The organism is Dyadobacter sp. 3J3 (assembly GCF_009801115.1).
Taxonomy (GTDB): Bacteria; Bacteroidota; Bacteroidia; order Cytophagales; family Spirosomataceae; genus Dyadobacter.
In genome coordinates this window covers 230,686-285,059 of sequence record NZ_VTOL01000010.1, presented here as the reverse complement: position 1 = coordinate 285,059, position 54,374 = coordinate 230,686, and the positions used below count along the sequence as shown (strand labels likewise).

The following is a 54,374-nucleotide window of genomic DNA, read 5'->3' as shown; positions in this document are numbered from 1 at the left end:
GAAGTTAAGGGGCACGCCTAGTGCGCCCAGGTCAGCGTGACTCCGACCAGAACCGCCGATGATACCGCGCTGCGCAGGCTTGAACTAGCCGCTCCCGATCAAACCTGGTAAAGTAGGTCGGGCCGCGCGTAGGTAGCCGCCACAATACTATTACAAAATAAGAAAAAGACCATCTCGAAAGGATGGTCTTTTTCTTGTTAAGTGTCTATATTATCTATTAATTTTCTTATAAAGAAGCGTGTAGTTATTGGGGAAGTTTCTATCCATACAGTCCAGTCAGAAGAAAATCTGGAAAATATACGGCGGAGGTTAACGAGTTAAGAAGGTTGCTTTGCTATTTTCTTCTTTTATATTTTAGGTCTTGGAAAACAGTGTAAGCTAATTGATATTTGAAGACTTTTGTAAAATCATTTTGGCGATAATATTAAAATAGATCATGAACAATACTAAGATAGGGTGGATCGGTCTTGGCAAAATGGGCATTCCCATGTCCGTTCAACTCATTAAAGCAGGTTTTGCGGTTACCGTTTTTAATCGTAGCAAAGAGAAGGAGCGGGAGCTTAAAGAAATGGGATCGGAGATAGCTTCCACGCCCGCAGAACTAATTCAGCAAGTGGAGGTAATCATCATTATGGTCTCGGATGACATAGCAATCGATGCTATTTTTAAGGGTGAAAATGGTTTGTTAAGTACTAGCTCTAGTGATAAAATCATCATCAACATGAGCACGGTGTCGCCTGGAATCAGTCGAAGAATGGCTGATCTATGCGCCAAACAAGGAAATAGTTATCTGGATGCCCCGGTATCAGGAAGTGTAAAACAGGCGGAGGGAGGGCAGCTTGTTATCATGGCGGGCGGCAACAATCAAATATTTGAAAAAGTAAAACCCATTTTGGATAAAATGGGGAAACTCGCTTTGCGTGTAGGAGAGAGCAGTGCCGGAAATACCGCTAAACTGGCCGTCAATACATTACTGGCAATTCATGCACAAGGACTTGCCGAGGCTATCGTTTTTGCTAATAAAAATGGAATAGCAACCGAAGATTTAATGACGATTATCAACAACAGCGCGTTGGGGAATGTATTCGGGAAAATTAAAGGGGAGGCAATTATCAAAGAGAATTATCAGGCAGCTTTTGCATTAAAACATATCGCCAAAGATCTGCGCCTGGCAAAAGCAGAAGGACTGGATACGCCCTTGGGAGATTCCGTTTACCAAACTTTTCAGAAGGCTGAATTAGCTTTTGGGGAGGAGGACATTATTTCTGTGATTAAACAAATAAAAGGATAGTAAGGATAATTAAAAGTTAGCTCAAAAACAGCCTTTCCTGATTCTTTGGGAAAGGCTGTTTTATTTATTGACAAAATATGAGGGTGTAGTAACAAATAAATCAATAGTTACATGTTGAACGATTCTAACATTTACTAATTTCGTGGCAGCAAATGTCGTAAACTTATCTTTTATAATAATTATTTCTTTACTCACCTATAATGGAAAATTCTTTACCTTCTTTTAAAAGAACACTTGCTGTTTTTATTGTTCTGTTATGCAGTATTCAGTCCGTTTATGCACAAAACTGGAACCAGATTTTGAAATCTGTCGCTGGTGATCGTCAGGATAAAACGAACGCCGGAAGATCGTATGCTGACAATTTTGGCTATTCCGTCGCTATCTCAGGTACTTACGCTATTGTAGGAACGCCAAATGAAGATGAGGACGAAGTTGGTGCAAATTTCATGGAGAATTCGGGTGCTGCCTATTTGTTTTACAACAATGCGGGAACCTGGAAAAAGGTCAAAAAACTTGTCGCGAGTAATCGTTTTGACTTGGGTAAATTTGGATCTTCTGTTGCCATCAATGGAGATTATATTGTCATTGGAGCACCTGATGACTCGTATGGGCCATTTATGCATATGGGATCTGCTTATATTTTTAAGAAGGACCAGGGAGGAACGGATAATTGGGGGGAGGTGAAAAAGATCACGGCTGCGAATCGCAGTGAAAATGATTTGTTTGGATCCTCTGTCTCAATTAGCAATGACTATGTGATTGTTGGTGCATATAAGGAAGATCAGGATTCACAGGAATCAGTTACAGTGGACGATTCCGGATCTGCTTATATTTTCAAAAAAGATTTTGGAGGAACGGAAAACTGGGGCTTAACTCAAAAAATAACAGCAGCCTTACGTGCGCCATATGATTATTTTGGTTTTTCGGTTGCCATTGACGGGGATATGGCAGTAGTTGGCAGTTATCAGGATGACGACGATCTGATTGAAAATAATCCATTAGATAATTCAGGTTCGGGCTATATTTTTATAAAAGACGTAGGTAGTGAACATTGGACTTTGACGAAAAAAATAACCGCATCAATACGTTCAGCTCTGGATCAGTTTGGATATTCTGTTGCAATCAGTGGAGACAACGTAATCGTTGGAGCAATCGGCGATGATGACCGGTCATCAACCAATGCTACATATACCTCAGGAGCAGCTTATATTTTTAGTAAAAATTATGGAGGCATAGGAAATTGGGGACAAGTGAAAAAGATGATTTCTTTTGACCGGGAAGAAGGAGATCTTTTTGGCTATTCTGTTTCAATTAGCGGTAATTGTGCCGTAGCGGGTGCTAGGAGCGAGGGTAAAGATAATAATAACAACCGCACATATGCAGGTTCTGCCTATATTTTCGTAAAAGATAAGGATGGTGCGGACCAATGGGGTTTTACAAAAAAGATCAATCCTTACTTTCGTACGGAGAATACGTCTTTTGGTAATGCGGTTTCAGTTCATGGAAACTATATACTTGCGGGAGCAATGAACGAGGTTTGGGACGGTGTAGGTGGTTTTGTGACAGCTAGTGGCTCAGCTCATGTATTTTACAATGCTCAAATATCTACTTCAAATTGGTCCGAACAACAACAATTAGCGGCTACCACGGGTACGTATGGTAGTAGTTATGGGGGACCTTTTTCAGTGGATGGTCAATACGCGCTGGTGGGTGCACATTTTGACGGTGAAAAAAGTGTGGGTGCGGCATATGTATTACAGAATATTTCTGGAAAATGGACACAGATAAAGAAATTAGTACCGGATGTTCAGCAAGAAAACGGTTATTTCGGTACCAGCCTGGCAATTTCAGGAGATTACGCTGTTGTAGGTGCCTATGGTACTAATAGTTTTGTCGGTGTTGTGTATATCTTTAAGAAAGACCAGGGGGGAAGTAATAATTGGGGGTTACTAAGGAAAATTACAGCTCCGGAAGGAATACGCTTTTTTGGTCAGAGAGTGTCAATATCAGGGGAAAATATTCTGATAGGTACTGACATAGATCTTACTACGAGCGCTGGATCTGCTCATATTTACACCAAAAATTTTGGCGGAAATGATAATTGGGGATATTTTCAGAAAATTTTGCCACCTCTTCCGAACCCACAAGCCTATTTTGGAAGTTCGGTCGGTATTTCAAGGGATACGCTCATTATTGGAGCACCAAATGAAGAAATTCTCTCGTCTGGTGATAACAGAAGATCAGGAGCTGCCTATATTTTTGCCAGGAATACTGAAGGAACCTGGCAACAAGTAAAAAGAATTGTTGCGTCTGACCGTATAGCAGGAGATTCTTTTGGTACAAGCGTTTATTTAAATGCTGGTTACGTTTTTGTTGGAGCTCCTTATGATAACAGAGATGCAAATGGAGGTGGCACTGTCGTGGAAAACTCCGGTTCAGTTTATATTTTTAAAAGAACTACCAATGTGGCAGGAGACTGGTTGCAGGTCAAAAAAATTACAGCACCGGTTCGTTCTAACAATGCCAACTTTGGTATCTCAGTAGGAATCAGCGGCAATTATGCTGTCATTGGTTCTTATGGTGAATCAGATTTACCAAGTACCAGCCCTCAAAGTCAGTCTGGGGCGGCTTATATTTTGAAAAATGATGGAGGAATTAATAACTGGATTCCGATACAAAGAATTCAATCGAGCCTCCATTCTGCTGGCGATCTTTTCGGAATGTATGTTGCAATTAATGGAAAATACATTTTTGTAAGTGCTACTCATAATGCTGCGGATGCCTCTGAGCAGAACTTAATATTCAAGGCCGGTGCTGCTTATATCTTCATGGATAACACACCACTTCCGGTAACAATATCTTCTTTTGAAGCAAAGAAAGTAGAAAGTCAGGCCATTTTGAATTGGACAACGATATCGGAAACGAACTCTGATTATTTTGAAATACAAAAAAGCTCAGACGGGATTTCGTGGGAAGGAATTGGTACTATTGCCGCCGCTGAGGAAAGTGAAAAATTTAAAACATATACTTTTATTGATAACAAGCCATACGGAGGAGAAAATCTCTATCGTCTTAAAATGGTTGATCGGGATGCAGCATTTGCTTATAGCACAATCCGCAATTTGTCTTTTGATGGCTTAGGGATTTCGGTTTTTCCCAACCCGGTGTCAGATAAAATCTTCTTTACAAAATCTGAATTACCAAAAATTAAGTCAGTTGAAATTCTCAATGTTGAGGGTAAGATCCTTCTTCAAAATGCAAAGATTTCCGAAGAGGGAATTTCAATCAGCCATCTTATTTCCGGAATGTATCTTGTTAAGATCAAAAAAGTGGATGGGACTATACAAACCAACAAAATATTTATAGTCAGATAATTCTGTTTGTAACCATTTTTGAGCGTATCTGAATTTCAGATACGCTTTTTTATTGAAAAAAATAATCCTATATGCCATTTGAGCTATGATCATTAATCGGAAAAAGCACAGATTAACAAATTGCAGCATAAAGCTTGCACAATATTGTAAATACCATCAAAATGGTGGCGCCGAGCAAAAGTATGGTAAGTGTTCTTGAAGATTTTGCCATGACCCTACGACATTAAGTTTCTCTTAAAATTTGAAAATATCGCTCCGGAGCCCGAAGCGATATTCGTTAGCACCACTTTCTATATTCCAAAACCTAATTCTCAATATTTTCAGTAAGGATTACCGCAGTGATATTTTACTTTTTATATTTCGTTCCCGCAACAAAATTGCATGATAATGGTTTGAAATGGAATGGTTAAACCGTGCATTCTGATGTATTAATTATGGTTTTAATGAAAATGTAAAGCATTGACTTTTAAGAGTATTATGATGAAAAAAGCGCAGACAGAATTAAATCTGCCTGCGCTTATAAAAATTCAAATTCAGTGCATTAATTGTTCACCAGCTTCATAGATCCTTCATTGTAACGTTCGCCGGTATGAGGATACCTCGCTATTAATTCATCAACCTTTTTTAGATCCTCAGCAGATAAATTGACGTCAATAGCTCCCGCATTTTCTTCCAGATATTTCCGTTTTTTTGTACCCGGAATTGGAATAATATCCTCTCCCTGCGCCAGTACCCAGGCCAGCGCCAGTTGAGCCGGTGTACAATTTTTATCAGCTGCAATTTCAGCAAAGCCACTTACGAGTTTTGCGTTATTATCAGCATTTTCCTGCTGATAGCGGGGTAATGATTTACGAAAGTCATCGTCTGCCAAAGTGCCCAGATCCAGTTTGTTTGTCACAAGTCCCCTTGCAAGTGGGGAATAAGGAACGAGCGAGATACCAAGCTCTCGTACCGTCGATAAAATTTTACCTTCCACATCTCTGGTCAGTAACGAATATTCACTTTGCAGTGCTGCGATCGGATGAATTGCATGAGCCTTACGAATAGATTCCGCCGAAGCTTCGCTCAATCCCAGATAACGAACTTTCCCTTCTTTTACCAATTCAGCCATAGCACCGACCGTCTCCTCAATGGGTACATTTTTATCAACCCGATGGGCATAATAAAGATCAATAGTATCGATTTTTAATCTCTTTAAACTTTTTTCGACTGCCACTTTTATCCATTCCGGAGATCCGTCAAAGTAGGTTCCGGCTGCATTGCTCGGGCCTGCAACATCGTCCTTAAAACGAAATCCGAATTTAGTAGCTATAAAAATTTTCTCCCTGTTTGAAACCAGCACTTTTGATACAAGTTCTTCATTCAGGCCGTTTGCATACATATCGGCTGTATCCCAAAAATTAATACCCAAATCCAGTGCTTTGTGCAGCGTGGCAATACTTTCTTCATCGTCAGTGGGGCCGTAAGCAAAGCTCATTCCCATGCATCCCAAGCCCAGAGCTGAAAGTTTTTCTGGTGTTGTTCCAAGATTTCTATATTTCATAATTCCTGATTTTTGTTGGAACAAAACTAGCAGAAGATACCGGAACCTGGCTTAATATATTCAAACAAATATTTACAAAATTCAAACAACCGGATTTCTTATTTCCCCTGGGGGAACACCAATGTGTTTTTTGAAAAAATTAGTAAAATAGGCAGGATACTCAAAACCCAGACTGTAAGCAATGTCTGAAATGTCCCAGTCGGTATGCAGCAGTAGTGCATGTGCTTCGCGGGTTATTCTGGCGGCGATATGTTCTGTAGTAGTTTTTCCGGTAGTTTCCTTAACCGACCTGTTCAAATGATTCACATGCACCGAAAGATTAAGGGCATAATCGTTGGCCGTTTTCATTTTCAAGGCATCTTCCGGTGTATCAATAGGGAATTGCCTTTCAAGAAGTTCGATAAAAAGAGAAGTGATCCTGGAAGACGCATTTACATGTTTTTCGAAATTTTCGGCAGGATGTATTTTCATTGCTTCATGAATAATTAAATGAAGGTAATTTCGTAGCAGACCATACTTATGCGTATATTCTGACGCTAGTTCCCGCATCATTTTTTTGAAAATTCCTGAGACTTCTTCCAGTTGCAACTCATCAATAAAAAAGATTGGATTTCCTCCAATTTTAAACAACGGTGATTCTTGTAAGCTTTGATTGCGCTCATCCGGTTGTAGAAATGTCTCCGTAAAGAGGCAGAACCAACCTTGTTGTATAGGAGATTCTGCTTCCCAGGAATAGGGGACTACCGGATTTGAAAAAAGAAGGGCAGGGCTGTCAATAGCTATCCATTTATCTGCATAATGCAGTTTTCCTGTGCCAATAATCAGAGAAACTTTGTAAAAATCGCGACGGCTATATGGAGTGATAACAGCACAGGATTCTCTTGAAAAAACATTGAAATGTCCGGCGCCGGCGTTGTTCAAAGGCAAGCCAAATCTGTTAGCTGCTGGCACACGGTCATAAAATTCCTTAACGGTTTCTGAATTAGTCATTATTTAAAGTTATAAAAATCAAACGTTGGAGGGTAGTGTTTTTTAGTATTTTCTTACTGGCAAATTTATTACTAAAAGTCAGTTTTAAAGTTACAAGCTCGTAAAATGTTACAGATACTTATTTTACGGAAAGTTTTCCTCTAGCGGATTTGCTATGGTAATAAGGCTGAATAAAGCTCAACAATGTCATAACTGTTGTATGTGCGTGTAAATTAATCCTTTCTATGTTGATACAGTCCCCACAAGTTCCCGAAAGGATCACTGAATTGTGCAGTAATTTCAGGGTCGTATTTTCCAACAGGCTCTGTTATTTTTCCTCCATTCTGAGTTATCAATTCCATGATGGCATGAATATCATTAATCATAATTGATATCATCATTCCTATTCCCGTACCTGCTTTTTTGCCGGTAATCCACGTGCCGCTTACTTCACCAGCTCCGTCATCAAAAGATACGCTCCCGTCATCACGGCGACGGATTATCCATCCAAAAACAGTTTCATAAAATGCGGATGAGACATGAATGTCATCCGACGGAATTTCTATATAACATATTTTTCCGTTTGCGAAGGTTGGGTGTTTCTCTTCCATTTTTATTTTTTTAATGTGCAGAATCATAGAAGAAATGTAACAATTTTATTTGTCAAACTGGCATAAGGAACGCCGGGAATTGATGCAGCTTTTTGTAATCGTGCGGATATTTCCCTGGCTTATTGTTTTTAGTAAAAGTTATTATTATTCCTTTATCCGAATTGCAGGAGCAGCATTTTCCGCGCTTGTGGTATCGTGGTGGATATTGGAAAGAATAACACCAAATTCGAATTTTGTTACCGTATTGACGCAACGGGTAACAAATTATGCGGTATGGCTTATTTTGCTTCTGGCGTTAGGCGTAATGATAAGTAGGTTTTCCGTTTTGGTTTCAAAATTGAACTAAAAAAACGAATACATAGCAGCTGTTGCAGCCTTTTTTGTCGATGGATTCGGATCATTAAGGATTGACAATGGAAACAAATGTACAATCAGCGGCTTGGCGGGTTTTATTGCCGGTCCAAATCCGTTATTAGGGTAAAGCAAAAGCTATATACTGATCTCCTGATTTTGTATTTAGTTTTCCGCCGCCGCAGGCAATAGCAATATATTGCTTGCCATTTACTGAATATGTGCTTGGTGAGGCGTAACCGGCAAATGGCAGTTTGGCACTCCACAGAATTTTACCGGTTTCCTTGTCGAAAGCCCGTATATATTCATCTTTGGATGCGGCAATAAACAGCAATCCACTTTCCGTTACCAGCGGGCCGCCGTAGTTATCAGTTCCGGTCGGTTTTATTCCTTTGTCTGTCAGTTCTTTATATTCACCAAGAGGAACCTGCCATTTCCGTTGTCCCGAATTTAAATCTATCGCAGTAAGCGTTCCCCACGGCGGCATGCTGATCGGATATCCATTTCTATCATACCAGCGATTATAGCCGGTATGCTGGTAAGGGACATCACTTTTTTGTGTTGATGCAATTTCTTTTTCCGGTTTTTTGTCAAAAATAAAATCAACGATTGCTGCTCTTTCATTTTCTGGAATGTGCGAAAAGGAGGGCATCATTCCACGGCCTTTCAGCAAAAGCTGATGAACCTGTTTTGGATTTAATCTTTTATGAATGTTGACTAGGGAAGGGTAGGAGCCATCATGATTCCCATTGCGGTCCACGCCGTGGCAGGCTGCACAATTGAGCTGATAAAGTCGGGAAGTACCCGCTTTATTTTCTTCTGTTGATGGTTTTTTAATGAGAGAAGTATAAACAGGAATTTCTTTGGCTGGCACATATAAAATTCCTGCTTTGTCTGCTGCCGCGCCTCCCCATTGTGCACCGCCGTCGGTACCGGGATAGAAAATCGTCATGTCAAATCCAATCGGGATATAAGCACTTCCTGTGCGTGCTTTTCTGATAAGTCCGGCAAGCGAATCTCCATCCGCCGCAAAAGTATTGAGGTCTTTTTCTGTAAAACTTTGCCGGGTGAAAGGTACAGGAAGTGTTGGTATCGGCTGCGTAGGATTTGGTTTTTCACCCGGAACAACGTCCAAAGGAAATGCCGTTTCTCTGATCGGAAATAATGGTTTTCAATTTTCTCTGTCAAAAACAAACACATAACCCTGTTTGGTGATTTGTACCACGGCGTCCACTTTTTTCCCATGATGAACAACCGTTACCAGATTTGGCGGACAAGGTGGATCACGGTCCCAAATATCGTGATGTACCAATTGATAGTGCCAGATCATTTTTCCTGTTTCGGCATTCAGGGCTAGAAGACAATTTGCATAAAGATTTTTCCCCGGTCTGTTGCCACCATAAAAATCGTAGGCCGCCGAACCCGTTGGTATATAAACAATTCCACGTTTTCTGTCTATAGCCATACCAGCCCAGGAATTTGCCCCGCCAATATTTTTTCTTGCAGGTTGTTTAAGCCAGGTTTCATAGCCGGGTTCTCCCTGTTCCGGAATGGTATGAAATGTCCAGATCTTCGTTCCGGTTTTTACATCAAATGCACGGATATCGCCGAGCAACGCAGTTTCTGATTCACTGACCCTGGTTCCGGTAATGATCAGATTTTTGAAAATCGTATTCGGCGTATTGGAAAGTACATAATCATCCGCACCTGGCCGTTCAATTCCTTCTTTCAGATTTATCCTTCCATGCTGTCCAAAATTTTCAATAGGTTTTCCGGTATGGGCATTCAAAGCATAAAGCCATTTTCCAGCTCCAAAGAAAATCCTCTTATCCTCTTTGGCGGACCAGAAAGTTACACCGCGGCTGGTCGTGCCGCCATTATCGGATAGGTTTGTTTTCCAAAGCTCTTTTCCCGTAGCCGCATCCACCGCAAATGCCTGTGTTTCGGCAGAAACGCCGTATAGAATTCCACTGATAATGATGGGGTTACATTGCATTTGTGTCCTGTTTCCGGCTGTATCAGCACCTCCGGAGTGATAGGTCCAGGCTACTTTAAGTTGCGTTACATTTTCTTTATTTATCTGTTTTAAGGCAGAGTAGTGATTTCTGTCGCCATTTCCATTGTATTCCTTCCAGTCTTCGTTTGGAATATCTATTATTGAAATAAAAGCATATGCTAATATTGACAGTAGAAATAATACAAAAGTAATAGGTGTTTTCATTAATTGTGAATTTTTTTATTTGAAATAGTCAGCATAACTTAATGATAATCAGGTTGTTGTGATTACTAACAGTTTTCAATTTCAATACTAAATTTAAAAGATCATTAATGAGATATTATAACATTAAAAAATAAAATACCAGTCATTATAATTATGCATACATTTATGTAATTGATTACGTAATTGATTTTATATGAAATTTTTCAATCAAATTGGAAAGATGGCATTGGGCAGCAGACTCAGAATGCTCACTGAAAAAATAACCGAAGATGCTGCGCAGGTTTACCAGTTATACGACATTGATATGCAGCCAAAATGGTTTCCGGTATTTTATGTTTTATCAAAAGGGGAAGAAAAAACGATCACGGCCATTGCAAAGGAAATCGGACATTCTCATCCTTCTGTAAGTAAGATTATTAGTGAAATGTCAAAAAAAGGTTTTGTAATTGAAAAAAAAGATGAAACCGACGGCCGTAGAAATGTGGTTTGCTTATCAGAAAAAGGTATTCAAGTTACGCACCAGATTGAAGATCAATATATTGATGTAGCAAGCGCTATTGATGAAATTTCAGCACAAACGCGAAATGATCTCTGGAAAGCGATAGAAGAATGGGAATTTGTACTTGAACAAAAAACGCTTCTGAGAAGAGTACAGGAGCAGAAAAAATTGCGGGAGAGTGGTAACGTTCAAATTGTTGAGTATAGTCCTGAATACCAAAAAGCTTTCCGGAATTTAAATCAGGAATGGATTTCTGCTTATTTCAAAATGGAGGACTCGGATTTCAAAGCGCTGGATAACCCGGAAGGGTATATTTTGAAAAAGGGCGGCAAAATTCTGGTCGCTCTTTACAATGACGAACCTCTTGGGGTATGCGCTTTAATCAAAATGGAGGATCCTGATTATGATTTTGAACTTGCTAAAATGGCTGTTTCTCCCAGAGTACAAGGAAAAAGTATGGGCTGGCTTTTAGGAAAAGCTATTATTTTAAAAGCAAAAGAACTTGGTGCAGAAAAGATTTATCTCGAAAGCAACACAATTCTTAAACCCGCAATTAATCTCTATCACAAACTTGGATTCCAGAAAGTTGCGGGCAGAATAACGCCTTATGAACGATGTAATATTCAAATGGAATTAATCATAAAATAAGAAATTCCGGGGCCGTTGTTAATCCAAAGCATTTAAAAGAACATTTGCCGTTGGTACAAAATTTGATTTAGACTGAAAAATTAGTACCGGATTTAATCATATGAGCGGAAACAGCAAAGGAGCATTTTATTCTGGAACAACTGGCTTGGTTCTTCCAGTGCCTAATAAAGAATATTATCCTGCCGAATTCAGGGAAAAAAGTCAACTGGAATATTATGCATCCTTGTTCAGTAGTATTGAAATTAACAGTTCATTTTATAAAATCCCGATGGCATCCACAGTTAGAAAGTGGGCTGAGAATGTCCCCGAAAATTTTATATTTACATTCAAGTTGTGGCGGGAAATAACACATAATAAGGGACTTACTTTTGAGCAGGAACATGTTTTTCGTTTTATCGAAACCATTAATCATGTGAAAAATAAAAAAGCATGTTTGTTGGTGCAGTTTCCTCCAAGTCTGAAAGTCAATATGTTTTCAGGTTTGGAAAAACTTTTAGCACATATTCAAACCGCTGATCCTGAGAAGGAATGGAAGACAGCGCTTGAATTCAGGGACTCTTCATGGTATAATGAAGATGTTTATGAACTCGCGCATGCATATGGCGCATCCGTTGTAATACATGACAAACCAAAGTCTGCAACACCTCTAAGTCCAATTTCTGAGAATTTCAAGTACCTGCGTTTCCACGGCCCAGATGGCGATTATAGAGGTCATTACGAAGACGATCTGCTTCATGACTATGCTGAAATTATTAATAAGTGGAAAAATGAGGGGAAAAATGTGTATTGTTATTTCAATAATACAGCCGGTGACGCAATCAGGAATCTGGATAGTTTGGATACTTTTGTTACTAACTATATTATTTAAAAGTATAATACATATAAAAATTTAGCAGTTCTGAAACTTAGGATTATGCATGCGTGTCGGTTTTAGTGAAGTAATTTCAATAAAAATAAAATTGCATTTAAAGAATAAAAAGAGAAAGTAATCTGGTTAAAGTTCTAACTAAGAGGGTAGTGAAACCTAGATTTTTTTAACTGCATTCTTTTTACAAAAAATTGCCTCAAATTGTTTGTGATTAACCAGATTTAGGTATTAATTAGTCCCTGATTATTGAATTTCAGTAAAAAAAATCGATGGAACTCAACGTTAACGAAAAATTATCAAATGCGAATCCTCCAATTCCTGGAAATGAAATGGAGAGGATAATGAGTCTATCCGAACTGGATTTAGATTTTTCCGATCAGCATTCTCAATTTAAGGATCTTGCAAAACTTGCAGCCAAAGTTGCCGGAACTAGTATTTCTTTGGTGAATATGATTGATTCGCTAACGCAATGGACCATTTCTAATTATGGACTTGATTTGGATCAGATGCTGAGGCAGGATTCGGTTTGTCAATATACGATTATGACGGATGATCATTTTGAAGTAATTGATCTGAAAGGGGATAATCGTTTTAAGGATAAATTTTATGTAACGGGTGAGCCAAATGTCAGTTATTATTACGGCATTCCTTTAAAAGTTTCTGACGGACTGAATATCGGGGTTTTGTGTGTGCTTGATCAACAAAAAAGAGTATTAGATCCTGAAAAAATAGAACTGTTGAAAATCATTGCTGATGAGATCGTTAGCAGGTTAAAAACACAGAAGGTTCTGGAAGGTTTGAAATCCAAACTTATTGAAGCGCACCATACCCAGCAAAAAGTGGCGCATGATATCCGAGGGCCGCTGGGTGGGATTATTGGACTTGCCTCGATCATTCGTGATCAGGGGGAAGATAACCAGATGGAAGAGGTGTTGGAATTTATAAATCTTATCCACAAAAGCGGAAACTCGATTTTGGATCTTGCAGAGGAAATTTTAAATGCACACAAGCCGCAAAAAAAACTGGCCGGTACTTCACCTTCCCCGAATGATTTCAATTTATTAATATTCAAGGATAAGCTGGAAAAACTTTATAAACCGCAGGCCATCAATAAGGATATTCGTTTCCAGGTCATTACTACTTTGGAAACAGAATCAGTTCCATTTTCAAAAAATAAGTTGCTGCAAATCGCCGGAAATCTTATCTCCAATTCAATGAAGTTCACACCGATTGGCGGAGATGTAACGGTGAACCTGGATCTGGTAATCAATGATTTATCTAAAATTCTGATTATCAAAGTAAAAGATAGCGGCATAGGACTTAACCAAAATGGAATTAATTCGATTTTGCAAGGTACATCGGGCACAACGGACGGTACTGATGGAGAGCACGGATATGGCTTTGGACTGGCTTTGGTAAAACACCTTATCGAGAGTCTTAAAGGAAATCTGAGTATCACATCGGATCCGGGAGAGGGAGCTGTTTTTCGGGTAGAACTGCCGCAAAACTAAAAAAAAAGGTGCCGAATTTCGAAAACCCTTTCTTGTATTTATTTTAAGTTATTGTTTTAGTCTACTGTAAACCAGGTCGATTCTTGTTGAGCTAATAAGGGAAGTTTTTCCTTATAATTGTTTCTTGGTATGAAAATTTCGTTTGTCAGAATTAATGATGAAAGTGTAGCACCTCTGATGACCTTAAACTCGTGATAAGACGAAAGCGAACCTGTTTTCCAGCCTTCTTTATTATCTCCTGCTTTAAAAAAGGTTTCCATTAAGCAAAAGAAGACATATCCTTCCGATGTTTCTCTAATGGCATAGGTGTAGTAATCGTCTCTGCTGCTGCTATTTTCGTAGCGTATTACTTTTTTCTTTTTCATTGCTTCTGATAATAGACTAAAATATTCCTCGTTTGTCATTCCCAATCGTTTTCGTTAATAATGTACCTTTTAGAATAACTTACGCTGTGATAGACTGGATAGATTTTTAGTAGTTAGATTATTTATTTTTTCTTATTAAAGGGTTTGGATTCCTATGGCTCAGAAAGTTTTACTGAGCTGCTTTGTCTTTAAATAGCCTCATTAGCGTTTTAGAAATTTCATTTTCAATGATATCCAGTTCTTCCAAAAATTAATCGCACACGCAATTGTTTTCGCTTTAATCTTGGTGAGGGTGTCTTGGACGCAGAAGTTTTTTATTTTAAAGAAATATAGTTATCCATTTCCCTGTCACAAAATAATAATCCTGCGGTTTTCTAGTCGCAGGATTATTGTTTTTGTACTACTTTAATGAATGTCAGGTACACAAAAAGTTACTGCTTATATTATCAAACTTTAATGTTATAGAAAGAATAATTCCTTGTTAATTTGAGAAATTTAAAATCACGGGCGAAAAACAGAAAGTAAAAGTATATCTTTCAACTTCTGACTAATTAAGAGTAGAATAAGCAATAAAAATCTTTTATTCGAGTTTGGTTAGTATAACAACTTTGAATTGTACAACTTGTAGGTGTGAAGCAGTAACGGATACTCAGGAATAAAGTTTTGTCGAAGAATTTGATGAAGCTAGGGATCCGCAAATAATTATGTTGAAATAATCCGTTTCGAAAATATGATTTACACCAAGTGACCAATTTTCTGTAATATTTCTAGACTTTCAGCAAACAAGAGACTCATAATAATTTTAAATATAATACTCAATGGCATTTTTGGATTACGTATTACAAACCCCCTCTTATGGCTGGAAGGATGATGAAGGCAATTTAATTAAACCCGATGCAAGTCAGATTTTTAAAGAATTTTTTGCAAGACTCAATGTTTTCGGAGATGTAAAAAACTGGCTGCCGTTTTTTAGCTGGCTTAAAGTTTTATGTCTGATTCCTTTCTTTTTTCTGTTTGTCTTTAAGTTTTTCAGCTTTGCAATGTTGGCCGCTGCTTTTTTGTACAGCATGATCATCATGGGAACGCATGGTACAATCTGGCATCACAGATATTGTACGCATGGCGCCTACAAGTTTAAGAATAACTTTTGGCGGTTTTTTACACAGAACTTGACAATCAACGTAATACCAGAAGAAATTTACGTAGTTTCTCATCATGTTCACCACGCGAAATCAGATCAGCCTGGCGATCCTTACAATGCACAAGCAGGTTTTTTATACTGTTTTTTAGCCGATGTAAATCACCAGCCCATTGCGAAAGATTTAAGTGAAGCAGATTATAACCGCGTAAAATCATTGATGAAACATACAGGTGTAACTGCCAATACCTACGCCCAATATTTGAAATGGGGTTCTTATGTAAATCCGGCCCGGGCTACTCTTTCATGGGTGCTCAACTGGGCATTTTGGTATACTGCTTTTTATCTTTTAGGCGGACATGCGCTGGCTTGTACGCTTTTTGGTGCAGCCGGTTTTTGGGCGGTTGGCGTTCGTACTTTCAATTATGAAGGTCACGCCAAGGGTGAAGATAAGCAGCAGGAAGGTGTAGATTATAATAATAATGATAAGTCAATCAATCAGTTATGGCCAGGTTTTGTTGCAGGTGAATGGCACAACAATCACCATCTTTACCCAAAAAGCGCCAGAAGCGGTTTTAAATCGCACCAGATTGACATGGCATTTTATTATATCAAATTCATGAATATGGTAGGAGCGGTAAGTTCTTATACAGACTCGAAAAAGCAATTTGAACAGCAGTATCACTTACCTTATCTCGCTAAGAAAAATTCGGTTGTAATGGTTGAGGAGAAAGTTGAAGTAGAATAGAAATTGTTTTAAAATAACAAAATATATAAATGAAGAATGCGGTTATGCATTCTTCATTTTTTGTTCTATAAAGTCTTTGTGACGTTTTAATTCTTCGTTGACGATTAAGTTGATTTCTTCTTCGGTTAGTTGGGTGTTGTAACTTTTTTCAATTCGAATAGCCAGTCTTTCGTTTCGAACGATATAAGTTTTGTCATTTAGTAATACTTGTATATTGGATTGAAAATCAAAATTTCCAACCACAGAGTGTTTGAATACTCCGTAATTATTCGCTACTCTAAAAGATGTCGTATTTATATTTATTCTTTGCTGAATTTCCGCTATGCCTTTTATTTTGTCAGTGTAGCCAACAGTATCTGTCCCAACGAAAACTGAATTTTGAATATAAAACTTATTGAATTTCTCTGTTCCCTCCAAAAATTGATGAATCAATGGTATTACTGATTTATCAAATAACTCATGAATTAACTGAACCGTCTTCTCTACTTCCTGATCTCCTCTATTCAACCGCATTTCCAAAATCGCCAATTCTTTATCCAAATCATCTGACTCCTCAATACTTTCACCTTTCGCTCCCCGGATCATTATTTCAAGAGAGTTGACAAGATTGTCTGCTATGTAATTGACAAAGGCTTCAATCAAACCACTATCTGCTTGTCTTAGAGCAAAAAAGTATTTATTCTTTTCTTCTGTTTTAATGATGACGGGCGGGAACTGAAATTGCATCAGTATAAAATTCATTAGAATTCTGGCTGTTCTTCCATTTCCATCGTCAAAAGGGTGAATGCGGATAAAGCGATAATGGAATTCTGCTGCAATAAGAATGGGATTTTTGTCGGCACTGACAATTTTTCCGCGGTACCAGTCTATCAATTCGCCCATCATGGCAGGCGTTTCTTCCGGTGTGGCGAAACGAAAAATTTCGCCTGTACTTGTTAAAACATGATTGGGCTGACTTTTATATTTCCCAATTTCGACACGTTTGGTTGTAGGCAAACCTTCTGCTGTAATCGCATTAACCGTGTAGGATTCCTTTAATAGTAGAGAATGTATTTCCCGGATGAACGATTCGGTGATTGGATATTCTCCTTTTATAATATCGAGAATCCATTCGATCGCTTCATTATGTCCTTCTATTTCAATGTGATCTTTCAAAGGTTTTCCCTGCGCAGTCAGACCAAAAAGAATCAATGCTTTGGTTTCTCCATAGGTTAGCGAATTACCTTCCAGGTTATTTGAATGGTAATTCCAGTCCAACCGAAATTTTTGCATTATTTTTAACTCCTGTGCTAAGCTGATTGGTCTTAAAGAATCCAGTTGCTCTTTAAGCTGCATCGCCTTTTCTATCGATCCCATTGGCAAGACTATGTTTTTATGTAAAGCTATTTAATCAAATTTGATAAGCAGTAAACTTGACATAATTTTTAAGTGGATTTGTCATTATGAAATAATAAAAAGCCACGGATACACGAATGTTCACAAATATTTATTGGTGAACATTCGTGTATCCGTGGCTAAAAAAAGTACAGGACTTATTCCGATTTCAGCGACTTAACCGGATTCATCAAAGCCGCTTTTACACTTTGAAAACTCACTGTGAACATGGCTACACAAACTGCAATGCAACCCGCAAGCATAAATATGCCCCAGGATAAATCGATATGATAGGCAAAATCCTGCAACCATTTGTCCATTGCATACCAGGCAAGCGGCGAAGCAATTAAAATAGAAACCAGTATCAGTTTCATGAAATCTTTTGAAAGTAAAGCAATTACGCTTGCAACATTGGCGCCCATTACTTTTCTTATTCCAATTTCCTTAGTACGCTGTTCAGCCGTAAATGCAGCGAGTCCCAACAATCCCAGACAGGAAATAACAATGGCCAATATTCCGAAATATTTGATCAGCGTGTTGACGATCATTTCTGAACGATACATTTTTTCATAGTCCTCGTCGAGGAAATGATAAGAAAAAGGGTAATCAGGATTAAATGATCGGGTTGTTTTTTCAATATAAGCTATCGCCTCTTTTGTTTTTCCAGGTTTAGTTTTAATCATCATAAATTCCGTATTCAGCCCCTTATAATTGACTAAAATTAAAGGCTGTATAGCCTGATGAAAGGTACTTAAATGGAAATCTTTCATTACGCCAACAATGGTTCCTCTTCCCATCCAGAATTTAACTTGTTTCCCAACAGGATCCTTCATTTTCATCATTTTAACAGCCGCTTCGTTGACAATATAATTGGCGGTATCCGCAGCAAAATCTTTGGAGAAATCCCGGCCATCAAGCATTTCAATATTCATGGTTTTGGCAAAATCGTATCCGACAAAAGTCGCGCTCACGGTATTGACCAAGTCCTTATCACGACCGTCCCAATCCAGATCTCCGGAACTTCCCTGAATATTGGTTGGCATAGAACCCGTTGTGGTTGCTGACGCAATGAATGGAGAATTAAGAATTTCCTGACGAAAAACTTCGAGCTTGTTGTACAAATTGCCTTCAAGAGAAATGTAAAGTACATTTTCCTTATTGAGTCCCAGGCGCTTTGTTTGAATATAGTTCATCTGGCGGCCAATGACCAACATGCCAATGATCAGGAATATGGACAGTCCAAACTGGAAAACTACCAATCCTTTTCTGAGAAATGCACCTTTGTTGGTAAAGGTCAGTCTTCCTTTCAGAATTCGAATTGGCTGTAATGAAGAAAGATATAAGGCTGGATAACTACCGGCAACCATTCCGGTAATCAACACAAGAGAAATAATTGAAAGCCATAAAACCGGATCCAGTGCTTTAAGACTAATCTGTTTTTGAACCACTTCATTAAATGCAGGTAATAAGCCGATTACGAAAACCATAGCCAAAAGTGCTGCCAGTGCACTTACGATCAGCGATTCTCCCAAAAATTGCATCACTAAAAATTTTCTTTCTGCGCCCACAACTTTCCTGACGCCCACTTCTTTTGCCCTTTTGACAGAACGCGCAGTAGACAAATTCATAAAATTGACACAGGCGATCAGCAAAATAAAAATGGCGACGATAGAAAACACCCGAACATATTCTATGCGGCCACCGGCAGGTTTCTTTTTTTCATATTCGCCATAAAGGTATAGGTCCATTAAAGCTTGAAGCATCGGGAAACTTACAAATTGTGGAGGCGAATTTTTCTTAATGACCTTTTTGATGATTGCATCTGCGTGTGCAGGGTTGGCCTGCGGGTTGAGGCGAACAAAGGTTTTAAAACTATAATTCCCCCAGGTTTTCATCCAGTCCTGTTCCTGAACCTTAAAATTGATGATCCAGTCGAGCTGAACTGAGGCATTTTTTGGTATATTTTCAAAAACTGCACTTACCGTGAAATCCTTTGCATTATCCAGTTTTAACGTTTTTCCGACAGCGTTAGAGCCACCAAAATATTTTTCTGCGAGTTTCCTCGAAATAGCAATAGAATTAGGCTGCTCAATCGCAGATTTTGCGTTACCTTCTAAAAAGGGAGTTTGAAATACTTTGAAGAAATCTGTGGTCGCATAAAGGCCATTTTCCTTGGTGGAATTTTCTCCAACTTTTATCAGCAGTTCCCTGTTCCAGGTTATTTTGGTAAGTGCTGCAACTTCCGGTACTTCTTTTTCAATAGCTTCTGACCAGGGACCTGGTGTTGCTTCGCCAACAATTTTGTCGCCTTTCCAGTCAGAGCCAGACCTGACTAGATAGATTTGTTCGAGATCAGGATAGAAATTATTGTAGGAAATTTCGTCCCTAACCCAAAGCCATATCAGCATACTGCAAGACATACCCAGTGCCAGGCCAAAAATATTGATAAACGAGAAAAGCTTATTTTTCAATAAACTGCGGATCGCGATTTTGAAGTAATTTTTGAACATGGCTGCAAAGTTTAGGACTTTATGTAAAAGTTGATTTTCATGCAAGGACTGCTAGTGTTACACAAATTATATACCAAAAAAAAATTATTATTTAATATATTGATAATCAGATTATTGATAATAGAATCTATTTTTTTGAATGTTCAGTTTTGAACACTAATTTTATGTAACTGAACACATAAATTATTAGGTTTCGATGAAATCAGGAACATTCGCCGAGCTGAAAATGTAATATAAATAAGTAACCTATCCACCAGTTTTCTCTAAAAACAATCCGCATTTCATGTTATCAGTTTTTAAAAAATATATTACAGAAAAAGCAGCCATTTCCGAAAATGAGTGGGAGATTATTGCATCTGTGTGTATTGTCAAAAAATTAAGGAAACAGCAATTTTTGTTGCAACAGGGTGAATTTTGGCGATATAATATATTTGTAATTGAAGGATGTTTGAGAAGGTATAGTATTGATGATAAGGGAATCGAACATGTAATTCAGTTCAGTACCGAGAACTGGTGGGCAGGCGACCGACAAAGTTTATTGAACGAAACACCTTCAAAATATAACATTGATGCCATTGAGAATTCGGTAGTGGTGATGATAAGAAAAGAAGATTTTGATATGCTCACCACAACTTTACCGGTCTTCAATGAGCTTATTAACAGAATACTACAAGGAGGATTCAACGCCTCACAAGAAAGAATTAACACCATAATCAGCATGACGGCAGAGCAGAAATATCTCAATTTTCTAACTTCACGGCCCGGGTTAGCAAACAGGGTTCCCCGTCATATGATTGCTTCTTATCTGGGTATTACACCCGAAACGCTTAGCAGAATTAAAAAACAAATCATGAGAAAATGATTTGTTTGCGTTTAATGATCGGGATTTAAGATAGAAATTATTCTAGTTAACAACCTGAATGACGGCTTCGGAATGAATCGTATTTCCTCTATTGGTAATTCCCTCAATAATCACCCGGAAATTCCCGGTTTGCCCTGACGTAAAAAACGAAAGGGTAACAGGAATTCGAGGCGAAATTATTTCAAAACGAGGATTCCAGTACAATGTAGAACGATTATCCTTACCACTGGCAGTTGGTTTGAAAACGTCATAATCTGGGTTTGGGAAAGGTAATGTCCTGTCAAATCCGTGCGCAGTAAAATACGATAATGCCTTGGTATCAACTTCGTTTGTCTTTTTGGTAAAAACACTCACCAAACCATTGGCGCCATTTGCTCCCTGGTTTGCTGTGATCATACCGTTGACTTCAATGTGATCAATCATGGCAGGATTTAGTTGAAATAACCTGTTTCCGGCGGTTTCACCAGTTACCATCACATTGTCGATATATAAATTGGGCTCTTGCGGATGTCCGTCTCTTCCATTAATGGTGAACCGATTCCAGATTAGATACCAGTTATTATCCTCCGAAATCAATTTAAAGCCAGGAACTTTGGCTGCAATTGCTTCGGCAGCACTTCCAAAATTTCCCATACTTGGGCCTTTAATATAGAAATCCGGTTTGGCATATATATTCTCCTCTTTAACTATTTTGGCGCCTGTGACCTTAAATTCTTTAAGCAAAGTTGCCCGAAGTGTATCATTTGAATTGTACAAACGAGGAGTCGATAGTGATTTATGCTTCAAATTTGATACCGGTAGTTTTTCAGGAAGATAGGGCGAGTCCTGATTTACGACAATAACTTTTCCTTCGGCAGGCTGAAAAACGAATTTTGTGCTATCATAAAACATCAGATTTTTGATAGCAAATTCGCCGGTATTTGATGTGGATGTCTGGTAAATTCCACCCATATTTTCGGGAATCAAGGTAAGTTTTGCTTTCTTTGGTTTTCCCTTTTTGTCCTGATAAATACCATCCATTGAAATGCCGGATTGTATCGGATATCTAAAATTTGATGGTATTTCTTTGGGTATTGCCGACAGCTCAAAATCATCTTTAATACTGGTTAATTCTGTTGTCGGAACAGTCAATTTTTCATCCAGAACGGTAACGGAAAAAGTGCCCTTTATCAAATTATTTAAAAGTACACTGTCGAGCGAAACAGTCATTTTGACTTTGCTCATTGTTTTGTAGTCCGTTTTATCAAACTTTATTTTCAGCAAACTATCGGTCAAGGAACCAGCCGCGATACCGTCAATTCCCTCGGTCGGACTTAAAATTGCAACAGGTTTATAGAAAAACTGATCGATTCCGTAATTTCTCATCCACTGCGTATATGCCCTTAAAACATAGTTTCCAGGTGCTATCTTCGAAGGAATTTGAATTGCTCCTGCGGCTCTTCCGCTATCAATTGGAATGACTAGTGTTTTGCGGATTTTTTTGTCGGCAGCTATCAGATCAACATATAAAACCTTGCTCAACGTATCCATAAGCCCGGGCGTACTATAATTCATAAAACCGCTGAACCAGATATTTTCTCCGGGATAGTAATAAGGCCGGTCCGTTTGCAGATACACTTTTTCCTGTAGACTTTTTGCCAGCAAACTTTCAGGAGATTGGACGGTAATGATACTTCCGGGTTTATAATCGAACGGTAACATTCCTGAAACACGCCCATCGGCCATAGCGCCGGAAATGGCGACGTCGGTAGGATTCAATATCGTACCTTCTTTGTTGATCAGGATATAGCCATTTCTTGTTTCCAGCCAGCTGACGGGATTACTTACGTCCACATAAAAGCGGTTTTTAGTATTATCCAGTTTGTTGTGAACCTCCATTTTTTCCTTCGCACTTATACGGAATTCATTGATTCCCGACAGGCGGGCGACCATTCCTGTGGTATCATAAGGCAAAAGATTATGCTTTATTTCAAGACTGAAATTATCGCTGCGAGGGCTTCCTTTTAATTTATCTTTATACAAAACAAATCCGTGTTTGCTCATATTTCCATCCAGTATGGATTTCATCAAAAATTTCGCCGAAGCACGGTATGCACTTTCCCTGTTTTTCATCCAGTTTGCAGCCACGGACTTGTCGGTTGTTTCCATTTCTGTGAAGCGGATATTACCTACGATTGAAAATTCTGTTGCTGAAAACCCGAATTTTTTTAATTGAAAGAAAAGCTTGTAACCGAGTACATCGTTTTCAATTTCCAAAGGAATCGGAGCTTTGGCCGTCATGGTATTGTTTTCCTCTGTGAAATCAAGGGCCCAGGCATTTAGAATTTTGCAATTGGCGGTATTCCCAAAGAAAACTTTCTCGAATTTTTTTAACTGCTTTTCCCAGTTTTTATCCCTTCCGGATTTTATAGCAACCTCTGATAATTGCTGGGAATCGGCGACAAGCGAGATCGCTAACGGGGTATTTCCAGTTTCTTTCACCACTATTTTTAATTGCTGAGGAAGATATCCGATAAACGAGAAAACGATTTCAGTAGAGCCGAGCGGCAGATTTGGCAGAATAAATTTACCAGAAGTATCAGTTGTGACACCAATGGTTGTGTTGTTGATATACACATTGGTAAAAGGCAGCGGTTCCAATGTTTTAGCATCAATTACGCGGCCAGAAATTTTTCCGGTTTGTGCCAAAATACTACCAGAAATAAAAATAAAGAAGATGAAGAGTGAAACGTGCTTCATATATCATGATTTATGATATCAATATACGTCTAAATTTTCTGTTTTCATTAATCAAGTAACTATAATTTATTTAACAATATGGCAGGTCATTTTCTTGATATTTGTCAAGACCGAATGTATCATTTGTCAATGGAGCGCGCCTGTTTGTCTGTTAATTTTGTATCAATAAATTTAAACAGCGATACAAAATGTCAAGTATTATCTTAATAACAGGAACAAGTACAGGTTTTGGGAAATTAATGACGATCACGTTATCCGGAGCGGGCCATACCGTGATTGCAGGTATGCGTGGCATAACTGGGAAAAATGCAGAGGTTGCAAAAGAATTGTCTGCTTTGCCTCACGTTGAAGTGGTAGAACTTGAAATAACGAGCGAAGAATCGATTCAAAAGGCAGTGGACCAGACCTTGGAAAAATATGGCAAAATCGATGTGTTGATCAACAATGCTGCGGTTACAGGTTACGGCTTGCTTGAAGCTTATTCCATCGAGCAGGTTAAAAATATGTTTGATGTCAATTTCCTTAGTGTACTGAGAACTTACCAGGCGGTTTTGCCTTCGATGCGTCAAAATAAGAATGGTTTGATCATCAACATTACATCTGGAGCCAGTGGGCACACATTGCCTTTTATGATTCCTTACCTATCTTCAAAATTTGGCGTTGAAAGTATCACCGAGGGTATGCAGGAAGAATTGCGCGATTACGGAATTGAAAATGTGAGCATTCAGCCAGGTGTGTATCCAACTGAAATGAATAACGGAAGTAAATCCGGCATTAACGCAGACAAGCAGGAAATTATTGAGGAATACGGCGATGCAGCAGCACAAAAATTCAATGCTTTAGGAGCGGGTTTATTTGGGAAAATGTCAGCTTTTGATATGAATCCGCAAGTAATTGCTGATGGCGTGTTGAAACTTGTAAACATGGAAAAGGGAACCCGGCCCTTACGTATGCCACTGGATGCGATAGCGGAAGGAACGGATATTGAATTTATTAATGCAAGAGCAGAAATAAAAAGCAGATGGTTGGAGAAGTATAGTTAAAATTAATATTTATAACAAAAAATGTCCTTGCTGAATCTGCAAGGACATTTTTTTTGTATTTGGCTCAATTAATTTTTAGCCAGCCGGTGATGCTCATCCTGGGTTTGTTTGTCAGCAAAACTTCATGTTCCAGCTCACTGCTTTTGAAAAAAACACTTTTACCATTAACGGGAGAAATATTTTGTAAATGATCTGCGTGATGAATGCATAGCTCCCCGCCATCACTTTCTTTCCAGTCGGCGTTCAGGTACATGATCATCGAGTATTGACGGCTGCTGTTGTTTTTAAACTGATCCACATGTTTTGTGTAAAAGCTACCGGTTTCGTACATCGTATAATGGAATTCGTAGCCGGTGATTCCCGTGTAGCAGGTGCTGTTCAGGTGACTGATAAAACCATCCATGAGTTCAAAAAAATTATTTTCAAAAGGATCATTATGTTTGCGGTCGAGCCAGTAAATTTTATCACTTCTTACCAGTTTGTTGTGGGAAGTAGTTTTATCATTCCCGGTACCTGCCGACAAGAGTTGTTTTCCAGAATATAATTCGTTCAGATTATCCTTCAAATGTGCCGCCAGCGACGGACTTAAAAAATTTTCTGCAATGCCCACCTTGTTGTCTATGAAACTGTCGATGAGGGTATTAAAGATATCTTCCAAGCAGATGTGGAGAAGAATGAATTTGGCAAAATGCCCTTTATGTAAGGTACGTCTTATTAATGGTTTACTAACCTTAAATAATTCGCTTTGAATTACTGTACGCTCTTGAACTGAATTGTTCATAAATGAACAATGACTGATTTTTAGGATTTGTTTAAAATATTGGTTTTGAGCAGTTTATGTAAATTTAAATTTCTGGCAGGTTATTTGTACGACAAAATAGAAACTAATCATTCAGGCGGATGAAACGAACTTATTTGGGTGAATTTGAAGAAATTGTATTGCTCATAGCGGTCATTTTGGATGAACAGGCTTACGGAGCAACAATCAATCAGGAAATCGAAGAAAGAACGGGCCGAAAAGTTACTTTTGGAACGGTTCATAATACGTTGATCCGATTGGAAGAAAAGGGATTTTTGACTTCCCGACTTGGCGGCGCTACCACAGAAAGGGGAGGGCGTCGAAAAAGGATTTTTACCGTGACTGCATTGGGAAGTCATGCACTTCTGGATATCCAGCAATTGCGCAAGGAGTTATGGGAATTGGTACCTCCGAATGTAATTCAATTGAGCAGTTTATGAAATCATCGGACCGGAACTATCCACCACGGTGGATTGAGCGATTGTTGACCTGGTTTCATCCTGAGGAAACCAGGGAAGAAGTACTGGGAGATCTGGAAGAATTGTATGCTTATTGGTTTGCAGAAAGAGGAAGATTTTACGCTCTCTTCCGCTATATTTTTAATGTATTTTCTGTTATGCCGCCGTTTGTTCGTCGTCGAAAACCTAAACACGATTATTCAAAACCTATAATTTTTCATCCGGATATGATACAAAATTATTTTAAGATCGCTTTCCGAAATCTGCAAAAGAACAAGTTGTATTCCTTCATTAATCTGACAGGGCTGACTTTGGGTCTGGCCGTTGCAATCACTTTGTTCTGGATCGTCAGGTTTGAATATAGTTTTGATAACTATCATGCAAAAGCTGACCGGATTTACAGGGTTTCGTCTACGGATAAATTTGGGATGGAGCAATCTCATGTCCCGCAGGGTGTCATTAAGGCACTTAACACGCAGGTGCCCGGTATCGAAATGGCGGCAAACCTGCAAGCGGCTGGTTCTGCTAGTATTAAGGTGGGGACGGAAATATTTGAACAGAAAAATGTTTTCTATTCGCCTCCTCAGATCTTGGAAATGCTTGATGTTAAATGGATTGAGGGCTCACCTAAAAATTCTTTAAGTGCTGTCGGAAACGTTGTTCTGGACGAGGAAACGGCTCAAAAATTGTTTCATGGTGACGCAATAAATAAAACATTTCGATTTGATAATCAGATAGATCTGACCGTTTCCGGTGTTATTAAAAAGGTACCGTCCAATTCCGAATTTCCTTTTCAAATGGTTATTTCGAGAGAAACGTGGAAACACATGCAGCCAGAATTTCAAAATGAGGAATACTGGGGCGGTGGCGATTCTATGAACCAGGGATTTGTTTTGGTGAAGAAAAACAGTTCTCCTGATCTGGTCAATAGACTACTTACATCTTTGGCCGAAAAACATAAAGATGTAAGTATTATCAGCACCTATCGATTGCAACCACTTTCCGAAATGCATTTCGATACGGATAAAGACAGCTATAATTATTCTATGCCGCAATGGCTGATTTACACGCTCATTAGTATAGGCCTGTTTTTAATTTTTATTGCCTGTATCAATTTTGTAAACCTTGCAACGGTTCAGGCTATTCAGCGGAGCCGTGAAATTGCGATGCGGAAAATACTTGGTAGCGGAAAGGGACAATTAATCGCACAATTTTTCGGAGAAACTTTTGTGCTTGTTTTCATAGCTTTACTTCTTGGAAGTTTACTGGCGACAAATCTGATACAATATTCATCTGAGCTGATCAATACAAAAGTGGCCGACTCGGCCGTCTGGGAGTTCAGTACCTTGGTTTTTCTTCTTATTCTGGGTTTGGTTGTAACATTGCTCGCCGGTATATATCCTGCCATGGTTCTCACAGGATTTCAGCCGATCAAAGCTTTGCAAAATAAAGTTTTTGTATCGACCGGAAAAGGAATTTCATTGCGTTCAACGCTCGTAGTTTTTCAATTTGTTATTGCCCAGGTACTTATTATCTGCACGATTCTTGGTATAAAACAGATCCGGTATTTTTACGAAAAGGACTTGGGTTTTGAAAAGAGCGAGATTATAACGGTACCTATGCCGGAACGTGGAAATAATAATTTGAGAGAACGTTTCAGGCAGGATCTGTCACGTCATTCAGAAATAAAGGACGTCGCTTTTGGACTTACTACACCGGCCAGTAAACGAAATCATTGGTGGGGCTCTGTATCAAATCCGAATTTTCAGGGAAGTGAAAAATCGTTTCGTATCCAGCATGTTGATACAAATTATTTCAGTTTTTTTCATATTTCCTTACTTGCCGGCCGCGGACTTACTTCCTCCGATACCACAACGAACACTGGTTTAGGAAATACGGATGTAGTTATTAATGAAAAGGCTGCATTTGATATGGGATTTAAAGATTCGGAAAAGGTGTTAGGACAGAGACTGGAAATTTGGGGAGACAGAGCGACGGTTGTTGGTGTGGTGAAAAATTATTACTCAGAAACTCTGAAAGGTAATCTCATGCCGCATGTTTTTTTATACCGTCCCTGGAATTTTCAACTTGCAAGTATCCGAATTGATCCGGCCCACAAAGCAGAAGCACTTGAACATATTGGTAAAGATTGGAAAACTCTTTTCCCAAATAATTATTACGATCCCAAATTTCTGGAAGACGACATCAAGAGTTTTTATGATAACGAAAAAAAGCTTTCAAATTTTCTTACACTTTTCGCTGGCGTAGGTATTGTGATAGGAAGTCTGGGGCTTTTCGGGTTGGTATCTTTTGTGGTAACACAGCGAACGAAGGAAATCGGCGTTCGTAAAGTACTTGGAGCTACGGTCGGTAGTATTGTTACACTTTTATCAAAAGATTTCCTGACTATGGTGTCAGTTGCATTTGTTATCGCCTCTCCGCTGGCCTGGTATGTAATGAAAGCATTTCTCTTAGATTATACATACAAAATCGACATTGAAATCTGGGTTTTTGCAGTAGCTGGAATCCTGACAACTGGTGTGGCTTTTTTGACGGTCAGCTTTCAAAGTATTAAAGCCGCATTAATGAACCCGGTTAAGAGTTTGAAGTCGGAATAATTTGTTGATCAATATTATCCTGAATACAAATCAATATTGTGTTCAGGATAAAAACATTGTCTAAGTTTGCACGGTTTTTGTACCTATCCATAAAACAAAAATTATGACCTCAGAAGAAATAGACAGAATTATAGAAATGGCCTGGGAAGACAGAACGCCATTTGAAGCCATAGAGGCCCAATTTGGAATATCAGAAAGCAAAGTGATCCAACTGATGCGTGGCCAACTGAAACGAAGCAGTTTTAATTTATGGAGAAAAAGAGTGAACAGCGGCGTCAGTCAGAAACATCTGCTCAAAAGAGTTGCCGGTATAGACCGATTCAAATCAAAAATGCAGCGTTCCGTTTCTATGAACGCTATTAGCAAACGTTAGGGTTTGTCAAACTTATTGGGCTGCCAGGATAGGTAACAAATAATCAATCTCGTTTTCCAACTCAGTTAATAGTTTTTCAATAATGGTTTTGTCAAAAACAATCATATGTTCCAGCAGACCTGCGAGTTCAGCAATATGATTTAGGTAAACGGCTGATGAGGAGCCTTTTAGTTTATGTCCGGAAGCGTTGATAGCAGTCAGATCTTCTTTTTGGTAATACACCTTTAAATCTGACAGACTATTGTTAAGTCCGTCTTTGGTCAATTCCAATAGGTCACGAATAAATTCACTGTCGTGCATGTACATATTGTTCAGTTTCTCAATGTCGAAACGACCGCTGTCATATATAGAAGAATTTACCATTTTTTTCTGTTTGTTCTCAGGACTATCCAGACCAACAAATTTGTTAAGTACCTGCCAGATTACATCTTCAACAAACGGCTTGGTAACAAAGTCATCCATACCCGCTTCGAGGCATTTTTCCTTTTCACCTTTTACATTTCCGGCCGTTAGTGCAATGATGGGCACATGGTTTTCTCCTTCAAGATCTCTGATAGCAATCGTCGCTTCGTAGCCATTCATTTCAGGCATTTGTACATCCATAAAAATGATCGCCGGCAATTGTTTTTTACATGACTGCACTGCTTTCAATCCGTTTTCAGCTTCGATAATCTCAGCATTTGGTACGATTTTCCGTATCACCGTTTTAGCCAGAAACATATTAACAGGATTATCTTCTGCTATCAGAATCACAAGTCTGCCGGTGTTGATCTCATTATTTCCAGGCAAAAGATTGTACTCTTCGAACCTTTCTTTTTGAGATAATCGGGAAAGTGAAAGGAAAATATCATTCAGTTTGATCGGTTTCATCAAACGGTAATTCACATTTAGATCTTCACAGCCTTTTAAAACAACGGCATCGTCCGCAGAGCTGTTCAGCAGCACAATAGGAAGGCGGTCGGCATTTATTCCATATGTTATTCGCAATTCCCTTATCGTTTCCAATCCATCCATTTCCGGCATGTGATAATCCATCAAAACAGCGTCAAAAATGGTTTTCCCGTTCAGGATCATGTCCAAAGCCTCCGTGCCGGTTTTTGCCTGAGACGATTCAATTTTCAACATTTCAAGCATTTTTTCAAGAATGATGCGATTATTGTCGTTGTCATCTACGATCAAAACATGCTTAATGGAATCGACCTGTTCCCACACAATAGGCTCTCCAGGTTCTGATGCCAGGGTAAGGTCAAAAAAGAACGTGCTGCCGATTCCAGGAATACTTTTTAGTTGCAGATGACTTCCCATCATACCTAAAAGTTTGTTGGAAATTGTCAATCCAAGTCCCGTACCACCATATTTTTTTGTTGTAGAACCATCTTCCTGTAAAAAAGCCTCGAATATTTTTGCCTGTTTTTCCTCCCTGATCCCGATACCGGTGTCCCGCACTGAATACCGGCAGGTTACTTGATTGTTTTCTTCCGGTTTGTATTCGAGAATTTCAATTTTCAATTCAATTTCCCCGCTTTCTGTAAATTTGGCCGCGTTACTCAGCAGGTTGATCAAAACCTGTTTCAGCCTGATTTCATCTGCCCATACAAATCGCGGCAAATCGGCTGGAATATTGAGTAGCATTTCCAATCCTTTATTTTGAATTTGAAAGGAAATAATATCGGCTGACTGGGAGGCGATTTCAAAAATATCACACTGATCAATATCAAGTTCCAGTTTTCCGGCTTCAATTTTTGAGAAGTCCAGGATGTCGTTGATAATATTAAGCAATGCCGTACCTGATTGGTTTACAATTCCTAAATATTGTTTTTGAGTATCATTTAGCTGTGTTTTTAAAACCAGGTCAGTAAATCCGATTATACCGTTAAGCGGAGTTCTGATTTCATGGCTCATATTGGCCAGAAATTCAGATTTTGCAATATTAGCCTGTTCTGCGAGAATTTTGGCGTGCTTTAATTCTTCTTTGCTCAAAGCAATTTCAGTAATATCCTGTGTGAACATCATGATGCCACCGATCGAACCATCAAACTGATACCATGGCCTAACTTCCCATTTTAGGTATTGCTCGTGGTCCCAGCCCGGGGGAGTCCATTTTTCTTCCTCTTTTGTGATAATTGCTCCTTGCAACGCTCTTTGATGAATCTCTTTCCAATCATTACTAATATTGGTGAAGACCTCATAATGGGTTAATCCAATAATGTTTTGGTTGGTCAATTGATATTCTTCAAGCCATTTTCTGCTGATTGCCAGATATCTGATGTCTTTGTCAAACATAGCGACCGCAGCCGGTGCGTGTTCAACAAAGGCAAGTAACCGGGCTCTTTCAGAGATTACTTCCTGCTCGGCTTTTTTACTGGCCGACAAATCTGTTGCCACACCCAGGTATCCGATAATAACATTGTCAAGATCCCTAATCGTGGTTACTGCCAGAGAAACCGGAAAAAGTGTACCTGTTTTTGTTTTGTAAGTCCATTCCCGTATTTCAAAACCGTTCTTTTCAGCCTTGTGAACAATTGTTTGAAGTTCATTAATTGGTATGCCGTATTCTTTACTTAGTTCTTCCGAGCGGCTTTTTATCTCTTCACTAATGTGAATCATTTCGGGCGTGAAATGTCCAATTACCTCTTCGCAGGCGTAGCCCAGAAGATTTTCAGCACCCTTGTTAAATACAGTGATAAGACCATTAACATCAGTAGCAATAATGCTCACGGCCGAGGCTGCATTCAATACATCATCTAGCAATTTTCTGGATTTGGCTGTTTCCAGTTCGGCTCTTTTTTTCTCGTCAATATCCTGAAATGTTCCGTAAATTCTTTTGCAAATTCCGTTTTGCATTTCCGAATTACCGATACTTCTAACCCAGACAGAATTGCCTTTTGCCGTCATTAGTTCGAGTTCAAGATTATAACTTTTCCCCTCCAAAGCGGCCTGCTCAAATGCTTTTATTAGCCTTTGTCTGCTGTCTTCGTTATGGTAAAACTGAAATGCATTTTTTACATCAGGTTCATAATCAGCATCTACTTCATGGATTTCTTTGGTAACTTCCGACCAGCTTATTTTACCAGAGCCTATATTTACTTCCCAGCCGCCAACACGTGCCGTCTGGTTGGTTTGCATAAGCATTTCCTGTGTTCTTTGAAGGCGTTTGGCAATTTGCTGACTTTCCGTTACATCAATAGAGTTGCCTACAATATAATCTTCTCCATATGGATTGCGGACAAGAATGTTATGATAGCTCCATATCAGGTAATCTCCGTTTTTGTGCTGGGTGGTCATCAAGCCGTTCGACTTTCCTGTTTCCCTGATTTCTTGTAAATAAAATTTCAGGGCGTAATGATGTTTGACAGGAATAAGATCTGCCAGTCCCATTGTCAAAATCTCAGTTGTAGAATAACCAAGTAATTCAGCACCAGCCGCATTAACGGTTATAAAATTTCCATTGAGATCATGTGTACACATTAATCCTTGCGAATTTTCAAAAAACGACCGGAAATTATCTTCGCTGATCTGTAATTTTTGCTCCTGAATCTTTTCTTCCGTAATATTCCTGGCAATCGCAAACAAATTTCCAGTTGATGGTTCTGGTGTGGCTACCCATTGAAGGTATAAATAGTCGCCATTTTTTCGCCGGAATCGTTGTGTGAAATTGATGCTGGGAACGCCGGAAGAAAGCTTTGAGATCTGTTCATAGGTTTTTTCAAGATCGTCCGGATGAGTAAGTTCAAAAAACGATGTTTTGAGAAGAAATTGTTCATCCCAGCCAAGCAGTTGTTCAAAAGCCGGGTTGATCTGACGGAAATAGCCATCAGTGCCTGCAATGCAGATGAGGTCGTTGGATAATTGAAAAAGGCGCTCAAAATATTTTAATTCCTGCCGTTTTCGCTGATCCACGATCAGCGACATGACCTGTTCGGCAATCAGTTTCAAGGCACTTTTCTGCTGATCATTCAGTTTTCTGGCCTTGTTATCAATAACACAGATTGTTCCCAAAGCAAATCCTTTCGGGTCAATCAGGGGATAGCCTGCATAAAAGCGAATATGAGGGTTGCCCGTTACGAGCTCATTATCCTTAAACCGTTCATCACGGGTAGTATCTTCAACTTCAAAAATTACATTTTCCATAATTGCATACTGGCAAAATGCAAGATCTCTTGACGTTTCAGGAATATCAAGTCCAATGTTTGATTTGAACCACTGCCGTTTTTCATCAATAAGAGATACAAGAGAAATCGGAGTAGCACAAATGACAGAAGCGAGTTCTGTAAGCCGGTCAAATTCCTTTTCACTATATGTATCCAGAATCTGATAACCCTGGAGTGCTTTTAACCTTTCATTTTCGTTATGAGGAATGGGAAGGTTTTTCATTGTGCGTTGAGTAATTCAAGTTCAAAATCGTCTAAATATTCATTTTTTTAATTTAATAAAGAAATTTGACTGATGCGTGCTTTATTAAACCAATATTATAAGAATAACGGGAACAAATTAATAATTTTTTTTTCTATTTAATATAAATTGAGGACAAAGGCATAATTTCTGAACCGGAAAATGCGCGCATGTATTTTGTCTTATAATATGCCAGTTGATCGTTTTTCTTTTGTGCTTTCAGACTTTTTGACAATCCAATTAATGACCAGCCATTACCGGGATTTAATATCAGATCTTGCCGGTATACTTTTTCTGCCATTGTATATTTTCCTGTTTTCAAAAGAAAAGCGCCTAAAAACTGTCGGGCCGGGATCGGCCAGTCGTTTGGCTCGGTATAAATAAGATTATCTTCAACTTTAATTGCTTTATTTAAACTGCTGAAAGCGTCATCATATTTCTTTTCAGAAAATAAAATGGAAGCATTCAAAATTTCTCCAGCAATAGTAGCCATGGAAATTGGTGCATTAAATGGGATCCGGACTTTGGTGAGCACTGGATCTTTGCTATTTTGATAAAGCAATTCAAGCTGTTTTTTAGCTGAAATTGCATCCCCCGTATTAACATATGCAAGCCCTTTTGCAAAATTTGAAAGGAGTGAGGCGTAACTCCATGTTGGATCCGGCGTAATACTGTCTTTCAAAATTTCCTCCCATTTTCCAAGCCTGACCAAAGTAAGGACGGGCATCATAAACATATATTGGTCATACGTTTGCTGAGGCGTGGGGGCAACACTTTTCCTGCATCGCAGCGCATCATGCATTCCTATTTTGTACATTCCGCCGCTCATGGCGCAATAAGTTTGCACGGCATAATAATGCGTGCTGTGTTTGTTCAATTGCAAGTGCGGCGCCAGAGAATCATAACGCAGCAGGTTTTTATCTGCCAGGTCATTCACTTTTACGCCCTTGAAATATAATCCGTTTCGCTGATATTCATGGCTTGACATGTGCACCATATGAGCTACTCCCGGTAAAATATTTTTTAGTTTATCAGCATTTGGAAGGGCTGTTTCAGGATGTCTGGAAGCTTCGGTAAGATGAATGTGATAGTGCAGCGCCGCAGGATGATTTGGGTTTTTCTTTAAAATATTCTCGCACAAAGATATCAGTTCCGGTGTCCATGGCTTGGCTGAACCGTCCGCATTCCAAAAATCCCAGGCATGGATGAGCATCACAGCATCGACATATAAAGCTTTCGTATCAACGTTGCTCGTCTTGGAAGTCGCGAGTTTTTTCATCGCTTCCGCATAAGCAATATTTAAATTTTTCCTGTTTGCATCAGAAATATCGTCGGAGTAACGAATATCCATAGCTTTGACCAGCATGTTTTCACTTTCATTTCCTCGTGCCGCTGCCTTTATCATTTTAACTAAAACCGCTGGAACAGCCGCAGGCATCTGATAAGAATAAGCGGAATTGTAGTATGGCCCCATAGCAAGTGCCTGTCCCCAATACGGCATCGGATGACCCGGATCAAACCTGGAAGATTCCATGAAAGATGCCAACGCTTCTTTCATATGAAAACTATAATACATCGTCAATCCTTGATTGAAATAGAATTGGGCACTATCGTTCGTGCTTGTAATTTTGTAGGAATGGTGTCCTGAACCGGGTAAGGGCATAACAAATTTACCGGCTTCATTTAAAATTGGATTCCCGGATGGTGTTTGTCCGCAAAAAGGAATTGTTTCCTGTTTGTAGGATTCGGTTTGAACAGATTTTTCCTGTTGATATTTAATGACAAAAACACCTGAAATACAAGCAAAAATAACGAATGGTAGGAGTAAAGTTTTCATTGAGAGCAATTAGTTAAACGGATTTTGATTTTCTACTATTCAGGAATCGCATGTCAAAGAATCGTTTTTAAATGTAAAAATAGTACGCAACAATTTAGAATAAAACAGAAGGATGAGGGAAAGAATTAGTCAAAACAGATAACTGGATTGTTCAATTTGAAATGTTTGAATAATTTTGAGTATAAGTTGTTGACGACTAGTTTATTAACTTATAAAATTATTATCAACTTATCAATCATGGGTTCAAAAGCAATTCAGGGAGAACTTTGGGGGCAGCAACCAAAAAACTGGGCAGGAATTCAGGAACAAACCGGCAGGGCAGGGTATGACTATGTACTGGACTTTCTAAATATAGAAACTGGCAACAAGTTGCTTGATGTTGGTTGCGGATCGGGATTATTTAGTAGCCTTGCCAGTGCTGCGGGAGCAGAAGTTACAGCCATCGACGCCAGTGAAAGATTAATTGACGAGGCAAAAAGGCGAACAAATACAGTCGATTTTTTAATCGGAGAAATGGAAGAACTCCCTTTTGATCACGGAACTTTTGATTTTGTCTGCGGTTTTAATTCATTTCAATATGCCGCAAATGTGAAAAATGCATTGGAAGAGGCCGGAAGAGTTTTGAAAAAACAAGGAAAAATCGTGGTCATGATTTGGGGAAATAAAGAAGATTGTGAAGCGGCTTCCTATCTCAAAGCAGTGGGAAGTTTGTTGCCGCCACCGCCTCCAGGTGCTCCTGGTCCTTTTGCACTTTCGGAGAATCATTTGCTGGAAAATACACTGGAAGAATCAGGATTCAAGATTTTACATAGTACGGATATCAATTCTGTTTGGGATTATCCCGATAAAGATACGGCACTTAAAGGATTAATTTCTGCCGGACCCATTGCAAAAGCAATTCAGAACAGTGGATTTGAAAAAGTATATGATGCGGTTTCAAAAGCCGTCGATCCTTATGAAAAAGAAAACGGACATGTTGTTTATCATAATAAATTCAGGATTGTAATTGCTGAAAAGTAAGATTGGTGATGAATTTAAAGCTCATGGTGGTGGCATTTGAGGTAATTTATACAACATTATCCATCAAATAAACATTTGAAGGAATGCCAGGAAAATGTTAATTTGTAGTGCTCACAATAAAATTTTTTCGCTCACAGACAAATCAACGTATACTTTGACAAAAACTTTACCTCCCAGCATTTTTAAGTATACCGTTTCTCGGTTGTTGTTGACCTTGACAATCTTTCTGACCGCCGGTTTTCAAATAAAAGCGGCCGATTTGAAAGTCGTGCTAACTGGAAACACGGCTGATCTGAAAAGTCCTGACCAATTATTTGACATTATTGACCAATACAATACAAATGTTTCGACGGATGTTTTGTGGGTTTTGAACGGGGATATTTTTCCTGAAAACTATACTGAGGAACAAATAGGTAGCTGGAAAAACAAAGCCAATGAAGTTTTAAACCGTTTCCCAAAACTACAAATTCTGATGAACCAGGGAGATCGTGATTGGGATAACTCGGGAAAAAAAGGATGGAAAAAGGTACAGCAGCTTGAAAAAGGATTACAAAAATCAAAACATCCTAGATTTCATGTTTTTCTCGAACGCGGCTGTCCGGGCCCTTGGACCTTTTCTTTGCCTTCGCTGGAAGTGGTTATTATCAACTCCCAATGGTGGAATCATCCGCATGAAAAACCGGTACCATCGTCGGACGTTTGTACCATAGCGGACACGGATAATTTTATTGAAGAATTTGAAGGGATTCTGGATGAAATCACGAATAAAAATGTGATGATCCTGTCGCATTTTCCTTTACAATCGCTGGGGAATTATGGCGGGAGATTTCCCGTTTCTTCTTATTTATTTCCTCCCGTTATTGGTAGTGCAAAAGTGGCGTTCCGGCAAAATATTGGAACCAGTGAAGATATCGTTAATTCAAAATTTGATCTTTTTCGCTACAAACTGGGCCATATTCTTCGGGATTATTCTTCGCTGATTTTTGCTTCCGGCCATGAAAAAAATGAATCGATACAGAAAATTAAGAACAACTTTTATGTTAACAGCGGAGCAATTGGAACGGCGGATTATATCGCCAGCGATAAAAAAGCAACATTGACTTCTTCCAAAATAGGTTTTGTTGAAATAACCTACGCCGCAAATGGTGCTGTTAAATATCAAAATTATATATTATCAGACAATAAGCTGACCAAAGAAAAGACAGGAGCTCTTATGCATTCGGCTTGTGATGAACCCGATGCAGAAGTGAAAAATACATTGTATCAGCCTTGTAAAGATCCAGTTAAACCAACCGATAAAATGGAGGTAAGCGACAGAGGTTTTGTGAAAATAGCCGCTGGTGGAGAGTATGCAAGCGGGAAATTCAAGGAAAAATGGTTCGGAAAACATTACCGTGATTCCTGGACTGTGCCCGTTGAGGTTCCTTATCTTAATATGGATACCACAAAGAACGGATTGATCATCAATGGAAAAGGTGGCGGCAGACAGACTACCTCGCTTAAACTTGTGGGAGGTGACGGTCGTGAGTATGTGTTCAGGTCGGTTGATAAAGATCCGTTCAGAGCACTGGATTTTGAATTGAGAGGAACTGTCGTTTCGCAGGTTCTTAAAGATCAGACTACCACGCAGCAGCCGTATGGCGCCATGGCAGTTTCCGGACTTCTGGATAAAATCGGGATACTTCATGCCACGCCAAAACTGTATGTTTTGCCAAAAGATAACAAACTGGGTTCTTTCAAAAACGATTACGGAAATCTGTTTGGTATGCTGGAAGAACGCCCAACCGATAAGATTGAAAAAGGAAAAATATTTGCCGGTGCCGATGATATTGAAAAGAGTTTCAAGATGTTTGATAAACTCTATCATGACCATGATAACCGGATTGACAAAAAGGAATTTGGGCGTGCGAGGATGTTTGATCTCTGGATTGGTGATTGGAGCAAACATGAAGACAATTGGAAATGGGCCGGTTTTAAAGACAAAAATGGTGAAATTTTTCGCCCGGTCCCTCGTGATCGAGATCATGCATTTTCAAGGTGGGATGGTATTATTCCCTGGATCGCTGACAGGGAATGGGGAATTCCGAACGGTGAAAATTTTGGTGAACATATTGTGGGGTTGAGAAGTCTGATGTGGCAGGCAAGGCATCTGGATAGATTTGTGGCTAGTGAATTAAGTCGGGAAGACTGGATCAAGGCTGCGAAAGAAATCCAGAACGCTATTACGGATGCTGATATTGAAGCGGCTGTGAGAAATATGCCTTCGGAAATTTATGCAAAAGATGGTCAAGAAATTGAGCGGAAACTTAAAATTCGAATTAAGGACCTTACCCGTTATGCGCAGGAATATTATCTGCTGCTGGCAAAGGAAGTGGATGTTGTTGGTTCCAATAAAGCAGAATATTTTGAAGTCATCAGAAACACAAATGGATCGGTTGAAATCACCGTTTTTGATCTTGATAAAAATACAAAACAGCCAATTCGCTCAAAAGTTTATTACCGCAGAATTTTCAATTATAATGAAACAAAAGAAATAAGACTGTTTGGCTTGCTGGAAAATGATGTTTTTGATATCAAAGGAGAAGCGGCACATTCGATTTTGGTCCGGGTAATTAGTGGAGGAGGGAATGATACAGTTTCTGATCATTCGGTTGTTACAGGTGGAAGTAAAAAAACGCTGATTTACGAAAAGGATACGAATGGAAAACTGGATTTAGGATCTGAGGGCAAAGATGTGAAACCGGCCAGTGAAAAGCTGTATGAGTATGACCGCAATGCTTTTGCTTATAACACCTATTTTCCGCTTGGACTTATTACTTTCAACTCCTTTACCGGTGTGGCGCTGTCGGGCGGTGTTACTTTTACGAGACATAATTTTTCGAAACCGGATTTCAGTGCCAAACATATTTTCAAAGTTTCGGTCAGTACCAAGGGGAATTATGAATTTAGTTATGCCAATCAGTTTAGGGAGCTTTTTGGAAAATGGGACGGGATTTCAGAAGTGATCGTATCGCGCCCGTTGAATTACAATTTTTTCTTTGGCGTAGGAAATGACACGAAGAAAGATACCGAAAAGGCGAACAATTATTACCGTACACAATACAATTCCGTTTCGTTGACTGCCGGATTAACGCGTCAGTTCTGGAAATTAAGTAAAATTGAACTGACAGCGAAATATGAACGTGATGAAGGAATTCAGCGAAATAATAGTTATTTATCCGATCATCCGGATGCATTTGGTGTTGAAAAACTGAATCTGCTTTTTGCAAAGGGAATTTTTAATCTGGATTTTCGTGACCGGATTGCCTTGCCGGAAAGAGGGTTTCGTGTACAGCTTATTCAGCAAGTCGGCCACGTTTCCAAATCGGACGACAAAGTTGCATCCATTACAGAATTTGAAATGGAGCAATATTTGTCAACGCATCATAAAAATCCCCTCACTTTTGGTCTGCGGCTTGGCGGAGGTATAACAAAAGGTCAGCTGCCATTTTATAAACTTTTATCACTCGGACAATTAAATGATTTGGCAGGTTTTAGAAGAAACAGGTTTACCGGCGAATCCAGGGCTTTTTTGAACACTGAACTGAGGTATCAGCTTACGCAAACGAGAAATACATTTATTCCATTGAAAATTGGAATCAGAGGATTTTACGACGTCGGCAGAGTTTGGGCAGATGGCGAACCTGCCGCTGGCGAATACTGGCATCAGGGATATGGTGGCGGTTTTTACGTCACACCTTTCAGGGAACAATTTGCATTTAATATCAGCGCAGGTACGTCGAAAGAAGAGTCGCTTTTGTTGATGATTTCAATCGGTAGTTTTTTTGGGAGATAATTATTTCAATATTAAAGGCGATGGTTTCCAAACTGTTGCTTTTGATATAATATTCTTCTTTTATTCAATCCAAAAATGCCCTGCGGAATATGTTTTTGCTTTTCCGCCAATCAACACGCGGTCGCCGTTATCGATACAAATCAACTTGCCTGATCTTTCCGAAATTTGTTCGGCTTTCATTTCCTTTTTACCGAGCTTTTTACTCCAATAAGGTATTAGCGTACAATGCGCTGAACCGGTAACCGGATCTTCGAGGATAGAGGATTGTGGTGTGAAATATCTGGAAACAAAATCGCAGGTATCACCTTTTGCAGTTACAATCACGCCGCCGGGATCAAGATTGATCTGGTCAAATAAATGTCTGTCGATTTTAATATCTCTGATTTCACTTTCAGTGTCATAAACCAAAACATAATCTCTTGCTTTGAGAATTGCTTTTGGCTGTATGTTGAATGAACCTTTGATGATTTCCGGTAAGTCGGCAGGTGTCGCTTTTCTTGATGGAAAATTCAGGAAATACATATCATCACTTGTAGTCACGACAAGTTCTCCACTTAATGTATCGAAAATGATTTCTTCTTTTGGGTAATTTAAAATTGTTTTAAGTGCATGTGCCGTTGCTAATGTGGCATGTCCGCACAGATCCATTTCTACTTCAGGCGTAAACCATCTGAGGTCAATCCGGTCGCCGGTTAATACAAGAAACGCAGTTTCCGCCACAGCATTTTCTTTTGTTATTTTTAAAAGAATTTCATCCGGCAGCCAACTTTCCAGCGGTACCACGCAGGCCGGATTTCCTCCGAAAACTTTCTCCGTAAAAGCATCGATTTGGTATAACTCGAATTTCATTCCTTCTTTATTAATTTGAACTGATAATCATGAATATAAAAGCCGTCAGACTTGTCTGGCAATTTAATGGAATGAGTAGGGAATTGATATGAAAAATCGTTTTAGTTCTTTCTTTTTATTACTGATTTGAAAATCGGATGACAGATTCGGTCATTTGTAAATTGAAAAATCCTGTAAGTAAGTTTACTGATTGTTTAGTATTAATTAACATTTGCTTAATATATGTTAAATTTAAACAACTTAGTTTTACAATATCAATAAGGTTGTTTTTGTAGATTGTTAAATATTTATTAACTTTTATTTGGTGTTATTTTATTTTTAAAGTATTTTTATGCTGTAAATGTAATAGTTAGCAAATATTTATAAAATAAAAAGTTAAGTAATAGTATACTTTCAGTGTTCACATGTTTGTGTAATTTGCTGCTTAACTATTTTTTGAATTTATTTAAAGTTTAGTATTAGTTCACCAATTAAACAAATATAAAATGTCAATTGAGCTTGTTGTGTTTGATATGGCTGGCACCACAGTAAAAGATAAAAATTACGTGGGCGTAGCTTTTCAGAATGCGATGGATAATTACGGATATCCAATTGCGATTGAAAATATCAATCCGATTATGGGTTATGAAAAACCGGTTGCAATTAAAATGATGCTCGAAAAACACGAGCCTGAAAAGCAAAAAATAACCGAGGAGCTTATAAGCAGCATCCATACTGAATTTGTAGACAGTATGATAAAATTCTATGAAACTTCGGATGATATTGTTCCACTTCCCAATGTGGAGGAAACATTTTTTAAGCTGCGTGAAGCAGGAATAAAAATTGCTTTGGATACCGGCTTTTCAAGAAACATTGCGGATGTGATCATGGGTCGTTTGGGCTGGGCAGATAAAGTTGACTTTCTTGTGGCAAGCGACGAGGTGGAACATGGCCGTCCTTTTCCTGATATGATAGAAAAAATTAAGACCGCCCTGGAAATTAAATCTTCAGAAGTAGTAGCCAAAGTGGGCGATACCGAAGTAGATATTAATGAAGGGATTAATAGCGGCTGTAAATATGTGATTGGAATTACAACCGGAGCCTTTACAAGGGACGAATTAATTCCATACAATCCAACGCATATCATAGATGATATTTCGGATGTCATCAATATCATTATGCCTCAGACAGTTACTTCTCAACAAGATTAAATAGCAAAATGAGCAAATCAGCAATTGTGATCGGTGCAGGGATTGTTGGGCTGGCAACAGCGCGCGCATTAGGTGCAAGAGGCTATCATGTCACGGTTATCGAAAGATCAAGCAAGGCCGTTGGAGCATCGATCCGGAACTTTGGGATGGTTTGGCCGATTGGCCAGCCGGAAGGAAAAATGTACGAAAGAGCATTAAAAGCCAAAAGTATCTGGAAAGAGGTTTTGACAGGCGGGAAACTCTGGTTTCATGAAGGCGGAAGTTTGCATATGGCTTACCATCAGGATGAGCTGAATGTGGTGAAAGAGATTGTGGAAGTGAGCGATAAGCGGCCGGTTAGGGTGCTTTCTGCTCGGGAAACATTGGACATGTCGCCGGCTGTGAATGCAAACGGATTGCTGGGATCTTTGTTCTGTGAAGACGAAATGATTGTCGATCCAAGACAGGCGATTGCAGGAATTCCAGCTTACCTGACTGAAAAATACGGTGTGAATTTTATCTGGGATACGGCTATTTCTGAGGTTGATCACCCAACTGTGAGATCAGGAGCGAAACAATGGGCAGCTGACGAAATTTTTGTATGCAGCGGAGCGGATTTTGAAACACTATATCCTGAATTATTTTCGTCGTCACCTTTGACCAAATGTAAGCTGCAAATGTTACGTCTTGAAGCACAGCCTGACGACTGGAAAATCGGTCCGTCGTTGTGTGGAGGGCTTTCTCTTATTCATTATGATGGTTTCAAAGCAGCGCCGTCTCTTGAAACTCTGAAAGCAAGATACAAAGAAGAATATGCAGAATATCTGAAATGGGGAATCCACGTGATGGCTTCACAAAATGGTCTTGGGGAAATTACAGTGGGTGATTCGCATGAGTATGCACTCACATTTGATCCTTTTGACCGTGAATTTATCAATACCATGATCCTTGATTACCTGGCTACTTTTGCGCAGTTTAAATCTCCGAAAGTTTTCCAGACATGGCATGGGATTTACCCGAAAATGACAAACGGAAATACTGAAATTGTTTTAAAACCGGAAGATGGGGTGACCATCATTAATGGATTGGGCGGAGCAGGGATGACACTTTCCTTCGGCCTCTGCGATCAGGTGATCGGCGGAACTTATCAATAGAAATAATTAATATTCTGTGAGGAGTTGTAATCCTCACAGAATATCAAAAACGAACACAAATATCAGATCAGGTAATTGAGCCAATTTGCAGTTAGCGAAATGGTAATGGCATTGTATTGAACATGTGGCACCTTTTGCCTGTGGTCACCAGACAAGGATTGAACAAATCAAAGCATATACCCATAAACTTGATACTAGTATGAAACCTCTCTCTACAAAACGTTTCCAGCTGAAAAGAGCCGGATTGTTTGCGTTTGGGATGCTGATTGCCAACGGGAATTTCGTCCCGCTACACGCCGCAGTCAAAACCCGATTTCCGGATCCGGAAATCAGCAAAGCCGGGACAAGCACCTTGACTGGAAGAAATAAATCGATAGAAAATATTCTAGCGTATAATATCAATCGTTCATTATCTGGCGCTGTTAATGCTGACATTAACATCAAAGGAAAGATCACAGATTCGAAAGGTCAGGCACTGCCAGGTGTTAATGTTGTCATCAAAGATTCACAAAAAGGTACTGCCAGTGATGCTGATGGAAACTTTCAGATTGTAGTAAGCTCTTCGGCGGATATACTTGTATTTTCTTTTATCGGTTATAAAACACAACAGATAATAGTAGGTGGAAAAACCTCTTTAGACGTAACCATGCAGGAAGATAACAATGTTCTGGATGAGGTTGTTGTAACGGCACTTGGTATAAGTAGAGAGAAAAAATCACTGGGATATTCGACACAGCAGGTTAAGGGAGAGATACTTAATGAATCTCCGGCTTCCAACTTTGTAAATAACCTTTCCGGTAAAATTGCCGGTGTTAATATCAGTGGTGCAGGTGGCGTTGGATCCTCTGCCAGAATTGTGATCAGAGGAGAATCTTCTTTATCAATGCAAAGCCAGCCGCTTTTTATTATTGATGGTGTACCGGTTGGTAATGATAATACAAATAACAGTGGATCAGCTGATTATGGGAATAGTGCTTCCGAAATAAATCCGGCTGATATTGAGTCGGTTAACGTTTTAAAGGGCCCTGCCGCAGCAGCCTTATACGGTTCACGTGCGGCGAGAGGTGCAATTGTGATCACCACAAAAAAAGGGAGTAACAGAAAAGGTGTTGGGGTAAGTTTCAACTCATATTTATTCGTTACCAAAGTTGGTCGTTTACCCAAATTTCAGAATAAATTCGGTCAGGGAAATAACGGACAATATGATGGATCGAATTTTGGAGCAAGCTGGTCTGCCTATCCAAATGGAAATAATGACGATTATGATGAAAGCTGGGGCCCAAGAATGGATATTGGTACAACAAGAGCCCAGTTTGATTCCCCAACTACAAATGGTTACCGCGGTGGTGATGTTGCGATAAATAACAGAGGAGATGTTCTTCAGACTCCCTGGGTTTCTCAGCCAAACAACATCAAGGATTTCTTTACAAATGGTAGAAAATATTATAATAACATCGCATTTTCCGGTGGAAACGAGCATGGAGATTATCGTCTTTCGCTTACTTCGTTAAATGAAAAGGGTGTTATACCAAATAACAATCTGGATCGGTATCAGGTTAATTTAAACAGTTCATACAAACTGTCGAAAAAATTAACTTCTTCGATCAATATTAATTACGTAAGACAAACGAGTGATAACCGCCCGGATAACGGCTACGGTCGCAGCACGTTTATGTATTTCTTTACCTGGATGGGGAGAAATGCAAATATGAACAGTCTTAAAAAGTATTGGCAGCCAGGTTTGGAAGGAATTCGTCAGTATCAATATAACTATGGCGAGAATCATAACAACCCGTTCTTCCTGCAATACCAGGATACCAAAGGGCAGAATAAGGATCGTGTTTATGGAAACGTAGCTCTGGAATATGCTTTCACAGATCATTTGAAATTAAAAGCACGCGTTGCCGACGATTTTTACAACGATTTCAGACCGATGCAATGGGCTGTAAGTACGGTTGATTATGAAAGTGGCCGTTACGAAATTGTTCAGATTAAAAATGAAGAACGTAACGCAGATTTTTTGCTTACTTACAATAACACCACCAGAAACGGTGATTTCGGTATCAATGTTTCGGCTGGTGGAAACCGGTTTGACAACAACGGACATAGCGAAGATGTGGCTGCTCCACAATTGCTGATTCCGGGTGTTTACAGTATTGGAAATACAGGAACAGCTTTAACGGGTTCTTCAAGTAAGTTCAAAAAACGTATCAACAGTCTTTACGGTACTGCCAATTTGAATTATAAAGATTATGTATATCTGGATGTTACGGCGCGGAATGACTGGTCGAGTACTTTGCCTGCCGGAAACAATTCTTATTTCTATCCGTCGGTTAGTGTCAATGGAAACCTGAAAAGTATCTTCAACCTTCCGGAAGTTTTCAGTCAGGTGCAGTTGAGAGGAAGCTGGGCGAAAGTGGGTAATGACACCGGACCTTATGCTTTGAAAAATACTTATAACTACGCTTCGCCGTGGGGAAGTAATTATGCATTGGTTGGAACGGGATCTCTTTTGAACCCAAAATTGAAACCGGAAATTATCACAACGTATGAAATTGGAACTGCAGTAAGCTTTTTCCAGAACCGTCTAGGCTTTGACGTGACGTATTACAATGCGCTGTCCAGGAATCAGATCATCAGTCTTCCTTCTGTACAAAGCTCAGGCGCTACAATCAGACAGATGAATGCAGGTGAGATCAGAAATACAGGTGTAGAAGTCGTCTTGAATTTTACACCAATTAAGACAGCTGATTTTAAATGGAATATCACAGTAAACTGGGCGCATAACGTTGGTAAGTTACTTTCTTTGACTCCTGATGTTGATAAAATTGTTCAGGCAGCTCCGGGTGAAGATGCTTCTATTCAGGCTCGGGTTGGGAAAAAAATGGGATCGATCTGGGGACCTGGTTACCAACGCGTTCCGGATGGACCGATGAAAGGAAATGTGATCATCTTCAATGATTCCTATCCAAGAGGAACCAGCGAAGATATTTATCTTGGAAATTATCACCCGGACTGGACTGGCGGTATTTATAACCAATTGACATACAAAGGGCTGAGTCTGAACTTTATGTTTGGTGGACAATACGGCGGGAAATTTGTTTCTCGTTTTTACAACAAAGCAACAGGTGCTGGTCAGTTGGAAGAAAGTGCAGTGGGGCGCGGAGCACGTACGCCAGGTACAGAATACAATGACAAGTACTATATTCCTGGAGCGGCACTTATGGCGGACGGATCATACCAGCCAAATAACACAAGTACGGACGGAACATATAGCGCGGGTGTTTACGGAACAAACGCCAGATATTTTATCAAAAAACCGCTTGATCATATTTCGGAAGCTCAGCTTTTTAGCTCTACTTATTTCAAATTGCGTGAACTTTCAATTGGATATGCTTTGCCTGCAAAATGGTTGGCTAACGGCAAATTTATCAAAACTGCAAAAATTTCGGTTACCGGCAGAAACCTGTTCCTGATCACGCCAAAAAGCAACAGACATTTTGATCCGGAAGTTACAACGGCGACAGATGGCAGCGGTTTGATACCGGGATTTGAAAACATGAGTACTCCTTCCACAAGGGAAATGGGTGTTAGTTTGAATTTGATTTTTTAAACGGCAAAACCAGAAATTATGAAAAAGTTAAGCTTTATACCATTCTTGTTACTGCTGCTGAGTTTGAGCTGTACCAACGACTTTGAAGAAATAAATACAAATCCGAATTCACCGGATGAGGTGACTAACGTTGGGCTGCTTTTACCAAATGCGATCCGTTCCGCTGTCAATAATAACTATGCAAGTTCGTATGATCGTGGAAGTATAGCGGCGAATTTACTGGCTTCTGATTATGCAAGTAATTTTAGCAACTGGGCCAGAGCTGATGCCAGCGGTTATTTTTTATGGAGTAATTACGATTATATCCGCGATCTGAACGAAGTCATTATGCTTTCAGAAGAGAAGGGTCTGAAAAATTACAAAGGAATTGCTATGGTCCTTCGGTCCTGGATGTTTCAAAACCTAACCGATATTTATGGCCCGATTCCTTTCCGTGATGCGGCAAGTGCAAAACTTACAGGAATCAGTAATCCTACATACGAATCTCAGGAAGCAGTTTATGCAGGATTATTGTCAGATCTTGATGAAGCGAATACTTTGCTAAGTACCGGAACAGAATCGGTAACGGGTGATATTCTGTTTGGTGGAAGTACGTCAAACTGGAGAAAATTTGCAAATAGTTTAAAACTGCGTTTGTTAATGCGTCAATCGAAAAGAGTTGACCCGACAGCAGCAATGAAAAAAATCGTTGAAGATGTTGCGACCTACCCGATTTTTACTTCAAATGCAGATCAGGCAGCACTGGAATATATTGCTGATATTCCTGCTAATGAATCTCCGGTTTACCGTTCAGGAAATGGAGGAACAAGTACGAAAGTGACGAAACAACTGGTTGATTATCTTGCACAGATGAACGACAAAAGAATGTATGTTTACGCACTTCCTACACCTGCCAGCAGTGCCATTGACGCAAATGGAAACCGCCCGGATCCTTCGAAATTTGTTTATGCGGGGGACTTAAATGGAATTGGATCACTGCCTAATGCCAATATTACGTCACCAACCGGTATGCTGTGGATGTCGATCCAATACAGTCCGGATCTTGCCAATGCAAAAGCAGGAGAGGGGATTTTGATGAGTTATTCGGAAGTACAATTTATTCTAGCCGAGGCTGCTGAAAAGGGATACATTTCGGGCGGAAGTACAGCGGCTGAAAGTTATTATGTGAAAGGAATAAAAGATCAGTTCACTTACCTGGCTTCCCGGATTCCTGCCAATTACGCAACATCTTATCTAAAACTTACACCATCAAGCATTACAGCCGACGACGCTTATTTCAAACAAGACGCTGTTGCTTACACGGGAACATCAGCTAAAAAGCTTGAAAAAATTGCGATTCAAAAGTGGATTTCACTGTATCTTGTTGGATATGAGGCCTGGTCGGAATGGAGAAGAACGGGTATTCCGGTGATTCCTGTTGGTCCTGTTGGACCTGGTTATGTGCCGAGGAGAATGTTTTACCCGGCAGACGAGCTGCGTATCAATGAAGCAAATTATGCAAAGGGTGTCACTTTACTTGGTGGTGCGGATGATTTAAAAACGCGTGTTTGGTGGGATAAACAATAACGCTTAACCGATTTTCAGGTAGTAAATATTTAATGTAATGAAATTTAAAACTTCCAAAACTCTTACTTTTCTTGCCTTTGCCGGATTGTTTATTTCCTGTAAAAAAGAAAGTGAAAAATTTCCTGATGGCATTGAACACGTGATTGTCATCGGTGTGGACGGATTGAGTCCGGATGGAATTCAAAAATCCAAATCACCGGTCATTCAAGATATGATAGCCAACGGCAGCGTAAAATGGAATGTACGAACAGTACTGACATCAAGCAGCAGCCAGAACTGGGCATCCATGATTTCTGGTGCTGGCCCGGAGCAGCATGGCGTGATCAATAACGACTGGGAGCTTGATGATCATAGTTTGCCTCCGATTGTACAGGAAGCGGATGGTCGTTTTCCAACGATTTTCAGCGTACTTCACCGCGAAAAACCGGAGGTAGAAATCGGCACTGTTTATCATTGGGATGGTTTTGGGAGATTATTTCAAAAAAGTGCAGTGAATTATGACAAACGCTTTTCCACAGAAGATTCTACTGCTACGGATTTTATTAAATATATCAAAGAAAAAAAGCCAACGCTTGGTTTTGTCCATTTTGATCATGTGGATCACGCAGGGCACCATGGAGGCCACGGTTCTCCTGAATATTATCAGTCGGTAGCAAAAACAGATTCTATTGTCGGCCAGATTTTGAAAGGAATTAAAGATGCGGGAATGGAAGAAAATACGCTGGTTATTATTTGGGCGGATCACGGTGGAATTGGGTATGGTCATGGCGGTGCTACGCCTCAGGAAGCCGAAATTGCCGGTATTTTTTATGGTAAGGATGTTAAAAAAGGTTATCAAATTGAACAACAGGTTTATACATATGACCTGGCTGCTACCATCGCTTTTGCCTTGAATATAAAACAGCCATATGCCTGGATCGGCCGCCCGGTGAAACCTGTTTTTGAAGGATTTTCTGAACCTGAGAATTTATATCTGGGAGAAAAAACTGTCGATCAGCCGGTTATTTATCCGGAAAGAAAACTGTATCAGCAAGCTGGTGGATTGTATACTACGGAAACGGCGATGGTAAAAATTGATACAAAAGCAGAAAAAGGTGTGACATACTATACGACCGACGGAACGGATCCAAAAGTTTCGTCTGCGATTTACAAAGCACCATTTACCGTTAACAAAACAACCGTTGTAAAAGCAAAAACCTTTGATGAAAAAGGTAATGGAAGTCCACTTTCAACTGCGTATTTTCGTCTTGTCAAACCGGGTTTGGGCAATGGTTTGAATACGACTTTCTATCAGGGAAAAGATCTGACGAAGGTTCCTGTTTTCACAACTTTGAAAAAAGGTACAAGCTGGATTAGTCCTGAATTTAATATCAGCCGCGATCAGATCAATGGAATGGTTGAAAAAGAAAATTTCAGTTTTGCAATCCGGTTTTCAGGATTTATTCAGATTGACACGCCGGGAAAATATACTTTTTCTACACAGTCGGATGATGGAAGTAAACTTTATATTGATGAAAAAGAAATTGTCAATAATGATGGAAATCATGGCGTTCAGGAACAAACGGGTTCTGCCGAATTGACAGCAGGAAAACATGCGGTCCGGGTAGATTACTATAATAACGGCGGTGGTTTTTGGCTGGATGCTTTTTACAAAGGTCCAGGCATAACCAAGCAATTGATTCCTGCCGATAAACTTTTTACCAAATAATAACCCGGTTATTCCTAAACCGCCCGGGGCGAAAGTTCCGGGTTATTTTAATATCTTGAATAAGAATTCTGACCTGGTGAAATTTTTAAGATAATGAGTGAAAAACAACACAACAGAACCGAAGGCGACATTAATTTAACCTCAGAAAGAAGCAATTGGTATGCTGTCATTGAAGATGCAGATACGCTTTCTTATCTGGAAGAGGACGCGGAATATTTTTTACACCAGGCTTTATCAACGCCTTGTCTGGATGTTCTGGCTTCTTGCGAAGGCATTTATCTGACCGATATTCAAGGCAAAAAATACATGGACTTCCATGGTAACAATGTGCATCAGGTTGGATACCGGAATCCTTATGTTCTTGACAAAATAAAGGCGCAGCTTGATATTCTTCCTTTTTCACCAAGACGCTATACCAATATTCCGGCCATTGAACTTGCCAAAAAACTGGGTTCTTTATTACCGGGAGATTTAAAACGCGTTTTGTTTGCGCCTGGCGGAACGTCATCAATCAGTATGGCACTTAAACTGGCGCGGATTGTAACCGGAAAACATAAAATAATTTCACTTTGGGATTCATTTCATGGTGCCTCACTGGACGCAATTTCAGCTGGCGGAGAACTGGATTTTCGTAAGGATATGGGGCCGTTGATGCCAGGTGTAGAAAGAATTCCGCCGCCTATGACATACCGCGGACCATTTCTTTCTTCCGGCGACAGTGATTTAGCTTACGCTGATTATCTGGAATATGTAATTGAAAAAGAAGGAGATATTGGTGCGTTTGTTATTGAAACAATTAGAAATACTGACGTTCAAATTCCCTCACAAGCTTATTGGGACAGGGTGAGGGAAATATGTACTCGACATAAAGTTTTGCTGATTTTAGATGAAATTCCGATTGCGTTTGGACGTACGGGTAAAATGTTTGCCTTTGAACATTACGGTTTTCAGCCTGATATCATTTGTCTTGGTAAGGGACTTGGCGCAGGCGTAATGCCGATGGCTGCAATCGTTGCGCGTGAAAGTTATAATGTTGCCGGAAGCATTTCATTGGGACATTTTACACATGAAAAAAGTCCGTTGGGAAGTGTGGCAGCACTGGCGATGCTCGAATTCATTGAACAAAACGATATCCTGCAAAAAGTGCAGAACGACGCTTTATTCATGCAGGAAGAAATTGGCAAACTTGCTGAAAAAATCCCGCTTATCGGTGATATCCGTGGAATAGGTTTGCTATGGGGAATTGAATTGGTTAAAGATAAAGAAACCAAAGAAAAAGCAGTTCACGAAGCAGAAATTGTCATGTATGAATGTTTGAAAAACGGCATGAGTTTCAAAGTTTCTCAAGGTAACGTTTTGCAACTTTCACCTCCTTTGACAATTACGCGCGAGGAGTTGAAAGCAGCGTTACTAATTCTGGAAAATGCTTTGGAAGTAGCCTCATTGGTTGAGAAATATTAATTGAAAATACCGGATTATGCGCGTGAAGAAAGCGTTGTTAAGCTCAAATACCTTATTCGTTATCTGGTCAATTGTAGCATCTTTTGGTGCCTATTTTTGTATGTATGCTTTTAGGAAACCATTTAATTCAGGTCTGTATCAAGGATTGGAACTGTGGGGGATTGGGTATAAATCAATATTGATATTAGCACAGGTTGCTGGTTATACTTTATCAAAATTCGCAGGAATCAAAGTCATTTCAGAATTAAAAGCGGCTGATCGAGTTAAGCTGATAATTCTGCTGATTCTGGTTGCGGAGGTTGCCTTGTTATTTTTTGGTATAGTTCCTTACCCTTATAATTTTGTTTTTCTTTTCATAAATGGTTTGCCTTTGGGCATGGTCTACGGCGTTGTTTTTAGTTTTCTTGAAGGTCGGAGGTTTACCGAGATGATTGCTATGGGTCTGAATATCAGCATCATTGCCGCTTCCGGAATGCTGAAAACAACGTATCTGGAAGTGCATCACTGGTTACCTTACGTTACAGAATTCTGGATGCCATTTTTGATGGGATTATTATTCCTTCCGTTTTTCCTGTTTTTTGTCTGGATGCTGCATGTGATGCCTGCACCGACAGCGGAAGATAAAATCCTTCGTACTGAAAGAGAACCGATGACGGATCATGATAAAAAAAGTGCATTGAAGGAATATGGGTTTCCTTTATTATGTATACTCATTTGTTATGCTTTTTTGATCGTAGGGCGGGATTTCAGGGATAATTTTACAATAGAAATCTGGAATGAAATAGCCAGCGGATGGGTAAGTTCTGTCTTGTCAAAAACAGAAATGATTACGGGATTTGTGGTACTTATTGTCGTGGCAAGTCTTGCCTTGATCAAAAACAATCTTATTGGTTTCCGAATGACAAATCTTGTCATATTTACGGGAGTCGTGATGAGCGGCATTTCCAGTTTTCTGTTTGAAATGCATCTGATCAGCGGTTTTTACTGGATGCTGACAATTGGCACGGGAATGTTTTTGGCCTTTACTGTAATCCAGTCTGCGCTGTTTGATCGGATGATCGCTTTGTTCCGGATCAGGGCAAATGCAGGATTTTTTGTATACATGTGCGAAAGCATCGGATATCTGGGCAGCGCTGGACTTTTGTTGTTTAAGGAATTGTTTATGAAGCAGTTGAGCTGGTCGAAAGTTCTGATACAATTTACTTACCTGCAAGCGGCTGTTGGCCTTACTTTGCTGATATTAGGAAATTTATATCTCGAAAAACATCGAAGAAATTTGAAGAAAGAAGAAGGTAAAAGATTGGTATCACTTGCCTAGTTATCAAGTAACATTTTACTGTAATAGTTTTAAAAATTAGCCCTTTTCAAGGTAAAACGGCACCTCGAAGACCTGAAATATAGCCAATTCTACTCATCGAAATTTCAAAATTTGTTTTTCTTAATTGCAATGTTTTGCCTTCATAATGTTCCAAAGTAGCCGAATCAGGAGTTTGGTATTTTACAATTTCAATGGATTTTATTTCTCCTGGTATGTTCGCGCCGTACCATTGAATGTCTTCTTTCTGTGACCAGGTAACAAGTGACAATTCTGAACCGGACGGATATTGGTGATCAGCAGAATTTCTTGCATGTTCGCTCGCAATATCGTTTCCGTATAAAGTAGAAATAGTTTTTTTCTTTCTATCAGCCATTGCGGTAATTACCTTTTCCTCCAAAACCCTGGTAATTTTGGTACTATCGGCAAAAGAAGCACTTTCATTATATAAGTTTTCTTTTGAACAACTTATTAAAAGAAATATGCTGAGAAAGCTCAACCCCACAAGAGTTTTCATAATCATTTGGATTTAAGATGAAGTGGAAGAGTGAATACAAAATCATTATCCTTTACAGGTTTGTGGCAATTAATACATTCCTGGGTAAATGTTTCGGTCTTGCCATAAGGTGCCAGTTGCATTCCTTTCCATCTGGCCCATCCCCATCCAGCCGTTTTTTCATAATTTTTATCGTCCTTGATCATAAACTCAACCTGCTTGAATTCGCCGATTTGTACATTTCCGGCTGAATCTATCAATTCCTCCCAGGCAATTTTTGCAAAAGTTGCTCCGTTTGGCCATGGATTTATATGATTTTCCTTAATCGCTTTTACAGCAATATCATTGGCTACGATCACCCGCATCGTCCCGTTATCGAAACGATCAGACGTACTTATCGCCTTCCAGTTTTTAAAATCCGGAATATATTCAATGCCATTGGGTGCAGGCTTTACTTTAGGAGTGTTCGTTTTGGTAGTTATCCACCCATCGTATTGTTTATTTGCAGCGTTTATTCTCGAAGTATCCGAAGTTTTGACAGAAACCAGACTGGTTATATAAGTCTTCAAGATTGTAATATCACTAGCAGTTAATTTCGCTTCGGGGTGAAGAGCGGAATATTGTTTCAGAGGCATGGCACCCAAAGAAATTTGGTTAAATGCTTCAAATAATTTCCCTTTTTGGTCAGCAGGAGACAGACTGTCCCAAACTGAAAAGTTGAGCACTTTTCTGGCATCTGAAATATCTCTTGAAACAATCCAGGAAGCAGGTGCAATTTTGTCGAACCATAGAAGTTGAGATTCGTTGGAGTGACAATCGTAGCAAGCTTTTTTCAGGATAATCCCGACATCATGTGGAAACGGTAATGTAGTGCTAACCGGAGTCTTTTTAATGTCGGATCCTGCAAACTGGAGTCCGGTAAATAGGACAATTGCAAGTGACAGAATCAATAATGTTTTTCTTTTAGCAGTTTTCATAAAGCAGTCATTTATGAATCATATCTCTTTCCATGAACAAATGATTTTTAAAAACGATTCCTTAAATTA

34 protein-coding genes and 1 pseudogene are annotated in these 54,374 nt (G+C 39.4%); 21 read left to right on the top strand and 14 right to left on the bottom strand.

Annotated elements, in window-relative coordinates; all coding sequences use genetic code 11:
- The first annotated feature begins 436 nt into the window (after window positions 1-436).
- Both FZF08_RS22155 and FZF08_RS22150 read left to right on the top strand, forming a co-directional pair.
- Window positions 437-1,291: an NAD(P)-dependent oxidoreductase gene (locus tag FZF08_RS22155; protein ID WP_159473459.1), complete on the top strand. Its 855-nt coding sequence runs from the start codon at window positions 437-439 to the stop codon at window positions 1,289-1,291.
- A 200-nt stretch (window positions 1,292-1,491) separates the two neighbouring features.
- Complete coding sequence (locus tag FZF08_RS22150) at window positions 1,492-4,665, top strand: T9SS type A sorting domain-containing protein (protein WP_159473456.1); 3,174 nt, start codon at window positions 1,492-1,494, stop codon at window positions 4,663-4,665.
- A 541-nt stretch (window positions 4,666-5,206) separates the two neighbouring features.
- On the opposite strand, the gene FZF08_RS22145 is transcribed toward FZF08_RS22150, so the two are convergent.
- From FZF08_RS22145 to FZF08_RS22135, 3 genes are all read right to left on the bottom strand, one after another.
- Entirely contained in the window at window positions 5,207-6,208 is a 1,002-nt protein-coding gene (locus FZF08_RS22145; protein ID WP_159473453.1) for an aldo/keto reductase, read from the bottom strand.
- 81 nt (window positions 6,209-6,289) lie between these two features.
- A complete protein-coding gene (locus tag FZF08_RS22140; protein ID WP_159473450.1) occupies window positions 6,290-7,198 on the bottom strand; it encodes an AraC family transcriptional regulator in 909 nt (302 codons plus the stop codon).
- Between the two features lie 212 nt (window positions 7,199-7,410).
- On the bottom strand, window positions 7,411-7,788 hold the full coding sequence (locus FZF08_RS22135) for a VOC family protein (protein ID WP_159473447.1): 378 nt from the start codon (window positions 7,786-7,788) through the stop codon (window positions 7,411-7,413).
- Window positions 7,789-7,837: 49 nt separating this feature from the next.
- Here FZF08_RS22135 and FZF08_RS22130 point away from each other — a divergent pair, with 49 nt between their 5' ends.
- Window positions 7,838-8,134: a hypothetical protein gene (locus FZF08_RS22130; RefSeq protein WP_159473444.1), complete on the top strand. Its 297-nt coding sequence runs from the start codon at window positions 7,838-7,840 to the stop codon at window positions 8,132-8,134.
- Window positions 8,135-8,260: 126 nt separating this feature from the next.
- Here FZF08_RS22130 and FZF08_RS22125 read toward each other — a convergent pair.
- Window positions 8,261-10,360 (bottom strand): annotated as a pseudogene (locus tag FZF08_RS22125) (PQQ-binding-like beta-propeller repeat protein).
- A 193-nt stretch (window positions 10,361-10,553) separates the two neighbouring features.
- Between FZF08_RS22125 and FZF08_RS22120 the strand changes: the two are divergent.
- The 3 genes from FZF08_RS22120 to FZF08_RS22110 all read left to right on the top strand — a co-directional run bounded on the left by FZF08_RS22120 (window position 10,554) and on the right by FZF08_RS22110 (window position 13,886).
- Window positions 10,554-11,507 carry a bifunctional helix-turn-helix transcriptional regulator/GNAT family N-acetyltransferase gene (locus FZF08_RS22120; protein WP_159473441.1) on the top strand — a complete coding sequence of 318 codons (954 nt, stop codon included), beginning with the start codon at window positions 10,554-10,556 and terminating at the stop codon, window positions 11,505-11,507.
- A 100-nt stretch (window positions 11,508-11,607) separates the two neighbouring features.
- On the top strand, window positions 11,608-12,375 hold the full coding sequence (locus FZF08_RS22115) for a DUF72 domain-containing protein (RefSeq protein WP_159473438.1): 768 nt from the start codon (window positions 11,608-11,610) through the stop codon (window positions 12,373-12,375).
- 269 nt (window positions 12,376-12,644) lie between these two features.
- The gene (locus FZF08_RS22110; protein ID WP_159473435.1) at window positions 12,645-13,886 is read left to right on the top strand and encodes a GAF domain-containing sensor histidine kinase; all 1,242 of its coding nucleotides are present in this window, start codon (window positions 12,645-12,647) and stop codon (window positions 13,884-13,886) included.
- A 56-nt stretch (window positions 13,887-13,942) separates the two neighbouring features.
- Here the strand turns inward: FZF08_RS22110 and FZF08_RS22105 are convergent, their stop codons facing one another.
- Window positions 13,943-14,290 (bottom strand): hypothetical protein, encoded by a 348-nt coding sequence (locus FZF08_RS22105; RefSeq protein WP_159473432.1) that lies wholly within the window; start codon window positions 14,288-14,290, stop codon window positions 13,943-13,945.
- A 779-nt stretch (window positions 14,291-15,069) separates the two neighbouring features.
- Here FZF08_RS22105 and FZF08_RS22100 point away from each other — a divergent pair.
- On the top strand, window positions 15,070-16,137 hold the full coding sequence (locus FZF08_RS22100; protein WP_159473430.1) for a fatty acid desaturase: 1,068 nt from the start codon (window positions 15,070-15,072) through the stop codon (window positions 16,135-16,137).
- 42 nt (window positions 16,138-16,179) lie between these two features.
- Here the strand turns inward: FZF08_RS22100 and FZF08_RS22095 are convergent, their stop codons facing one another.
- Window positions 16,180-17,493 carry a Fic family protein gene (locus tag FZF08_RS22095; protein WP_159473427.1) on the bottom strand — a complete coding sequence of 438 codons (1,314 nt, stop codon included), beginning with the start codon at window positions 17,491-17,493 and terminating at the stop codon, window positions 16,180-16,182.
- 176 nt (window positions 17,494-17,669) lie between these two features.
- On the bottom strand, window positions 17,670-20,021 hold the full coding sequence (locus tag FZF08_RS22090) for an ABC transporter permease (RefSeq protein WP_159473424.1): 2,352 nt from the start codon (window positions 20,019-20,021) through the stop codon (window positions 17,670-17,672).
- Window positions 20,022-20,304: 283 nt separating this feature from the next.
- Here FZF08_RS22090 and FZF08_RS22085 point away from each other — a divergent pair, with 283 nt between their 5' ends.
- Complete coding sequence (locus FZF08_RS22085; RefSeq protein ID WP_159473421.1) at window positions 20,305-20,883, top strand: Crp/Fnr family transcriptional regulator; 579 nt, start codon at window positions 20,305-20,307, stop codon at window positions 20,881-20,883.
- 42 nt (window positions 20,884-20,925) lie between these two features.
- Here the strand turns inward: FZF08_RS22085 and FZF08_RS22080 are convergent, their stop codons facing one another.
- Entirely contained in the window at window positions 20,926-23,622 is a 2,697-nt protein-coding gene (locus FZF08_RS22080) for a TonB-dependent receptor (protein WP_159473418.1), read from the bottom strand.
- Between the two features lie 188 nt (window positions 23,623-23,810).
- Here FZF08_RS22080 and FZF08_RS22075 point away from each other — a divergent pair, with 188 nt between their 5' ends.
- Entirely contained in the window at window positions 23,811-24,665 is an 855-nt protein-coding gene (locus tag FZF08_RS22075; protein ID WP_159473415.1) for an SDR family oxidoreductase, read from the top strand.
- A gap of 64 nt (window positions 24,666-24,729) precedes the next feature.
- Here the strand turns inward: FZF08_RS22075 and FZF08_RS22070 are convergent, their stop codons facing one another.
- Window positions 24,730-25,446 (bottom strand): 2OG-Fe(II) oxygenase, encoded by a 717-nt coding sequence (locus FZF08_RS22070; RefSeq protein ID WP_229216646.1) that lies wholly within the window; start codon window positions 25,444-25,446, stop codon window positions 24,730-24,732.
- 119 nt (window positions 25,447-25,565) lie between these two features.
- Between FZF08_RS22070 and FZF08_RS22065 the strand changes: the two genes are divergently transcribed.
- The 3 genes from FZF08_RS22065 to FZF08_RS22055 all read left to right on the top strand — a co-directional run bounded on the left by FZF08_RS22065 (window position 25,566) and on the right by FZF08_RS22055 (window position 28,913).
- Entirely contained in the window at window positions 25,566-25,904 is a 339-nt protein-coding gene (locus FZF08_RS22065; RefSeq protein WP_159473412.1) for a PadR family transcriptional regulator, read from the top strand.
- Window positions 25,901-28,540 (top strand): ABC transporter permease, encoded by a 2,640-nt coding sequence (locus FZF08_RS22060; protein ID WP_229216645.1) that lies wholly within the window; start codon window positions 25,901-25,903, stop codon window positions 28,538-28,540. The genes FZF08_RS22065 and FZF08_RS22060 overlap by 4 nt, the downstream gene beginning before the upstream one ends.
- A 103-nt stretch (window positions 28,541-28,643) precedes the next feature.
- Window positions 28,644-28,913, top strand: coding sequence for a TIGR03643 family protein (locus FZF08_RS22055; RefSeq protein ID WP_159473409.1), 270 nt, complete (start codon window positions 28,644-28,646; stop codon window positions 28,911-28,913).
- A gap of 12 nt (window positions 28,914-28,925) precedes the next feature.
- Here the strand turns inward: FZF08_RS22055 and FZF08_RS22050 are convergent, their stop codons facing one another.
- Entirely contained in the window at window positions 28,926-33,287 is a 4,362-nt protein-coding gene (locus FZF08_RS22050) for a PAS domain S-box protein (protein ID WP_159473406.1), read from the bottom strand.
- 133 nt (window positions 33,288-33,420) lie between these two features.
- On the bottom strand, window positions 33,421-35,142 hold the full coding sequence (locus FZF08_RS22045) for a tetratricopeptide repeat protein (protein ID WP_159473403.1): 1,722 nt from the start codon (window positions 35,140-35,142) through the stop codon (window positions 33,421-33,423).
- Between the two features lie 237 nt (window positions 35,143-35,379).
- On the opposite strand from FZF08_RS22045, the gene FZF08_RS22040 reads away from it, so the two are divergent.
- Together FZF08_RS22040 and FZF08_RS22035 are read left to right on the top strand one after the other, a co-directional pair.
- Complete coding sequence (locus FZF08_RS22040) at window positions 35,380-36,162, top strand: class I SAM-dependent methyltransferase (protein ID WP_159473400.1); 783 nt, start codon at window positions 35,380-35,382, stop codon at window positions 36,160-36,162.
- Between the two features lie 214 nt (window positions 36,163-36,376).
- Window positions 36,377-39,997 (top strand): BamA/TamA family outer membrane protein, encoded by a 3,621-nt coding sequence (locus FZF08_RS22035; RefSeq protein WP_229216644.1) that lies wholly within the window; start codon window positions 36,377-36,379, stop codon window positions 39,995-39,997.
- A 60-nt stretch (window positions 39,998-40,057) separates the two neighbouring features.
- Here FZF08_RS22035 and FZF08_RS22030 read toward each other — a convergent pair whose 3' ends face one another.
- Complete coding sequence (locus tag FZF08_RS22030) at window positions 40,058-40,846, bottom strand: PhzF family phenazine biosynthesis protein (RefSeq protein WP_159473397.1); 789 nt, start codon at window positions 40,844-40,846, stop codon at window positions 40,058-40,060.
- A 485-nt stretch (window positions 40,847-41,331) separates the two neighbouring features.
- On the opposite strand from FZF08_RS22030, the gene FZF08_RS22025 reads away from it, so the two are divergent.
- The 7 genes from FZF08_RS22025 (at window position 41,332) to FZF08_RS21995 (ending at window position 52,835) form a co-directional block, all read left to right on the top strand.
- Window positions 41,332-42,036: an HAD hydrolase-like protein gene (locus FZF08_RS22025; RefSeq protein ID WP_159473394.1), complete on the top strand. Its 705-nt coding sequence runs from the start codon at window positions 41,332-41,334 to the stop codon at window positions 42,034-42,036.
- A gap of 8 nt (window positions 42,037-42,044) precedes the next feature.
- Complete coding sequence (locus tag FZF08_RS22020) at window positions 42,045-43,169, top strand: TIGR03364 family FAD-dependent oxidoreductase (RefSeq protein ID WP_159473391.1); 1,125 nt, start codon at window positions 42,045-42,047, stop codon at window positions 43,167-43,169.
- Between the two features lie 199 nt (window positions 43,170-43,368).
- Entirely contained in the window at window positions 43,369-46,782 is a 3,414-nt protein-coding gene (locus tag FZF08_RS22015; protein WP_159473388.1) for a SusC/RagA family TonB-linked outer membrane protein, read from the top strand.
- An 18-nt stretch (window positions 46,783-46,800) separates the two neighbouring features.
- The gene (locus FZF08_RS22010) at window positions 46,801-48,348 is read left to right on the top strand and encodes a SusD/RagB family nutrient-binding outer membrane lipoprotein (RefSeq protein ID WP_159473384.1); all 1,548 of its coding nucleotides are present in this window, start codon (window positions 46,801-46,803) and stop codon (window positions 48,346-48,348) included.
- Between the two features lie 37 nt (window positions 48,349-48,385).
- Window positions 48,386-50,056 carry an alkaline phosphatase family protein gene (locus FZF08_RS22005; RefSeq protein WP_159473381.1) on the top strand — a complete coding sequence of 557 codons (1,671 nt, stop codon included), beginning with the start codon at window positions 48,386-48,388 and terminating at the stop codon, window positions 50,054-50,056.
- Between the two features lie 93 nt (window positions 50,057-50,149).
- Window positions 50,150-51,517: an aspartate aminotransferase family protein gene (locus FZF08_RS22000; RefSeq protein WP_159473378.1), complete on the top strand. Its 1,368-nt coding sequence runs from the start codon at window positions 50,150-50,152 to the stop codon at window positions 51,515-51,517.
- Between the two features lie 16 nt (window positions 51,518-51,533).
- Window positions 51,534-52,835, top strand: coding sequence for a DUF5690 family protein (locus tag FZF08_RS21995; RefSeq protein ID WP_159473375.1), 1,302 nt, complete (start codon window positions 51,534-51,536; stop codon window positions 52,833-52,835).
- A gap of 46 nt (window positions 52,836-52,881) precedes the next feature.
- Here the strand turns inward: FZF08_RS21995 and FZF08_RS21990 are convergent, their stop codons facing one another.
- Window positions 52,882-53,349 carry a cytochrome P460 family protein gene (locus FZF08_RS21990; protein ID WP_159473372.1) on the bottom strand — a complete coding sequence of 156 codons (468 nt, stop codon included), beginning with the start codon at window positions 53,347-53,349 and terminating at the stop codon, window positions 52,882-52,884.
- A gap of 2 nt (window positions 53,350-53,351) precedes the next feature.
- Window positions 53,352-54,305, bottom strand: a complete 954-nt coding sequence (locus FZF08_RS21985) for a heme-binding domain-containing protein (protein WP_159473369.1) — start codon at window positions 54,303-54,305, stop codon at window positions 53,352-53,354.
- Between the last annotated feature and the right edge of the window lie 69 nt (window positions 54,306-54,374).

Coding starts and splice junctions, on each gene's coding strand:
- FZF08_RS22155 (WP_159473459.1), top strand. CDS start 437: ATGAACAATACTAAGATAGGGTGGATCGGTCTTGGCAAAATGGGCATT.
- FZF08_RS22150 (WP_159473456.1), top strand. CDS start 1,492: ATGGAAAATTCTTTACCTTCTTTTAAAAGAACACTTGCTGTTTTTATT.
- FZF08_RS22145 (WP_159473453.1), bottom strand. CDS start 6,208: ATGAAATATAGAAATCTTGGAACAACACCAGAAAAACTTTCAGCTCTG.
- FZF08_RS22140 (WP_159473450.1), bottom strand. CDS start 7,198: ATGACTAATTCAGAAACCGTTAAGGAATTTTATGACCGTGTGCCAGCA.
- FZF08_RS22135 (WP_159473447.1), bottom strand. CDS start 7,788: ATGGAAGAGAAACACCCAACCTTCGCAAACGGAAAAATATGTTATATA.
- FZF08_RS22120 (WP_159473441.1), top strand. CDS start 10,554: ATGAAATTTTTCAATCAAATTGGAAAGATGGCATTGGGCAGCAGACTC.
- FZF08_RS22115 (WP_159473438.1), top strand. CDS start 11,608: ATGAGCGGAAACAGCAAAGGAGCATTTTATTCTGGAACAACTGGCTTG.
- FZF08_RS22110 (WP_159473435.1), top strand. CDS start 12,645: ATGGAACTCAACGTTAACGAAAAATTATCAAATGCGAATCCTCCAATT.
- FZF08_RS22105 (WP_159473432.1), bottom strand. CDS start 14,290: ATGACAAACGAGGAATATTTTAGTCTATTATCAGAAGCAATGAAAAAG.
- FZF08_RS22100 (WP_159473430.1), top strand. CDS start 15,070: ATGGCATTTTTGGATTACGTATTACAAACCCCCTCTTATGGCTGGAAG.
- FZF08_RS22095 (WP_159473427.1), bottom strand. CDS start 17,493: ATGGGATCGATAGAAAAGGCGATGCAGCTTAAAGAGCAACTGGATTCT.
- FZF08_RS22090 (WP_159473424.1), bottom strand. CDS start 20,021: ATGTTCAAAAATTACTTCAAAATCGCGATCCGCAGTTTATTGAAAAAT.
- FZF08_RS22085 (WP_159473421.1), top strand. CDS start 20,305: ATGTTATCAGTTTTTAAAAAATATATTACAGAAAAAGCAGCCATTTCC.
- FZF08_RS22080 (WP_159473418.1), bottom strand. CDS start 23,622: ATGAAGCACGTTTCACTCTTCATCTTCTTTATTTTTATTTCTGGTAGT.
- FZF08_RS22075 (WP_159473415.1), top strand. CDS start 23,811: ATGTCAAGTATTATCTTAATAACAGGAACAAGTACAGGTTTTGGGAAA.
- FZF08_RS22070 (WP_229216646.1), bottom strand. CDS start 25,446: ATGAACAATTCAGTTCAAGAGCGTACAGTAATTCAAAGCGAATTATTT.
- FZF08_RS22065 (WP_159473412.1), top strand. CDS start 25,566: ATGAAACGAACTTATTTGGGTGAATTTGAAGAAATTGTATTGCTCATA.
- FZF08_RS22060 (WP_229216645.1), top strand. CDS start 25,901: ATGAAATCATCGGACCGGAACTATCCACCACGGTGGATTGAGCGATTG.
- FZF08_RS22055 (WP_159473409.1), top strand. CDS start 28,644: ATGACCTCAGAAGAAATAGACAGAATTATAGAAATGGCCTGGGAAGAC.
- FZF08_RS22050 (WP_159473406.1), bottom strand. CDS start 33,287: ATGAAAAACCTTCCCATTCCTCATAACGAAAATGAAAGGTTAAAAGCA.
- FZF08_RS22045 (WP_159473403.1), bottom strand. CDS start 35,142: ATGAAAACTTTACTCCTACCATTCGTTATTTTTGCTTGTATTTCAGGT.
- FZF08_RS22040 (WP_159473400.1), top strand. CDS start 35,380: ATGGGTTCAAAAGCAATTCAGGGAGAACTTTGGGGGCAGCAACCAAAA.
- FZF08_RS22030 (WP_159473397.1), bottom strand. CDS start 40,846: ATGAAATTCGAGTTATACCAAATCGATGCTTTTACGGAGAAAGTTTTC.
- FZF08_RS22025 (WP_159473394.1), top strand. CDS start 41,332: ATGTCAATTGAGCTTGTTGTGTTTGATATGGCTGGCACCACAGTAAAA.
- FZF08_RS22020 (WP_159473391.1), top strand. CDS start 42,045: ATGAGCAAATCAGCAATTGTGATCGGTGCAGGGATTGTTGGGCTGGCA.
- FZF08_RS22015 (WP_159473388.1), top strand. CDS start 43,369: ATGAAACCTCTCTCTACAAAACGTTTCCAGCTGAAAAGAGCCGGATTG.
- FZF08_RS22010 (WP_159473384.1), top strand. CDS start 46,801: ATGAAAAAGTTAAGCTTTATACCATTCTTGTTACTGCTGCTGAGTTTG.
- FZF08_RS22005 (WP_159473381.1), top strand. CDS start 48,386: ATGAAATTTAAAACTTCCAAAACTCTTACTTTTCTTGCCTTTGCCGGA.
- FZF08_RS22000 (WP_159473378.1), top strand. CDS start 50,150: ATGAGTGAAAAACAACACAACAGAACCGAAGGCGACATTAATTTAACC.
- FZF08_RS21995 (WP_159473375.1), top strand. CDS start 51,534: ATGCGCGTGAAGAAAGCGTTGTTAAGCTCAAATACCTTATTCGTTATC.
- FZF08_RS21990 (WP_159473372.1), bottom strand. CDS start 53,349: ATGAAAACTCTTGTGGGGTTGAGCTTTCTCAGCATATTTCTTTTAATA.
- FZF08_RS21985 (WP_159473369.1), bottom strand. CDS start 54,305: ATGAAAACTGCTAAAAGAAAAACATTATTGATTCTGTCACTTGCAATT.